This is a genomic window from Gordonia paraffinivorans, from assembly GCF_900683595.1.
In the GTDB taxonomy this organism is placed as follows: Bacteria; Actinomycetota; Actinomycetes; order Mycobacteriales; family Mycobacteriaceae; genus Gordonia; species Gordonia paraffinivorans.
This window is the reverse complement of the sequence record NZ_CAACYD010000003.1, coordinates 229012-284318: the sequence shown is the minus strand read 5'-3', so window position 1 is coordinate 284318 and position 55307 is coordinate 229012. Positions and strand designations below refer to the sequence as shown.

Annotated in this window: 57 protein-coding genes, 1 tRNA gene, 1 other RNA gene and 3 pseudogenes (2 of these 62 only partly in view); 37 read left to right on the top strand and 25 right to left on the bottom strand. The window is 68.0% G+C overall.

Features of this window, described 5'->3' with window-relative positions; all coding sequences use genetic code 11:
• On the top strand, positions 1-757 hold the 3' portion of the coding sequence (locus E1P53_RS02165; protein WP_131733313.1) for a helix-turn-helix domain-containing protein. 476 nt of this gene lie to the left of the window's left edge; 757 of the gene's 1233 nt are visible here — the last part of the coding sequence; the start codon falls outside the window, past its left edge; the stop codon is at positions 755-757.
• 22 nt (positions 758-779) lie between these two features.
• On the opposite strand, the gene E1P53_RS02160 is transcribed toward E1P53_RS02165, so the two are convergent.
• Both E1P53_RS02160 and E1P53_RS02155 read right to left on the bottom strand, forming a co-directional pair.
• The gene (locus E1P53_RS02160) at positions 780-1466 is read right to left on the bottom strand and encodes a response regulator transcription factor (RefSeq protein WP_131733312.1); all 687 of its coding nucleotides are present in this window, start codon (positions 1464-1466) and stop codon (positions 780-782) included.
• A complete protein-coding gene (locus E1P53_RS02155) occupies positions 1463-2647 on the bottom strand; it encodes a sensor histidine kinase (RefSeq protein ID WP_006898752.1) in 1185 nt (394 codons plus the stop codon). Before E1P53_RS02155 ends, E1P53_RS02160 begins: the two co-directional genes overlap by 4 nt.
• Before the next feature lie 166 nt (positions 2648-2813).
• On the opposite strand from E1P53_RS02155, the gene E1P53_RS02150 reads away from it, so the two are divergent.
• Complete coding sequence (locus E1P53_RS02150; RefSeq protein ID WP_131733311.1) at positions 2814-3413, top strand: universal stress protein; 600 nt, start codon at positions 2814-2816, stop codon at positions 3411-3413.
• Position 3414: 1 nt separating this feature from the next.
• Here the strand turns inward: E1P53_RS02150 and E1P53_RS02145 are convergent, their stop codons facing one another.
• From E1P53_RS02145 to E1P53_RS02125, 5 genes and pseudogenes are all read right to left on the bottom strand, one after another.
• On the bottom strand, positions 3415-4725 hold the full coding sequence (locus E1P53_RS02145) for an ISL3 family transposase (RefSeq protein WP_131733310.1): 1311 nt from the start codon (positions 4723-4725) through the stop codon (positions 3415-3417).
• A 440-nt stretch (positions 4726-5165) separates the two neighbouring features.
• Positions 5166-6050, bottom strand: coding sequence for an alpha/beta fold hydrolase (locus E1P53_RS02140; protein WP_131733309.1), 885 nt, complete (start codon positions 6048-6050; stop codon positions 5166-5168).
• 147 nt (positions 6051-6197) lie between these two features.
• Complete coding sequence (locus tag E1P53_RS02135; protein WP_131733308.1) at positions 6198-6974, bottom strand: acetoacetate decarboxylase family protein; 777 nt, start codon at positions 6972-6974, stop codon at positions 6198-6200.
• An 8-nt stretch (positions 6975-6982) separates the two neighbouring features.
• Entirely contained in the window at positions 6983-7732 is a 750-nt protein-coding gene (locus tag E1P53_RS02130; RefSeq protein ID WP_131733307.1) for an alpha/beta fold hydrolase, read from the bottom strand.
• 212 nt (positions 7733-7944) lie between these two features.
• Positions 7945-8271, bottom strand: a pseudogene (locus E1P53_RS02125) (integrase core domain-containing protein); the annotation flags it as partial.
• Between E1P53_RS02125 and E1P53_RS02120 the strand changes: the two are divergent.
• From E1P53_RS02120 to crcB (E1P53_RS02095), 6 genes and pseudogenes are all read left to right on the top strand, one after another.
• Positions 8267-9259: pseudogene (locus tag E1P53_RS02120) on the top strand (IS110 family RNA-guided transposase); the annotation flags it as partial. The pseudogenes E1P53_RS02125 and E1P53_RS02120 sit on opposite strands and share 5 nt — an antisense overlap.
• A gap of 12 nt (positions 9260-9271) precedes the next feature.
• A pseudogene (locus tag E1P53_RS02115) lies at positions 9272-9820 on the top strand (ISL3 family transposase); the annotation flags it as partial.
• Positions 9821-10127: 307 nt separating this feature from the next.
• A complete protein-coding gene (locus E1P53_RS02110; RefSeq protein ID WP_131733306.1) occupies positions 10128-12008 on the top strand; it encodes a propionyl-CoA synthetase in 1881 nt (626 codons plus the stop codon).
• 13 nt (positions 12009-12021) lie between these two features.
• Complete coding sequence (locus E1P53_RS02105; protein ID WP_131733305.1) at positions 12022-12504, top strand: DUF6790 family protein; 483 nt, start codon at positions 12022-12024, stop codon at positions 12502-12504.
• A 57-nt stretch (positions 12505-12561) separates the two neighbouring features.
• On the top strand, positions 12562-13029 hold the full coding sequence (gene crcB, locus E1P53_RS02100; RefSeq protein ID WP_131733304.1) for a fluoride efflux transporter CrcB: 468 nt from the start codon (positions 12562-12564) through the stop codon (positions 13027-13029).
• On the top strand, positions 13026-13394 hold the full coding sequence (gene crcB / locus E1P53_RS02095) for a fluoride efflux transporter CrcB (protein WP_131733303.1): 369 nt from the start codon (positions 13026-13028) through the stop codon (positions 13392-13394). Before crcB (E1P53_RS02100) ends, crcB (E1P53_RS02095) begins: the two co-directional genes overlap by 4 nt.
• An 80-nt stretch (positions 13395-13474) precedes the next feature.
• On the opposite strand, the gene E1P53_RS02090 is transcribed toward crcB (E1P53_RS02095), so the two are convergent.
• Both E1P53_RS02090 and E1P53_RS02085 read right to left on the bottom strand, forming a co-directional pair.
• On the bottom strand, positions 13475-14695 hold the full coding sequence (locus E1P53_RS02090; protein WP_006898746.1) for an acyl-CoA dehydrogenase family protein: 1221 nt from the start codon (positions 14693-14695) through the stop codon (positions 13475-13477).
• Positions 14696-14722: 27 nt separating this feature from the next.
• On the bottom strand, positions 14723-16090 hold the full coding sequence (locus E1P53_RS02085) for an acyl-CoA dehydrogenase family protein (protein WP_131733302.1): 1368 nt from the start codon (positions 16088-16090) through the stop codon (positions 14723-14725).
• 155 nt (positions 16091-16245) lie between these two features.
• Here E1P53_RS02085 and E1P53_RS02080 point away from each other — a divergent pair, with 155 nt between their 5' ends.
• Both E1P53_RS02080 and E1P53_RS02075 read left to right on the top strand, forming a co-directional pair.
• The gene (locus tag E1P53_RS02080) at positions 16246-16704 is read left to right on the top strand and encodes a DUF2752 domain-containing protein (protein WP_006898744.1); all 459 of its coding nucleotides are present in this window, start codon (positions 16246-16248) and stop codon (positions 16702-16704) included.
• A gap of 18 nt (positions 16705-16722) precedes the next feature.
• On the top strand, positions 16723-17382 hold the full coding sequence (locus E1P53_RS02075) for an MBL fold metallo-hydrolase (RefSeq protein WP_006898743.1): 660 nt from the start codon (positions 16723-16725) through the stop codon (positions 17380-17382).
• A 16-nt stretch (positions 17383-17398) separates the two neighbouring features.
• Here E1P53_RS02075 and hisN read toward each other — a convergent pair whose 3' ends face one another.
• Positions 17399-18235: a histidinol-phosphatase gene (hisN, locus tag E1P53_RS02070; RefSeq protein ID WP_181954789.1), complete on the bottom strand. Its 837-nt coding sequence runs from the start codon at positions 18233-18235 to the stop codon at positions 17399-17401.
• A 19-nt stretch (positions 18236-18254) separates the two neighbouring features.
• On the opposite strand from hisN, the gene E1P53_RS02065 reads away from it, so the two are divergent.
• The 8 genes from E1P53_RS02065 (at position 18255) to ssrA (ending at position 24175) form a co-directional block, all read left to right on the top strand.
• Complete coding sequence (locus E1P53_RS02065; RefSeq protein ID WP_006898741.1) at positions 18255-18656, top strand: hypothetical protein; 402 nt, start codon at positions 18255-18257, stop codon at positions 18654-18656.
• Between the two features lie 76 nt (positions 18657-18732).
• Positions 18733-19848: a peptide chain release factor 2 gene (gene prfB, locus E1P53_RS02060; RefSeq protein ID WP_040526216.1), complete on the top strand. Its 1116-nt coding sequence runs from the start codon at positions 18733-18735 to the stop codon at positions 19846-19848.
• Positions 19848-20834: a mechanosensitive ion channel family protein gene (locus E1P53_RS02055; RefSeq protein WP_181954788.1), complete on the top strand. Its 987-nt coding sequence runs from the start codon at positions 19848-19850 to the stop codon at positions 20832-20834. The genes prfB and E1P53_RS02055 overlap by 1 nt, the downstream gene beginning before the upstream one ends.
• Positions 20834-21418, top strand: coding sequence for a hypothetical protein (locus tag E1P53_RS02050; protein ID WP_006898738.1), 585 nt, complete (start codon positions 20834-20836; stop codon positions 21416-21418). The genes E1P53_RS02055 and E1P53_RS02050 overlap by 1 nt, the downstream gene beginning before the upstream one ends.
• A 91-nt stretch (positions 21419-21509) precedes the next feature.
• Positions 21510-22196, top strand: a complete 687-nt coding sequence (ftsE, locus tag E1P53_RS02045; RefSeq protein ID WP_006898737.1) for a cell division ATP-binding protein FtsE — start codon at positions 21510-21512, stop codon at positions 22194-22196.
• Between the two features lie 50 nt (positions 22197-22246).
• Positions 22247-23155, top strand: a complete 909-nt coding sequence (ftsX, locus tag E1P53_RS02040; RefSeq protein ID WP_006898736.1) for a permease-like cell division protein FtsX — start codon at positions 22247-22249, stop codon at positions 23153-23155.
• 68 nt (positions 23156-23223) lie between these two features.
• Positions 23224-23697 carry an SsrA-binding protein SmpB gene (smpB, locus tag E1P53_RS02035; protein ID WP_040526212.1) on the top strand — a complete coding sequence of 158 codons (474 nt, stop codon included), beginning with the start codon at positions 23224-23226 and terminating at the stop codon, positions 23695-23697.
• A gap of 103 nt (positions 23698-23800) precedes the next feature.
• Positions 23801-24175: a transfer-messenger RNA gene (gene ssrA / locus E1P53_RS02030) on the top strand.
• A 70-nt stretch (positions 24176-24245) separates the two neighbouring features.
• Here ssrA and E1P53_RS02025 read toward each other — a convergent pair.
• The 5 genes from E1P53_RS02025 to E1P53_RS02005 all read right to left on the bottom strand — a co-directional run bounded on the left by E1P53_RS02025 (position 24246) and on the right by E1P53_RS02005 (position 29042).
• Positions 24246-24860 (bottom strand): hypothetical protein, encoded by a 615-nt coding sequence (locus tag E1P53_RS02025; RefSeq protein WP_131733301.1) that lies wholly within the window; start codon positions 24858-24860, stop codon positions 24246-24248.
• Between the two features lie 157 nt (positions 24861-25017).
• Positions 25018-25848 carry a metal ABC transporter permease gene (locus E1P53_RS02020; protein WP_051997142.1) on the bottom strand — a complete coding sequence of 277 codons (831 nt, stop codon included), beginning with the start codon at positions 25846-25848 and terminating at the stop codon, positions 25018-25020.
• Between the two features lie 44 nt (positions 25849-25892).
• Positions 25893-26654 carry a metal ABC transporter ATP-binding protein gene (locus tag E1P53_RS02015; RefSeq protein WP_131733300.1) on the bottom strand — a complete coding sequence of 254 codons (762 nt, stop codon included), beginning with the start codon at positions 26652-26654 and terminating at the stop codon, positions 25893-25895.
• Positions 26651-27574, bottom strand: a complete 924-nt coding sequence (locus tag E1P53_RS02010) for a metal ABC transporter substrate-binding protein (RefSeq protein WP_006898731.1) — start codon at positions 27572-27574, stop codon at positions 26651-26653. The genes E1P53_RS02015 and E1P53_RS02010 overlap by 4 nt, the downstream gene beginning before the upstream one ends.
• A 223-nt stretch (positions 27575-27797) precedes the next feature.
• Positions 27798-29042, bottom strand: coding sequence for a CaiB/BaiF CoA transferase family protein (locus E1P53_RS02005; protein WP_131733299.1), 1245 nt, complete (start codon positions 29040-29042; stop codon positions 27798-27800).
• Positions 29043-29183: 141 nt separating this feature from the next.
• Here E1P53_RS02005 and E1P53_RS02000 point away from each other — a divergent pair, with 141 nt between their 5' ends.
• Positions 29184-30968, top strand: coding sequence for a long-chain-acyl-CoA synthetase (locus tag E1P53_RS02000; protein ID WP_131733298.1), 1785 nt, complete (start codon positions 29184-29186; stop codon positions 30966-30968).
• A gap of 25 nt (positions 30969-30993) precedes the next feature.
• On the opposite strand, the gene E1P53_RS01995 is transcribed toward E1P53_RS02000, so the two are convergent.
• A complete protein-coding gene (locus tag E1P53_RS01995) occupies positions 30994-31500 on the bottom strand; it encodes a hypothetical protein (protein ID WP_006898728.1) in 507 nt (168 codons plus the stop codon).
• A 58-nt stretch (positions 31501-31558) separates the two neighbouring features.
• On the bottom strand, positions 31559-32206 hold the full coding sequence (locus tag E1P53_RS01990) for a dienelactone hydrolase family protein (protein ID WP_040526210.1): 648 nt from the start codon (positions 32204-32206) through the stop codon (positions 31559-31561).
• Positions 32207-32358: 152 nt separating this feature from the next.
• Here E1P53_RS01990 and pgm point away from each other — a divergent pair, with 152 nt between their 5' ends.
• From pgm to E1P53_RS01945, 9 genes are all read left to right on the top strand, one after another.
• Positions 32359-34002 (top strand): phosphoglucomutase (alpha-D-glucose-1,6-bisphosphate-dependent), encoded by a 1644-nt coding sequence (pgm, locus tag E1P53_RS01985; RefSeq protein WP_006898726.1) that lies wholly within the window; start codon positions 32359-32361, stop codon positions 34000-34002.
• A 98-nt stretch (positions 34003-34100) separates the two neighbouring features.
• Positions 34101-34844, top strand: coding sequence for a DsbA family protein (locus tag E1P53_RS01980; protein WP_006898725.1), 744 nt, complete (start codon positions 34101-34103; stop codon positions 34842-34844).
• Between the two features lie 114 nt (positions 34845-34958).
• Positions 34959-35031 (top strand) — tRNA-Ala (locus E1P53_RS01975).
• 242 nt (positions 35032-35273) lie between these two features.
• On the top strand, positions 35274-36428 hold the full coding sequence (locus tag E1P53_RS01970) for an ABC transporter substrate-binding protein (protein WP_051997138.1): 1155 nt from the start codon (positions 35274-35276) through the stop codon (positions 36426-36428).
• A complete protein-coding gene (locus tag E1P53_RS01965) occupies positions 36409-37482 on the top strand; it encodes a FecCD family ABC transporter permease (RefSeq protein WP_040526184.1) in 1074 nt (357 codons plus the stop codon). Before E1P53_RS01970 ends, E1P53_RS01965 begins: the two co-directional genes overlap by 20 nt.
• A complete protein-coding gene (locus E1P53_RS01960; RefSeq protein ID WP_006898722.1) occupies positions 37475-38272 on the top strand; it encodes an ABC transporter ATP-binding protein in 798 nt (265 codons plus the stop codon). Before E1P53_RS01965 ends, E1P53_RS01960 begins: the two co-directional genes overlap by 8 nt.
• Complete coding sequence (locus E1P53_RS01955; RefSeq protein WP_006898721.1) at positions 38272-38901, top strand: hypothetical protein; 630 nt, start codon at positions 38272-38274, stop codon at positions 38899-38901. The genes E1P53_RS01960 and E1P53_RS01955 overlap by 1 nt, the downstream gene beginning before the upstream one ends.
• 2 nt (positions 38902-38903) lie before the next feature.
• Positions 38904-39599: a hypothetical protein gene (locus E1P53_RS01950; protein WP_006898720.1), complete on the top strand. Its 696-nt coding sequence runs from the start codon at positions 38904-38906 to the stop codon at positions 39597-39599.
• 385 nt (positions 39600-39984) lie between these two features.
• Positions 39985-40431 carry a hypothetical protein gene (locus E1P53_RS01945; protein WP_006898719.1) on the top strand — a complete coding sequence of 149 codons (447 nt, stop codon included), beginning with the start codon at positions 39985-39987 and terminating at the stop codon, positions 40429-40431.
• 91 nt (positions 40432-40522) lie between these two features.
• Here E1P53_RS01945 and E1P53_RS01940 read toward each other — a convergent pair whose 3' ends face one another.
• The 3 genes from E1P53_RS01940 to E1P53_RS01930 all read right to left on the bottom strand — a co-directional run bounded on the left by E1P53_RS01940 (position 40523) and on the right by E1P53_RS01930 (position 42575).
• Positions 40523-40756, bottom strand: a complete 234-nt coding sequence (locus E1P53_RS01940) for a hypothetical protein (protein WP_006898718.1) — start codon at positions 40754-40756, stop codon at positions 40523-40525.
• 111 nt (positions 40757-40867) lie between these two features.
• A complete protein-coding gene (locus tag E1P53_RS20635) occupies positions 40868-41395 on the bottom strand; it encodes a prominin family protein (protein ID WP_244941093.1) in 528 nt (175 codons plus the stop codon).
• 214 nt (positions 41396-41609) lie between these two features.
• The gene (locus E1P53_RS01930; protein WP_131733297.1) at positions 41610-42575 is read right to left on the bottom strand and encodes a hypothetical protein; all 966 of its coding nucleotides are present in this window, start codon (positions 42573-42575) and stop codon (positions 41610-41612) included.
• A 460-nt stretch (positions 42576-43035) separates the two neighbouring features.
• Here E1P53_RS01930 and aqpZ point away from each other — a divergent pair, with 460 nt between their 5' ends.
• Entirely contained in the window at positions 43036-43806 is a 771-nt protein-coding gene (gene aqpZ / locus E1P53_RS01925) for an aquaporin Z (protein WP_131733296.1), read from the top strand.
• An 80-nt stretch (positions 43807-43886) separates the two neighbouring features.
• On the opposite strand, the gene E1P53_RS01920 is transcribed toward aqpZ, so the two are convergent.
• Entirely contained in the window at positions 43887-45257 is a 1371-nt protein-coding gene (locus E1P53_RS01920) for an LLM class flavin-dependent oxidoreductase (RefSeq protein ID WP_131733295.1), read from the bottom strand.
• Between the two features lie 182 nt (positions 45258-45439).
• Between E1P53_RS01920 and E1P53_RS01915 the strand changes: the two genes are divergently transcribed.
• On the top strand, positions 45440-45817 hold the full coding sequence (locus tag E1P53_RS01915) for an ArsR/SmtB family transcription factor (RefSeq protein WP_131733294.1): 378 nt from the start codon (positions 45440-45442) through the stop codon (positions 45815-45817).
• Entirely contained in the window at positions 45808-46296 is a 489-nt protein-coding gene (locus E1P53_RS01910) for an SRPBCC family protein (protein ID WP_131733293.1), read from the top strand. The genes E1P53_RS01915 and E1P53_RS01910 overlap by 10 nt, the downstream gene beginning before the upstream one ends.
• A 5-nt stretch (positions 46297-46301) precedes the next feature.
• On the opposite strand, the gene ygiD is transcribed toward E1P53_RS01910, so the two are convergent.
• Positions 46302-47141: a 4,5-DOPA-extradiol-dioxygenase gene (ygiD, locus tag E1P53_RS01905; RefSeq protein WP_446667201.1), complete on the bottom strand. Its 840-nt coding sequence runs from the start codon at positions 47139-47141 to the stop codon at positions 46302-46304.
• A 151-nt stretch (positions 47142-47292) separates the two neighbouring features.
• Between ygiD and E1P53_RS01900 the strand changes: the two genes are divergently transcribed.
• The 6 genes from E1P53_RS01900 (at position 47293) to E1P53_RS01875 (ending at position 53277) form a co-directional block, all read left to right on the top strand.
• On the top strand, positions 47293-47907 hold the full coding sequence (locus E1P53_RS01900) for a DUF1707 SHOCT-like domain-containing protein (protein WP_131733291.1): 615 nt from the start codon (positions 47293-47295) through the stop codon (positions 47905-47907).
• Positions 47908-47991: 84 nt separating this feature from the next.
• Entirely contained in the window at positions 47992-48813 is an 822-nt protein-coding gene (locus E1P53_RS01895; RefSeq protein ID WP_371830984.1) for an ABC transporter permease, read from the top strand.
• A 113-nt stretch (positions 48814-48926) separates the two neighbouring features.
• Entirely contained in the window at positions 48927-49715 is a 789-nt protein-coding gene (locus tag E1P53_RS01890; protein WP_006898707.1) for an ABC transporter ATP-binding protein, read from the top strand.
• A 96-nt stretch (positions 49716-49811) separates the two neighbouring features.
• Entirely contained in the window at positions 49812-50831 is a 1020-nt protein-coding gene (locus tag E1P53_RS01885) for an ABC transporter substrate-binding protein (RefSeq protein WP_371830983.1), read from the top strand.
• A 73-nt stretch (positions 50832-50904) separates the two neighbouring features.
• Positions 50905-51999, top strand: a complete 1095-nt coding sequence (locus E1P53_RS01880) for an LLM class flavin-dependent oxidoreductase (RefSeq protein ID WP_131733289.1) — start codon at positions 50905-50907, stop codon at positions 51997-51999.
• 45 nt (positions 52000-52044) lie between these two features.
• Positions 52045-53277: a cation:proton antiporter gene (locus E1P53_RS01875; RefSeq protein ID WP_131733288.1), complete on the top strand. Its 1233-nt coding sequence runs from the start codon at positions 52045-52047 to the stop codon at positions 53275-53277.
• Here E1P53_RS01875 and E1P53_RS01870 read toward each other — a convergent pair.
• The 3 genes from E1P53_RS01870 to E1P53_RS01860 form a co-directional block, all read right to left on the bottom strand.
• Positions 53231-54277: a PHP domain-containing protein gene (locus E1P53_RS01870; protein ID WP_181954787.1), complete on the bottom strand. Its 1047-nt coding sequence runs from the start codon at positions 54275-54277 to the stop codon at positions 53231-53233. The genes E1P53_RS01875 and E1P53_RS01870 overlap by 47 nt on opposite strands.
• A gap of 112 nt (positions 54278-54389) precedes the next feature.
• Positions 54390-54731 (bottom strand): histone-like nucleoid-structuring protein Lsr2, encoded by a 342-nt coding sequence (locus tag E1P53_RS01865; RefSeq protein WP_006898701.1) that lies wholly within the window; start codon positions 54729-54731, stop codon positions 54390-54392.
• 190 nt (positions 54732-54921) lie between these two features.
• A protein-coding gene (locus E1P53_RS01860; protein ID WP_006898700.1) for a hypothetical protein crosses the window boundary here: on the bottom strand, positions 54922-55307 show its 3' end. 424 nt of this gene lie beyond the right edge of the window; only the last 386 of its 810 coding nucleotides appear in the window; its start codon lies beyond the right edge, outside the window; the stop codon is at positions 54922-54924.

Below are 55307 nucleotides of genomic sequence, written 5' to 3'. Positions count from 1 at the left end.
CTCCATCCAGGTGTTCTCCGCGGAGCACTTCGTCCGCAGCCACCACTCGTGGACGTGCACGGGTGCCCCGATCCGCGACCCACGCACCGGGGACGTCCTGGGCGTGGTCGACGTGTCCGGCCCCGCGGCGACGATCCACCCGACGACGCTGGCCCTGGTTCATGCGGTGGCCCGGCTTGCCGAGTCGCAGTTACGCGAGCAACACCACCGGCGTCTGGACTGTCTGCGAGCGGTGGCCGCACCGATTCTCGCCCGGTCGCCGGGCCCGGCCCTCGCCGTGGACGTCGACGGCTGGGTGGCGGCGGTCGATGCGGTGTCGCCGCGGCCGCGTCTGCTGTTGCCGCGGGGAGTGGGACCGGGACGGCGGTTCTTCGGCGCGCTCGGCGAATGCGACGTCGAGGCCCTTCCGGGTGGATGGCTGGTGCGCGTCGCGGAGTCGACAGGGATGTCGACGACCCGCGTCGTCCTGCGGACGATCACGACCGCGGCGGGAGCCGAATGCGTCGAGGTGGCCGTCGAGGGACCGAGCGGCGGATGGACGCACCGGTGCTCGCCTCGTCACGGCGAGATCCTCTCCTTCCTCGCACGCAACCGCGACGGGGCCACCGCGGCCCGGTTGTCGACACACCTGTTCGGCGTCGACGACCGTACGGTCACGGTCCGCGCCGAGATGTCGCGCCTGCGCAAACGATTCGGTGGCCTGCTGATGACGGGACCGTATCGTTTCGCCGACGGGGTCGACGTGCAGGCGCGCTGACCGGCGCCGGGCAACACCGGTGTCACTCGGGTTCGGCCAGTACGAGGCCGTGATCGAAGGCGTAGACGATCGCGGCCGCCCGGTCCCGCAGGTCGAGCTTGGTGAAGATGTGGTTGATGTGGCTCTTCACCGTCACCTGCGAGATCCCCAGCGCTGCACCGATCTCCGCGTTGGTCAGGCCGCGTGCGACGAGTCGTAGCACGTCGGTCTCCCGATCGGTCAGTTCCGGCGCGACCTCGGTCCGCGCGCGGCCCGCCCGACGAAAACCGTTGAGCACCTGACCGGTCACCGCCGGATCGAGGAAGGCTCCGTCCCGGACCACCGCGCGCACCGCCCAGATCAGCGCCTCGGCAGGGGAGTCCTTCAGGATGAAGCCCGCGGCGCCGGCGCGGAGGGCGCCCGACAGCAGGTCATCGTCGTCGAATGTGGTGAGTACGAGCACCGGCGGTGGCTCGCGCAGCGTCCGCACCAGCGAGGTGGCCGTGATGCCGTCGACGTCGCGCATCCGCAGGTCCATCACCACGATGTCCGGTCGGTGTTCGGACACGCACGGCAGCACCTCCGAGCCGTCGGCGCATTCGCCGACGATCTCGAAGCCGTCGCGGGGTCGCAGGATGCGGCGCAGGCCGGTGCGGATCAGTTCCTGGTCGTCGACGAGCACCACGCGGATGGGGGCGGCGGGTGCATCGGTGGGAGCGGTCGTGGTCACAGCCGTGCCCCGTCCCGCTGTGGCGACGGCGCGCAGGTGTCGAGACGGGCCGGCAGCGTGGCGCGTACGGTCCAGGTGCCGCGGCCGTGCTCGGTCTCGAGATGTCCGCCGAGAAGTGCCGCCCGCTGTGTCATGCCGGCGATGCCGGTGCCGTCGTGCCGGCGGGGCCGGGAACCCGTGACGGGGTTGGAGACGACGATCGTGACCGGGTCACCGGCCGCGACCGACACCGATGCGCGCTTGGCCTCCGAATGTTTGACGACGTTGGCCAGCGATTCCTGGGCGATCCGGTACAGAGCGGCCGACACCGGTTCGGGCAGTGCGGCGAGGTCGCCGTCGATACGAGACGAGATGTGGACGCCGGCCTTCCGGTAGTCGTCGAGCAGTGCCCCGAGGTCTCCGGCACCCGGCGGGGGCGCCGTCGGCTTCCGGTTCTCTTCCGCGCCGAGGACGTGCACGATGCTGCGGATCTCGGTCATCGCCTGCCGCCCCTGGCGCTCGGCATCCGACAACGCCTCGACGGCCTCGTCGACGTCGCGGTCCTGCTCGAGTGCGCGTCGCGCGCCGGTCACGTTGAGCATGGTGATCGACAGCGAGTGGGCGATGACGTCGTGGATCTCGCGGGCTATGCGGCGTCGCTCGTCGCTCGCGGCCCGGTCGGCGCGTTCCCGCAGGATGCGGTCGCGGTTGTCGGCGAGTCGCTTCTGTATCAGCACCATGTAACCGACGAGCCATCCGCACGCGACACCGAGCGCGTAGAGCGCAGGCGATTCGAGGCCGCCGAAGACTCCGAACACCACCAGCACGCCGATGGCCGCAGCGGTCACCACCAGACCGGTGCGCAGTGGGTACATCGCCGCGCCGATGGCGGCCATCAAGACCAGCTGCAGCGGGGCGGCGTCGGTGTGCACCGGCACCATCAGGAAGCACACGGTGCTCGTGATGACACCGAAGCAGGCATACGACGACGGCGGCAGCGACAGGTCGAGCACGAGGGTGATGAGTGCGAAGACCAGACCGGCGATCACCCACCCGAGTGCGCCGTCGGCGGAGTGGCGTTGCAGCGCGGAGACCGCGGTCACGAGAGCGCTCGCCGACAGGATGACCGCCGGGTACAGCGGTGGGTAGTCCCCACCGGCGCGTTCGACCCGTCGGCGCAGATCGGCTGTGAAGCCCGTCACCGTTCCAGGATAGGTCCGCCGCGATGGCGCGGACCTCCGTCCGCCGGTGGATTCCCGTCTCCACCCCAGGGTGGAAACGGGGTCGTCCCGCGGCATGGTGATTCGGCGCCTTCCTCTCCATAGCGTTGTGACCAGCACGTTTTCCAGTCGAGGAGAGGACGAGACGATGAGGGGAATTCTGGGGCCTCGCGGCGCGCGGTGGGTCGCGTCGACGGCACCGACACACATGGACGGCATCTCGGGCGGGCGACCGGTGGTCGTCGGTATCTCCGGCAGCGAGTCCTCGCGCCGGGCGCTCAAGGCGGTGGTGCGGGCGGGCGGCCCGGATCTGGTCCTGGTGTGCGCGTACGCGCGTCGCCGCGAGGAGGCGGCCGGTGGGTTCGCCGACGTACTCAAGGACGAGGCCTACCTGGTGACCGGCCGGGCGGTGGTGGACGAGCACCTGCGGACCGCGCGCGAGCTCGCGCTGTGGCTCGGCGCGCGGACGGTGCTCACGCGCTCCGGGGTCGGGAACCCCTCGACGGTTCTGTGCGACGCCGCGCGAGACGTGAACGCCGGCGCCGTCGTCGTCGGCACCTCCTCCGGGCGACCCGGCTGGGCGGCGCGCAGCCTCGCCCGTCGGCTCGACGAGGACGTCGAACTGCTCGTCACCGACGGGGTCGTCGCGCACCGGCGTCGCGCCGCCGTTGCGCGGACCGACGTGCGGGGCGTCCGGTGGGTCGAGCCATTCGTCCTGCCCGAGAAGGGGTTTGCGGGCTCTTCCTGATTCAGAGTGCGTGCAAGCGTTCTGCCAGGCCGCCGGAGTGGATGAGTGACTGCAAGATGTAGTGGTTGAGGTTGCGGAAGCCGAGCGCGATCCCGCGTAGGTGTTCCAAGCGTCCGTTGATCGCTTCGACCGGGCCGTTGGAGGCACCGGTGTCGAAGTAGGCCAGGATCTCGGTCCGTCGAGCCCACAGCGAGCGGCCGAGTTGGGCGAGTTCGGCGAGTTCTTTCGGCACGCCGGTGTGGATGCGTTTGAGCAGCTTGTGCATCGCGATCTTCCCGTCACGCTTGTGCGGCTGGTCGTAGGCGTCAATCAGGTCCTGATAGACGGCGTAGGTGACCGCGACCGCCAGATGTTCCTCACGCGCTTGGAGGCCGTTGGTGATGCGGGTCTTCTGCTTGTCGGTCAACAAGCCGATTCGGGTGAGCAGGGGGCGGCGGATGCCGTAGAGCGGGTCCCCGCTACGGCCGCGGTGTCCGCACGTATCCTGTTGCACGCGTTGACGACACACCGTGAGCTTGTCGGCGGCCAAGTGCACCACATGAAACGGATCCATCACCGCACGCGCCTTGTCCAGGGTTTCAGCGGTCGCGGTGCGATACCCGGAGAAGCCGTCCATCGTCACCACCTTGATCCGGTCACGAAACGCAGGATCGCGCGCGGTCAGCCAATCCTTCAACGCCGCCTTGGAACGGCCGGCGACCATGTCCAACAAACGTGCCGGCCCGGTACCGTCCACGATCGGTGTCAGGTCGACGAGCACGGTCACGAAACTCGAATCCCCCTTGCCGCGAACGTGTTTCCACTTGTGCTCATCCACCCCAAGGGCCCGCACACCGTCCAGGCGGGCTGGCGCGGACGCCAACGAGCGGGCCGCGTCCAACGCAAGGGTGTTCACGGTGTTCCAACTCATCCCGATCGCAGCGGCGACCGCCTTGACCGACATCTTGTCGACGATCATCGCCCGAAGAATCCACGTGGTGGTGCGGCGGGTGACCTGTGCCCGCGGCGCCACGATCGTCGAGATGTCGGCACGAAAGATCGTGGTGGCACAGTCCGGGTTGTCGCACAGATAGCGCGGCACCGCGATATGCAGCCGGGTCGGGTGCCCCACGATCGGCAGATCAGCAACCTCACGATCGATGTGGTCACGCAGTCGTCCCGGCCGCCCGCATCCGGGACAGGTGTTCGTCGGTTCCAGGACCTCGCAGAACACGTGGGTGCGGTCCTCGCCGTCGAGGGCGGCACCGGTGATCGTCACCCCGAGCTCGATGGTGCGGCAAATGGTGTCGGCAATCGCGCTACGCTGCAACATGGGTCCTGTCGGTGTCGGGCTGATGGTGTGAGAGCTTTCATCCTCACACCACAGGACCCGCCTATATCTCCAGGCTCACCGCCCACACCCCGCGATCTTGCTCACCCCTACATCTTGTGGTCGCAAGAACCTGTTCCACGCACCGTCAATCAGGAAGAGCCGGTTATCGGCGGGAGTCATGACACTAAGCCGAGCGCTGTGCGACGTGACTTTCTAGCCGGATGGGATGGGATGGGACGGTAGGGCCTCACGTGGCTTCCGAGGACCACCGTGGCTAAGATCGTTCTCGATCCGGGGGGCACGACTCTCGGGGAGTCTCGGGGGGGGTCGGACTTCGGGGTGGGTGCTAGTAGTGCTTGAACTGGCTGGAACCCACCCCGAGTCCTTTAGCTATCCGGGGCTCCCGGAGTCTAGATCGCCTCGTTAGCCGAGTGGTTGCTTCACGTCCATCGGTTGACGAATGTGCGCACTGCGTGGTTGGCGACTTCAGGGTGTGATGCGGTCAGAAAATGTTGTCCTCCCTCAATGATTTGGAGTTCAGCTGCGGGGGACTGGGTGAACAGTGAGATTCCATGTTCGGCGTTGGTGACGGAGTACACCTGATCGGCGGTGCCCTGTAGCCACAGAACGGGACAGGTCACTTCGTTCAGTCGTGCTTCGATTCCATCACGGTCGCGAAGGTTGACCGTGCTCGTCCGAAGACGGCGGCGTCCGTCGTCGCCGCTGTAGTTTGCTCGGTAGGTTTCCAGCCAGAAGTCTCGTTCTTCGTCGGAGACGCTTTCGCCGAGACCGGCGCCAAGGACGGCGATAACGAAGTCATCGTCTACTATCCAGTCGTCGTCGACAGGCGTCGACAGTGCATCAATGGACGGGCTGCAGAATGCTGATCCGTCCCAGCACCCTCTGTCTTTGCTTGCTTGGCTTTCGAAGTCCATGGAGGTGCCGAAGATTACGATCCCCTGGATCGTCTCCGGGGAGAGCATTGCCATGCGGGTAACGATCCATCCACCCTGGGAGGTCCCCAGTGCGAAAGACTGGTTGATGCCCAGTGCCTCAAGAACCTGCAAGTTCGCGATAGCGCTGTCCCAGTAGGTGAATTGCCCGTAACTAGCTCGAGTTGCGCCGTGCCCGTACGGCTCGATGGCAAGCAAATTCATAGACTCGTTGAGCTCTGCGTCCGCGAACTGGGGGCGGTACAACTCGACGGACGTCGTGAACGAATTGACCATCACCATGGTCGGCAGCGAGGGATCGTATTCTCGCCCGAATTTGTAGCCAATCGTAGAGCCGCCCAGGTGAGGGATATCGATAGTTCTGGTGGTCATTAAGATCCTTTCGGGAGGAGAGGGCGCCGGGGTTGGGAATGTATAAGGATGTCGGATTCCACTAATGAAGACGTGTCTCGGTTCGCTGTGGCAGGAAGGCCAGGCTGCAAGCTCGGAAGTGCTCAGGAGTGGATGTGTCAGGCTCTTTCAGAGTTGCTCAGGATTGGCATCTGCTAGGTAGTCGTGGATCACTCGGCCCATTGAGTATGTGAACGTCACGTCGCCGTAGAGCAGTGAAGTGATGTTCAGTGGGTCAGTCGGAGCAAGCCTGGCCGCGGGATGCCCGTCGGGGAACGAGAAGGTGATGTCATCAACCGACGCATCGAAGAGCTTGACAGTGAAGGGAAGAGGTAGCTCGATGAGCTGGCTAAGGGCCGCATGTCCACCAAACGGCTCTGGGATCTGGCGGTGGCTGTAGTAGTTCAGATGCCCGCCGAGGTTTCCGACGTTATTTTCGGTAACGCTTGCCGATACGGATATGGCGGGGCTGTTGTCGATGCTCAGGGTAGAGGTGAGTGTGCTCCCCGTTTGTTCGGCGGTTCGTGTACCGAGCATCGCTGGGATGCCAGCCGCCTCTCGGGCGTAGGAGATGACTCGCTGGGAGCTATTCCAGTAGTACGCGAAGTAGCGACCCGGAATGGTCATGGCACCGTCTGCTGCATAGCTATCGTGACCGTCGATTTCCACTGTCAAGTACGTCAGGGAGAACCCTCCGAAACCGCTGCTCTGGTCGGCTTCGATGTCGTACATGTTCATTTGGACAGTGTTGTTCTCGTGCGGAACAAGGCCCGCGGGAAGAATCTCCTGCAGTGCTTGCCGGTCAGCCTGGTAGCCCACGATCACCATGCGTGCATCGCGGATGAGCTGCGGAGCCTCGGGTGCCCACACAGTGGGGGGCATGCCTCGGTAAGGAACTTTGGTCATGGTGGTTCTCACTTCTGTGTGTCGTTGAATGCGTCTTCCCAGATCCGCACCGTCTGAACTGGGGTCTCGATCATCGGGTAGTGGCCGGCGCGTTCGATGGCGACCATCGACCCCTGAGGCAGTGCTGCAGCGGTTTCTTGCAGGTATGCATGGTTGACGAAGGGGTCGCTATCCCCGTAAGCGAGGATGACCTGACCGGAGTACCCGGAGAGCTCATGACCAAAGCTGGCGCTGCTCCAATTCGCCAAGTACGCCTCCCATATATCCCGGTCCAGAACTGTCTGCGATCGAGACACGAGGTTCTGGAGCTGCGCTTTACTCAGGTGGGGAGCCAGCCCGCCCAACGTCGGTCCCGGGTCGGAGTATGCGGAAACGAACCCCTCGTAGGTGGCCTCGTCGAACGGGGTGCCGAAAGCTGAAACGGGCGTCAGTGCGACCACTGAGTTCACCCGGTCCGGCGCCATCGTCGCCACTCGAAGAGCAGTCGCACCACCCATTGAGTGACCAAGAACCTCGAACGTTTCCCAACCAAGAACGTCAGCTGCTGCAAGCGCCGCTGCGGCCATGCCGTCGATGCCGACTGCAGGTGTCCCAGCGGCGGAACGGTTTGGTCCGTACCCGGGGAAATCGACATACGCGTAGGTGAACCGGTCAAGGTCGGTCTCCAATCGCGTAGTCGCCCATACCGCACTGTCCAAGGCCCACCCGTGCAGAACGAGAACACGGATGTCGCCGGAACCCTCAACAAATGGGCTCATGCTTCCTCCCAAATAAGACCGAGCGATCGATCGGTCTGAAACTAATCATATGAGATGGATCACACGTTGTCCACGCTTCGCTCTAGCGGCTTCGGCCCGGATGAGGGCATGGCGACCGAGATGGCATACTCACACGTCGCTTTGCCGGGGCTGTTGAAGATCTACCAACTCGCACGGGAGGCCGCCTGGGCCTTGGCGATCGAGGTTGTCGACTAGGTGTGATGTCCAGGGAGGTTGGTCAGTCGGGTGACTGGTGGCTGGCCTCCGAGGGCGGAGTGGGCTCGATGATGATTGTAGAAGTGCAACCACTGCGGAAGTCGCTCGTTGCGGGCGTCGGTTGAGTCGTAGAACCGGGCGTAGGCCCATCCGTCGCCCAGGGTGCGGTGGAAGCGCTCAATCTTGCCGTTGGTCTGTGGTCGGTACGGGCGGGTCCGCTTGTGCACGATCGCCAGGTCGGTGCAGGTGTCGCGCCAAGCGTGGGATCTGTAGGCCGAACCGTTGTCAGACAGGACCCGCTCGACGGTGACGCCACGGTCGGCTGCCACTGGTGAGGTTATCGATACCGCCCAGTTCCCGACGACCGCCGCGGGGATGGCCCGCGCGATTTCGTGGGCCACCCGCCGCACCGGCGGCGATCAGTCCGCCCTCTGGGTGATCGAGGGAGTTGCCTCCTACGGTGCCGGTCTTGCCGCGGCCTGCGAACAGGCAGGCTTCGAGGTCGTTGAAGCAGCCCGGATGAACACGAGGGCCAATCGAGGGGTGGGCAAGTCCGACCCGCTGGATGCTCATCGCATCGCCGCTGCAGTGCTCGCTCTGGAGTGCGACCAGCTACGCCGTCCGCGTATGGCAGACGGCGTGCGAGCGGCGCTGCGGGTACTCGTGACCGCCCGCGACCACATGACCTCGGAGCGCACCGCCACCATCAACGCGCTGATCGCGCTGTTGCGCATCGTCGACCTCGGAATCGACGCCCGCCGGGCACTGACTGGGACGCAGCTCCTCGCCGTCTCCCGGTGGCGTGCACGCGATGAGGACCTCGGTGAGGCCACCGCCCGCCTCGAAGCCATCCGCCTGGCCAAACGAGTGGTCGAGCTCGACGAACAGCTCGCCGCCAACAGCTCGCGGATGACCGAGCTCGTTAAGGCAAGCCAGGGCACCTCACTGCTGGATAAGATCGGCATCGGACCCGTGACCGCCGCTGTCTGCCTGACCATCTGGTCGCATCACGGAAGAGTGCGATCCGAGGCAGCGTTCGCCTCCCTCGCAGGCGTCAATCCTATCCCCGCATCCTCCGGGAACACCGTTCGACACCGGCTCAATCGCGGCGGCGACAGGCGACTCAATCGCGCTCTGCACATGGCGGTCTTGACCCGCATGACACACGATCCAGAAACCCGCGAATACGTCGAACGGCGACGCCTCGAGGGGCGCACAACCAAGGAGATCCGCCGAAGCCTCAAGCGGTACCTGGCCCGACAAATCTACCGAACACTCAGCGCTGCGGAACCCGCCCCAATGCCCGCTTGACAAACATAGAAGGATCCGTTTCATGTGGTGCACTTGGCCGCCGACAAGCTCACGGTGTGTCGTCAACGCGTGCAACAGGATACGTGCGGACACCGCGGCCGTAGCGGGGACCCGCTCTACGGCATCCGCCGCCCCCTGCTCACCCGAATCGGCTTGTTGACCGACAAGCAGAAGACCCGCATCACCAACGGCCTCCAAGCGCGTGAGGAACATCTGGCGGTCGCGGTCACCTACGCCGTCTATCAGGACCTGATTGACGCCTACGACCAGCCGCACAAGCGTGACGGGAAGATCGCGATGCACAAGCTGCTCAAACGCATCCACACCGGCGTGCCGAAAGAACTCGCCGAACTCGCCCAACTCGGCCGCTCGCTGTGGGCTCGACGGACCGAGATCCTGGCCTACTTCGACACCGGTGCCTCCAACGGCCCGGTCGAAGCGATCAACGGACGCTTGGAACACCTACGCGGGATCGCGCTCGGCTTCCGCAACCTCAACCACTACATCTTGCGGTCACTCATCCACTCCGGCGGCCTGGCAGAACGCTTGCACGCACTCTGAATCAGGAAGAGCCGGTTTGCGCCACGGTGAGGTCCTGACACCACGGTGGGCCGTCGGTGACCGCGGTGTCGAGACAGGGCCGTGTCGGCACCTGCCGGAAGGCGGCACGCGGTCGATCCCCTCCGTGGAGATCGTTGTCCACGTCCTCCTCCACGGGGTCCGACGACCGCTCGTCGCGCGGGATCGACCGCTCGCCGCTTCTGACCGGTTCGGATTGGGTGGTGACCATCACATCGCTAACCTCTAAGAACGGCAGGGCACGGTGGTGCCCGATTGTGCGCTGGTTGACGTCGAAAGGATGGCCACGATGGGCCGGTACAGCGAAGCATTCACCCGAGCAGCGGAAGATCGTGAAGGCTTCTGGCTCGAGGCCGCGCAGGCCGTCGACTGGACCACTCCGCCGACCCGGGCCCTCGACGACTCGAACGCGCCGTTCTACCGGTGGTTCCCCGACGCCGCCCTCAACACCTCCGTGAACGCCCTCGACCGTCACGTCGAAGCGGGGCACGGGGATCGCAGCGCGCTCATCTGGGACTCGGCGATGGTCGGCCAGGTGCGCCGCTACACCTACGCCGAACTGCTCGACGAGGTCTCGCGTTTCGCCGGCGTGCTCGCCTCGCGCGGCATCACCGCCGGCGACCGCGTCATCATCTACATGCCGATGATCCCCGAGGCCGCCGTCGCGATGCTCGCGTGCGCCCGCATCGGCGCCGTGCACTCGGTGGTGTTCGGCGGCTTCGCCGCACCGGAGCTCGCCGCCCGTATCGACGACGCCGAGCCGGTCGCCGTCGTCACCGCATCGGGTGGCCTCGAACCCGGTCGAACGGTCGAGTACTTGCCGATGGTGGCCAAGGCACTCGAGATCTCGACGGCCGCGCCGGGCACCGTCATCGTGAAGAACCGCCCCGAGATCACCGGTGACGCCTCGGAGCACGACGGCTGGCTGGACTGGGACGAGGCGATGGCCGGTGCCTCGCCGGCCGACCCGGTGTCGGTGGCCGCGACCGACCCGCTCTACATCCTCTACACGTCGGGCACGACCGGTAAGCCGAAGGGCGTGGTCCGCGACAACGGCGGTCACGCGGTCGCGCTGACCTGGTCGATGAAGAACATCTACGACATCTCCGCCGGCGACGTCTGGTGGACTGCCTCCGACGTCGGCTGGGTCGTCGGCCATTCCTACATCGTGTACGCGCCGCTCATGGTGGGCGCGACCACGGTGATGTACGAGGGCAAGCCCGTCGGCACCCCCGACGCCGGCGCCTTCTGGCGGGTCATCTCCGACCACGGAGTGAAGGCGCTGTTCACCGCCCCCACGGCGATCCGCGCGGTCCGCAAGGCCGACCCCGACGCCGCCGAGCTCGCCAAGTACGACATCTCGACCCTGCAGACGCTGTTCGCGGCCGGCGAGCGTCTCGATCCGGACACCTTCACCTGGGCGTCGGAGATCCTGAACGTACCTGTCGTGGACCACTGGTGGCAGACCGAGACGGGCTGGGCCATCGCCGCGAATCTCCGTGGCCTGGAGCCGATGCCGATCAAGGCAGGCTCGCCGACCGTCCCTGTTCCCGGCTATCAGGTGGGTGTCGTCGCCGCCGACGGCAATCCGGTCCCCGCCGGCGAAGAGGGCAGCATCGTCATCAAGCTGCCGTTGCCGCCCGGCACCCTCGCCGGCCTCTGGCGCGACGAGGAGCGCTACCGCAAGTCCTACCTCGACGCCTTCGACGGCTACTACCTAACCGGTGACTCGGGGTACATCGACTCCGACGGCTACGTCTTCGTCCTCGGCCGTTCCGACGACGTGATCAACGTTGCCGGACACCGGCTTTCGACCGGCAGCATCGAGGCGGTCGTGGCCTCGCACCCGGCCGTCGCCGAATGCGCGGTCATCGGCATCCACGACGATCTCAAGGGCCAGCGCCCGAGCGGGTACGTGGTCCTCAAGTCGGGTGCCGACATCGACGCCGAGACATTGCGCAGCGAGCTCGTCGCGAAGGTGCGCGAGGAGATCGGCGCGGTCGCCACGTTCCGCGACGTCACCGTCGTGCCTGCCCTGCCCAAGACGAGGTCGGGCAAGATCCTGCGCAAGACCATGCGGCAGATCGCCGACCACGAGGAGTACACGGTCCCGTCGACCATCGAGGACCCGGACGTCCTGACGGCGCTCGCCGAACAGCTGAGGGGCTGACCGGCCTGCCACCATGAACGACCGCATCGTCCGCCTGGCGATCGCCGTCGTCCCGTTCGTCGGGATCGTCGGCACGCTGGTGGCGACGCTGGTCGACGCCCTCATCCGGGGCGGGGATCTCGGTCGCGACCTGCTCGAGAACTCCGTGCTGTGGATGATCGGCGTCCAGGGGTGGATGACCGGCTGCGGGCACATGTTCTTCGGAGAGCCCGTCGCCGAGTCGATCGGCTGGCCGGAGAAGACGCCGTGGCAGTGGGAGGTGGGCCTGGCGAGCCTGGCCACCGGCCTGCTCGGGGTCATGGCGTCGGGCTTCGGCGACGAGTTCACCCTGGCCACGATCATCGCGTTCTCGGTGTTCTATCTCGGGGCCGCCGTCGGTCGTCTCCGGGAGATGGTGACGGAGCGCAACTTCGCACAGGGCAACGCCGGGCCGATCTTCTTCTTCGACGTGATCGTGCCGGTGTACCTGATCGTGCTCTACAACGTCGTCGTCTAAGGCGTCCTCGTGTGGTAGGCCGACGCATGCCGGGGCGGCGTGTAGGACACTGGCCGGGTGAGCCCTGATCCGCACGGTGAACTCCCCGTCGACCCGGACACCCGACCCCTGCACTTCCGGGGACACGCCCTGCTGTGGGTGTTCGCCGGAGGCCTGCTCGGTACGGGCGCGCGGTACTGGGCGGAGGAGGCGTTCCCGGCGTCGGAAGGCCACTGGCCCTGGGCGACCTTCGCGGTCAACGTCATCGGCGCCTTCGTCCTCGGCGTGCTGCTGGAACTGCTGGCGCGACTCGGTCGGGACGAGGGGTGGCGCCAGCGGGTGCGGTTGTTCGGCGGCACCGGGATCTGCGGCGCGCTGACCACCTACAGCGCATTCGCGCTGGAGGTCGCCGAACTGTCCCGGGCGTCGGCCGTCCTGACCGCGATGGCCTACGCACTGGTGAGCGTCGTGGCAGGAATCGGCGCGGCGTGGTGCGGGATCGCCTGTGCGTCCGCGGTCGCCGGCCGGCGCAGGGCGGGCGCATGATCGCCCTCGCCGTGATGGCCGCCGGCGGATTCGGCGCGGTGGCGAGGTTCGTCGTCGACGGCGCGGTCAGGTCCCGGTGGCCGGGCGTGACGCCGTGGGGCACCTTCGTGATCAACGTGACCGGGTCCGCGGTGCTCGGCATCGTCGCGGGACTGGTGATCTTCCACGCCGCGCCGCACGGGTTGCAGGCGATCGTCGGCACCGGGTTCTGCGGCGGCTACACCACTTTCAGCACCGCGGGCTTCGAGACGGTCCGGCTGGCGCAGAAGGGGGAGCGCCTGCGGTCCGCGGCGTACGCCGTCGGGACCCTGGCGGCCTCGGTCGCCGCCTGCGCGGTCGGGACGGCGTTGGCGTATGTGTTCTGAGAACGACCGGACGCGAACATGATTCGGCCCCCGCCATCAGGACGATGACGGGGGCCGAACCCTGTGAGAGGTGCAGTTCCTCACTTCAGCTCGGCGCTGCTCTTGTTGAGCACGCGGCGGGCGATGATGAGGTTCTGGATCTGCTGGGTGCCCTCGAAGATGTCGAGGATCTTGGCGTCACGGGCCCACTTCTCGACGAGCAGGCGCTCCGAGTAACCGAACGTGCCCAGCAGTTCGACGACCTTGTTGGTGATGTCGTTGACGACGCGGCCGGCCTTGGCCTTCGACATCGACGCCTCGGTCGAGTTCGGCTGCTTGTTGTCGGCCATCCACGCGGCGCGCATCGTCAGCAGGTAGGCCGCCTCGAAATCGGACTCCATGCGGATGAATTCGGCTGCGGCGGCGTGCTGGTCGGCGGCCGGACGGTCGTAGTCGACCTCGATGCCCGCCTCGTCGAGCACCCGGCGCAGCTCCTCGAGCGCGGCGCGCGCGACACCCACGGCCATGCCCGCGACGAGGGGCCGCGTGTTGTCGAAGGTCTGCATGACCCCGCCGAAGCCCTTCTTGGTGTCCACCTCGGGCGAGCCGAGGAGGTTGTCCTTGGGGATGCGGCAGTTGTCGAAGCGGATGACCGCGGTGTCGGAGACGCGGATACCCAGCTTGTGCTCCAGGCGAACGACTTCCACGCCCGGATGGTCGCGCGGGACGACGAAGGACTTGATGGCGGCGCGGCCGAGGCTCTTGTCCACGGTCGCCCACACCACGATGTGGGTGGCGCGGGAACCGGCCGTCACGAAGATCTTCTCGCCGTTGATGACGTATTCGTCGCCGTCGAGGGTCGCGGTGGTCGAGACCGCCGCCGAGTCGGAGCCAAAGCTCGGCTCGGTGATGGCCATCGCGGCCCACACCTTGCCGAACCGCTCGAGCTGCTCGTCGGTGGCGACCGCGGCAATCGCCGAGTTACCCAGGCCCTGATAGGGAATGGAGAGCATGAGGCCGACGTCGCCCCACGAGGTCTCCATGACGTTGAGGACCGACTGCATGTTGCCGCCGTTGACGACGGCGCCCTCGCCTTCGGGCTTGGCCTTCTTCTGGCTTCGGCCGCCGTCGGCGCCCGCGCCGGCCTGGCCGGTCTCGGCGAGACCGTCGTACAGGCTGGCCAGGGTGTCGAGCTCGACCGGGTAATCGTGTTCGCGCAGATCGTATTTGCGCGAGATCGGGCGGAAGATCTCCGCCGCCGCCTGATGCGCCTGGTCGATCGTGACGTGCAGCTTCTTCGGCAATTCGAGATTGATGCTCATGTCAGGGTTTCCTTCGGTCCGCGCGGCCTAGAGGACGACGATGCCTTCGCCGATGCCGGCGCCGCGGAGGTCGCGGTACCAGCGCTCGACCGGGTGTTCCTTGGTGAAGCCGTGGCCGCCGAGGAGCTGGATGCCGTCGAGGCCGATCTGCAGGCCCTTGTCGATGGTCAGCTTGCGGGCGAGGGCGGCCTCGCGGGCGAAGCTCAGGCCCTGCTCGGCGCGGGCGGCGCCGCGGAGGGTCACCAGGCGGATCGAGTCGAGCTCGGTGGCCATGTTGGCGACCATGAAGGCCACCGCCTGGCGGTTGGAGATCGGCTCGCCGAACGCCTCGCGCTCGTTGACGTAGGGGATCACGTAGTCGAGGACCGCGCGTCCGGTGCCGGCGGCCAGGGCCGACCAACCCAGGCGCGACAGGCGGACCACGTCGCGATAGGCGGCGTGTGCGGCGTCGGCGTGACCGGCGAGCAGCGCGCTCTCCGGGACCGCGACGTCCTGCAGCAGCAGGCGGCCCATGCCGGCGGCGCGCACGCCCATGCCGGGGTCGGCCTCCACGATCAGGCCCTTGGTGTCGGATTCGACGATGAACAGGGCGGGCTTGCCGTCGAGCTGGGCGCCGACGACGAACAGCTCCGACGACCCGGCGGCCGGGACGAAGGACTTCACGCCGTTGAGGCGGTAGCCGCTCGGCACGCGGGTGGCCTTGGTGCTCAGGTCGAAGGCGTCGAACAGCGGCTTCGGCTCGGCGACGACGACCGCCGACTGCGGCACGTTCTCGCCGGCGAAGTCGGGCAGGTAGGTGCGCTGCTGCTCGTCGGTGCCGAAGTTGGTCAGGGTGGTGGCGACACCGCTCGGCGCGAGCAGCGGGATCGCGAGGCCCATGTCGCCGTAGGCCATCGCCTCGGCGACCAGGGCGTTGGTGACCACGCCGCGCTCGCTGGCCGCGCCCTCGAACTCCTCGGGCACGTTGATCATCGTGATGCCGAGCTCGGCGGAGCGCTTCACGAGATCCTCGGGCGCCGCGGCGTTCTCGTCGGCGTCGTGGGCGGCCGGGCGCAGGATCTCGACGGCGAACTCCTTCACCGTCTCGGCGATCATCTGCTGCTCGTCGTCGGGGGTGAGGTTGAAGTAGTCCTTGGGCGCGGTGGTGAGCCGCTTGGCCTCACCCGAACCGCCCTGGACGGCCTTGAACGCGCGGTTGGCGGCGCCGAGGGTCTGGAACCCGGTCTTGGTCGCCTGGTAGGCGACCCGGTTGATCGGCTCGCGGATCTTGTACTTCTCGGCGAACTCCGAGCCCGTCACCGTGGTCAGCACGCGCATCGCGGTGCCGATGAAGTTGCGGGGATGGGGGTTGCGGCCGACTGCGGAGGTGTCGCGCGGTTCGGTGTGAGTTGTCATGATCACCAGCCGTTTCTTCCAGTCGCCCCGGTCGGGGCCTCTGCACGTTGTGGACCGATCTTACTCGGTAGTAAGAACAGACCTTACTCGGTGGTAAGAAGTTTGTCACGCGGTTGTCCGGCGCCCGTCGCCGAGGGGAGCGTTAGGCTGGCCGGGTGACCGTCGAACACCAGGCCGACCTGCGCTTATCGTCCGCCTCCGCGGCGGGCGCCGCGGTCGTGGGGATCGTCGGCGCCGCGGCCCTCGGGGCGGCCGGCATCCTCACGCCGTCGGGCATCGAGTCCGGACCGGGGATGTGCCCGTTCGCGATGATCACCGGCCTGCCGTGTCCGGGCTGCGGACTGACCCGCAGCTGGGTGGCGTTCATGCACGGCGACGTCGCCGCCGCATTCGGGTTCAACCTCTTCGGTCCGGTCCTGCTCGTGCTGACCGCGGTCACCGCGCTGCTCGCGTTCGCGACGCTGGCAAGGCGGCGCCGGTCCCCGCTGTCCGGCTGGCGCGACGTCGTCGTCGGACCGGTGGGCGCGGTCTTCCTCGCCGTCTGGATCGGCTACGGACTCTTCCGACTCGCCGACGCCGCCGCGGGATGGGGGATCTTCCCGATCGTGGTGTGAAGCGGGCAGAGTGAAACCATGCAGATCACCCACTTCGGCCATTCATGCCTGCTCGTCGAGATCGACGGGACCAAGGTGCTGTTCGATCCGGGGAACTTCTCGCACGGGTTCGAGGGCATCGACGGCCTCGACGCGATCCTCATCACCCATCAGCACCCGGACCACTGCGACATCGCGAAGCTGCCCGACCTCGTGGCGGCCAACCCGGACGCGGTCCTCTACGCCGACCCTCAGACCACCGCGCAACTCAACGCCGACGACGTGGCGGGCCGGTGGACGGCGGCGCACAGCGGCGGACAGGTCGAGATCGGTTCGCTCACCGCGCGTTTCACCGGCGGTCGGCACGCGGTGATCCACCCCGAGATCCCGGTCGTCGACAACGTCGCCTACATCCTCGGCACCGCCGAGCAACCCGGCCGCTTCATGCACCCGGGCGACTCCTTCTACATCCCGTTCGAGAAGATCGACGTCCTCGCGCTGCCGTCGGCCGCGCCTTGGATGAAGATCAGCGAATCCGTGGACTACCTGCGGGCGATGGCCCCGCGCGTCGCCGTGCCGATCCACCAGGCGATCCTGTCCGACGCCGGCACCGGCATCCACTACGGCCGACTGTCGGAGATGAAGGACGACGCAACGGAGTTCAAGGTGCTGGCGAAGGAGAGCGGCACCGAGGTCTAGGCGGCCACGGCGCGGTTCACGGGCGCAGCGCCGCCAGCACCTCGTCGTGCAGCAGGCCGTTGGTGGCGACGGCGCTGCCGCCGCCGGGGCCGGGCGTGCCGTCGAGTGCGGTGAACCGACCACCGGCCTCGCAGACGAGGATGTCGAGGGCGGCGAGGTCCCACAGCGACACCTCGGGTTCGGCGGCGACGTCGACCGCGCCCTCGGCGACGAGGCAGTAGTTGAAGAAGTCGCCGTAGCCGCGGACGCGCCACACGCGATCGGTCAGGTCGACGAACTGCTCGCGGATGCCGCGGTCCTTCCACCCGGACAGGCTGGAGAAGGCCAGGCTCGACGAGGCGAGGTCGGCGACACCGGACACCGAGATCTCGCGGGCGTCCTCGTCGTCGAAGTGGGTGTGGGCGCCGAGGCCGGCGGCCGCCCACCAGCGCCGCCGCAGCGCCGGTGCCGACACCACGCCGACGGTCGGGACGCCGTCGACCAGCAGCGCGATCAGGGTCGCCCAGACGGGGACCCCGCGCACGAAGTTCTTGGTCCCGTCGATCGGGTCGACGACCCACTGGCGGCCCGACAGCGTCGCGTCGCCGCCGAACTCCTCGCCGAGGACGGTGTCGTCGGGACGGCGGGCCGCGAGACGATCGCGGATCATGCGCTCGCACGCCAGGTCGGCGTCGGAGACGGGCGTCAGGTCGGGCTTGCTGTCCACCCTCAGGTCCACGGCCCCGAACCGCTCGGTGGTCAGGGCGTCGGCGGACTCGGCCAGCGACAGCGCGAGTTCGAGGTCGTCCTCGAGGGCCTGGCGGGCCCGGTCGTCGGGGGTGCTGGCTGCTTTCGAACCGGAGTCGGCGGACATGCCCGGTAGGGTAGCCCTCATGGTGCTGACCGTGGTGTTCACCCTGCTGTTGGCCGCGCTCGTGGTGGCGCTGGTCGTGCAGTGGCAGCGTGGCCGCAACCCCCAGGGACTCTCGGCCGCGAAGGCCTCGCAATACGTGCAGGGCACGCTCACGGTCGTCGGCGTTTCCGACACCGAGGTCGACCCGCAGGCCGCCGCCGACAAGGACGGCCGGCGGTTCTGCACCATCACCGGCACCATCGTCGGACCCGAGACCAACCCCACCGACGTCTACGGCACGCTCGTGCTCGGACAGGGCGATCAGTGGCCGAAGGTCGGCGACGACCTGCCGGTGATCTACAAGCCGCACAAGGCCGTCACGTCGTGGCAGTTCGGCGTCCTGCCCGACCCGGAACCGCCGGTCGATCTCGGCAAGCACTGACCGCCGGCGCGGGTCGCCCGGCTTGTCGGTGCCCGACGCTGTCTGACCCGGCCCACGGTCGGTACTCTGGATGATTGTGCATCCCGACGTGACCGCAGACCTCGAAGCCCTCGACGCCACCCTGACCACCGTGGAGAAGGTGCTGGACCTCGATGAGTTGCGTCGTCGCATCGACGAGCTCGAGATGCAGGCCTCCGATCCCGACCTGTGGAACGACCAGGACCACGCCCAGAAGGTCACCAGCGAGCTCTCCCACGCCCAGTCCGAGCTGCGCAAGGTCACCGAGCTGCGCCAGCGTCTCGAGGACCTGCCCGTGCACTACGAGCTCGCCGAGGCCGAGGAGGGCGAGGACCGGGCCGCCGCACTCGCCGACGCCGACGCCGAGCGGGCCAGCCTCCGCGCCGACATCGAGGCCATGGAGGTCAAGACGATGCTGGCCGGCGAGTACGACTCCCGCGAGGCCGTGGTGAACATCCGCGCCGGCGCCGGTGGCGTCGACGCCGCGGACTGGGCCCAGATGCTCATGCGCATGTACATCCGCTGGGCCGAGAAGCACGACTACGGCGTCGAGGTCTACGACACGTCCTACGCCGAGGAGGCCGGCCTCAAGTCCGCCACATTCGCGATCAAGGCGCCGTACATGTACGGCACGCTGTCGGTCGAGCAGGGCACCCACCGCCTCGTGCGCATCAGCCCCTTCGACAACCAGAGCCGCCGCCAGACCTCGTTCGCCGAGGTCGAGGTGCTGCCGGTCGTCGAGCAGACCGACCACATCGACATCGACGAGAACGACCTCAAGGTCGACGTCTACCGGTCGTCGGGTCCGGGCGGCCAGTCGGTCAACACCACCGACTCGGCGGTGCGCCTGACCCACATCCCGACCGGCATCGTGGTGACCTGTCAGAACGAGAAGAGCCAGCTGCAGAACAAGGCGTCGGCGATGCGCGTGCTGCAGGCCAAGCTCCTCGAGCGCAAGCGCCAGGAGGAGCGGGCCGAGATGGACGCGCTCAAGGGCGACGGCGGGTCGAGCTGGGGCAACCAGATGCGGTCCTACGTGCTGCACCCCTACCAGATGGTCAAGGACCTGCGGACCGGCGTCGAGGACAACAACCCGGCCGCCGTCCTCGACGGTGACATCGACAAGTTCATCGAGGCCGGCATCCGCTGGCGGATGGCGTCCGCGCAGGCGTGATGCTCCAGCCGGGAACCGCGCTGCCCGCCCTGCTGTCGGCTGCGGACGGGCCGGCGAGCTCGACCGAGGTCCTCATCGGCCGGGTGTACGTGTGGCTGGCGACCAACGGCCTGGAGATCGTCTGCTGGGTCCTCGGGGCGGTCCTGCTCGCCCGGCTCATCAGGTGGTTCGCCGCGAAGTACGCCAATCGGCTGGAGTCGAAGTTCACCACCAGTGACCTGATCGTCCAGACCGAGGACGCGAAGCATCGTCGTGCGCTGGTCGACGTGATGGCGTGGACGCTGATCGTCGCGATCGCGATCATCGTCGTCATCCACATCCTCGGCGTCGTCGGGATTCCGCTCAGCGGGCTCACCGGACCGACCGCGGTGATCGGTGCGGCACTCGGCTTCGGCGCGCAGCGCATCGTGCAGGACATCCTCGCCGGCTTCTTCGTCGTCGCCGAGAAGCAATACGGGTACGGCGACGTGGTCGACCTGACCGTCACCGGCAACGGCTCGGCCCAGGGCACCGTCGAGGACGTGACCCTGCGGGTCACCAAACTGCGCACCAGCGAGGGCGAGGTCATCACCGTCCCGAACGGCCAGATCATCAAGGCCACCAACCTGTCGAAGGACTGGGCGCGCGCGGTCGTCGACGTGCCGGTGCCGGCCGAGGCCGACATCGGGCTGGTCAACGACACCCTCGACCGGGTCGGCCGCGAGTTCTACGAGATCCCGCGCTGGCACGACCTGCTGCTCGACGCCCCGTCGTCGCTGGGCGTCATCAGCCTGGAACTGGACTCGATCACGGTGCGCATGGTCACGCGGACGCTACCCGGAAAGCAGTTCGAGGTGGGTCGTGCGCTGCGCGTGCACATCATCCGCGCTCTTGCCCGGGAGGGCATCATCGTGCCGGCGGGCCGCGAGGTGCAGGCGGCCGGCGGACCGCCGACGACCTTCGCCGACCAGGGCGGACGAGACCGATCCCGAGACGAGGACGAGTGATGGCAGACTCCGATCAACCCGGCTCCGGGGCATCGGATTCGCAGGAGTCCGGTCCCGCGCAGCAGTCCGGTTCGCGGCAGCCGAAGCCGCAGAATCGGTCCGGTTCTCGACGGCCTTCGGGCTCGTCGTCGGGGACCGATTCCGGTTCGCGGCTGCGCCGGCTGCGGTGGAAGAAGTACGTCGGCAACACCACGATCCGCGTGAGCAGCGTCGTCTTGTTGGTGGTGTTCATCGCCTGCTGCCTGCTCTACGGCTACACCTCCCAGCGGTACGGCGTCGTCTCGCCGGAGCAGCCGCGTCCGGCCCCGCGGACGACGCAGTACACCCCCGAACCCACCTACGAGCGACTCCCGGAGACCTCGACCACCGTGCCGAGCACGTCGGCCGAATCGAGCGAGTCGCAGTTCCCTCTTCCGGGCGAACCCGGCTCACCGGGCACCGGGCAGCCGGGGGAGTCCTCGGGTCGGGGCCGGTCGTCGGACGGTGGGCCGACCACCGACGCGCCCACGATCCCCGGTCTGCCGGGCGTGGAGATCCCGCGCTTCGGCGCACCGACGCAGACGACGCCGGTTCCGACACGCTGACCCGGGGACATCTGCGCTGGTCGGTGACCTCGCAGAAGGCGGGTGTCGCGCCTGAACGGACTCTCAGGCGGCGTCGTTACACTGGCTCATCGTGATCAAGCTGGAGAACGTCACGATGCAGTACAAGGCATCCTCTCGGCCGGCTCTGAAGGATTTGAGCTTCGAGATCGACAAGGGGGAGTTCGCGTTTCTCATCGGGCCGTCCGGATCGGGCAAGTCGACGTTCTTCCGGCTGCTGCTCAAAGAGGACCGGCCGACGAGCGGGGACATCTGGCTCGGTGAGTTCCACGTCAACAAGCTGAAGGCCCGCGAGGTCCCCAAGCTGCGTCAGTCGATCGGCTGCGTGTTCCAGGACTTCCGACTGCTGCAGAAGAAGACCGTCGCCGAGAACGTCGCCTTCGCGCTCGAGGTGATCGGCCGGCCGCGGTCGACGATTCAGCGCGTCGTGCCCGAGGTGCTCGAGTACGTCGGACTCGAGGGCAAGCACGACCGCATGCCCAACGAGCTGTCCGGTGGCGAGATGCAGCGCGTCGCCATCGCCCGCGCGATCGTCAACCGGCCGCTGGTGCTGCTGGCCGACGAGCCGACCGGAAACCTCGACCCGGAGACCAGCGAGGAGATCGTGGACGTCCTCGACCGCGTCAACCGGCGCGGCACCACGGTCATCATGGCCACCCACGACCGCCACATCGTCGACGCGATGCGTCGCCGGGTCCTCGAGTTCGACAACGGGCAGCTCGTCCGCAACGACCAGCAGGGTGTGTACGGGATCGGCTGACGCCTGCCCCGCCACCGCATCCCACGATTCCCAAGGACGTCTGAGCAAGCATGCGAGCGCATTTCATCATCACCGAGGTCCTCACCGGACTTCGTCGCAACGCGACCATGACCATCGCGATGATCATCACCACGGCGATCACGCTGGGCATGTTCGGCGGCGGCCTGCTGGTGATCCAGATGGCCGAGAAGAGCCAGAAGATCTTCCTCGACCGGGTCGAGATGGAGTTCTACATCAACCCCGAGGTCACCGAGCGCGACCCGCAGTGCGAATCCGACCCGTGCGCGCAGCTGCGGCGCGGCCTCGAGAACGAGGCGGGCGTGACGTCGGTGACCTACATCGACAAGGACGAGGCGTACAAGCGCGCCAAGGAGATCTTCGCCAACAACCCCGACCTCGCCGAGAACATCGTCGAGGGAACGCTTCCCGCGTCGCTGCGGGTGCGGGTGTCCGACCCGGCGCAGTTCGACGTCGTCCTCAACGAGTACTCCAACCGCAAGGACCTCGGCGTCGACGCCTTCAAGGACGACCGAAAACTGGTGCAACGGATCTTCAGCGTGCTCGACGGGGTGCGCAACGCGACGTTCGCGATCGCCTCGGTCCTCGCGGTCGCCGCGATCCTGTTGATCATCAACACCGTTCAGATCGCGGCGTTCACCAGACGGACCGAGGTCTCGATCATGCGCCTGGTGGGCGCGACGCGGTGGTACACGCAGTTGCCGTTCCTGCTCGAGGCGGTGGTGTCGGCCCTTGTCGGTGCGCTACTGGCGATCGGCGGCCTGCTGCTGGCGAAGAAATTCTTCTTCGACACCGCGCTCAAGGAGCTGTACGGTGTGAGCTTCTTCGCCCGCATCGAACTGGCCGACGTGCTGTTCGTCGCCCCGTGGCTGATCCTCGGAGGCATCGTGCTGGCCGGTGCGACGGCGTACATCACCCTGCGGGTGTACGTCCGGGAGTGACCCGGACGATCATGCGCCGCGGGGGCGCTGGGATGATGGTGGACGGCAACTCGACGAGGAGGTGAGTGGTGCCCAGGGAAAAGGGCCGCAACGTGATTGCGACGAACCGCAAGGCGCGGCACAACTACACCATCCTCGACGTCTACGAGGCAGGCATCGTGCTGGTCGGCACCGAGGTCAAGAGCCTCCGCGCCGGCAAGGCGTCGCTGGTGGACGCGTTCGCGACCATCGAGGACGGCGAGGTGTGGCTGCACGCCCTGCACATCGCCGAATACGGCCACGGCTCGTGGACCAACCACAACGTGCGGCGCAAGCGGAAGCTGCTGCTGCACCGCCGCGAGATCGACACCCTGATCGGCAAGCTCCGCGACGGCAACCTCACCCTGGTCCCGCTCTCGATGTACTTCAGCGACGGCCGGGTGAAGGTCGAGTTGGCGCTGGCCCGCGGCAAGCAGGCCCACGACAAGCGTCAGGACATCGCCCGGCGCACCGCGCAGCGGGAGGTCGAGCGCGAGGTCGGCCGCCGCGTGAAGGGCATGTGACCGGGGTCGCGCGGTCCGTCGCGGAAACGGGAATGATCCCGTGCGGCGGTGTTGTTACACTGGGTGTTCGTCGGCCGAAAGGTCGGCGGGCAACACCTATCTCGGGGCTGATCGGTTTCGACTACGTGCGTCGAGGTAGGGGAAGCGTGTCGGTGCAGGCTGGAGACCACCGTGAGCGTCGCAGCAACCAATTAAGCGCCGATTCCAATCAGCGCGACTACGCCCTCGCTGCCTGATCAGCGACGGCTAGTCTGTCGGCCCGGGTTGTGTTCCCGAACCCGGTCGCCGGCATCATCTTCAGGGAACTCACCGTCCTCGCCGGTCGCGGGGGAGGACGGGACAACCAACAGCGACTGGGATCGTCATCTCGGCTTGTCCGCGTGACCGGGAGATCCAAGTAGAGACATAGCGGACTGCACACGGAGAAGCCCTACCAACACGACGGAGGACCCGGGTTCAATTCCCGGCAGCTCCACCGCAGAAGGCGCCCCATCTGGTTTCAGGTGGGGCGCCTTTTCTCTGTCCGGCGGGAAGATCGCCGGGCCGGATCAGCTGGGCTGCGACTGCTGCTGGGTGGTGGGCTGCTGGCCCGGCGCCTGCTGGCCCGGCGCCTGCTGGCCCGGCGCCTGCTGGTCGGTGCCCTGGCGGTCGGGTGCCTGGTTGCGCGGGCCGCGGTTCTGGTCCCGGCCGTCCCACGGTCCGGGGAGGGCGGGCCGCCCCTGACCGTCACCGCCGGGGCCGCCACGGAAGTGCCCGCGCGGACCGTCGCCGGGATGCTCGCCGAACATGGGACGGTCATGACTCCACCCGGCGTGGCGCCTCGGGTGATCGGAGGTCTCGTCTCCCGTGATGTACCCGGCGCCGAACCCGAGCGCGCCGGCGACGATGGCGATGCCGACACCGCAGGCGACGAGCACCGGGGTCTTGGACTTCGCGGGCGTGGTCGTCTGCGCCGGGGCTGCGCCCGCGGGATCACCGGCAGCAGGGCCGCCGGCCGGGGCATCGGCGACGGGCGCGACGTACGGCGCGGCTGTGGGGGCGGCCGTCTGCTCGGTGGGCTGCTCGGCCATCCGTTCGGTGGGCTGCTCGGCGAGCGGCTCGGTCGGCCGGTCGGCGGGGCCGTTCGGGTTCTCCGGGTTCGTATTCTCGGGCGTCGTGTTCATGCTCCACTTCCGTTGGCTGTCGCGAATGTCCGGGCCGTCGGCCCGGGAAGCGAACGCCATGGTGCCCACGGACTCTGGAACGGGCCTGCCCGCCGGCTGTACATCTCCTGGGAACGCCACGGCGCGGGTCCGCGGTGACCCTGACGCCCGCGAGCGCTCAGCCCGCGGCGGCGTCGGCCAGGGCGCGCTCTCGGTGCCGGCGTCGCTTGCCGATGACACCGTGCGTCGGGCTGAACAGGAAGACGAGCAGGAACGCGATGCCCTGCACCAGGACGACCATCCCGCCCGGCGACGTGTCCTGGTAGTAGGAGACGTACAGGCCGATGACACCGCACACCGCGGAGACGGCCGGCGCAATGATGAGCATCCGGCTGAACCGATCGGTCAGCAGCTGCGCGGTCGCCCCGGGAATGATCAGCATCGCGACCACCAGCACGATGCCGACCACCTGCAGCGCGGTCACCGCGGTCAGGGCGAGCAACGCGAGGAGGGCCGCGCCGAGCATCCGGGGGCTGAGTCCGATCGCGAACGCATGCGTGGGGTCGAAGGCGTACAGCGTGAAGTCGCGTCGTTTCAGCAGCAGGATGGCGGCGACGATCGCGCCCAGCACCGCGATCTGCACCAGGTCCGAGGTCGAGACGCCGAGCAGGTTGCCGAAGACGATGTGGTTGAGGTCGGTCTGGCTCGGGGTCACCGAGATGAGCACCAGACCGAGTGCGAACAGCGTCGTGAAGACGATGCCGATGGCGGCGTCCTCCTTCACCCGGCTGCCGTCGCGGACCGCGCCGATCATCGCCACCGCGAGGAAGCCGAAGACGACGGCGCCCACCGCGAACGGGATTCCGGCGATGTAGGCGAGGACGACGCCGGGTAGCACCGCGTGGGAGACGGCGTCGCCCATCAGCGACCACCCGATCAGCACCAGCCAGCACGACAGCAGGGCGCACACCACCGACGAGATCAGCGTCGCCCACAGCGCGCGGGTCATGAAGGCATAGGCGAACGGGTCGAGGAGGAGGTCGACGAACGCGGTCACGAGGCCTCCTCTCGTCGCTCACGGCTGGCCTCGAGCGGATCGAGCCCGAAGGCGCGGACCAGGTTCTCGGTGGTGATGACCTCTGTCGGATCGCCCTGCGCGACGACGCGTCGCATCAGCAGGATCGCCTCGTCGGCGAGTTCGGGCAGCACCGCCAGGTCGTGCGTGGAGATCAGGATCGTCACCCCGGAGTCGGCGAGTTCCCGCAGCAGGGTGGTGATCGTCGCCTCGGTGCGCTTGTCGACCCCGGCGAACGGTTCGTCGAGCAGCAGGATCGACGCCTCCTGCGCGATGCCGCGCGCGACGAACGCGCGTTTGCGCTGGCCACCGGACAGCTGCCCGATCTGGCGGTCGGCGTACTCGGTGAGTTCGACGCGCGCGAGCGCCTCGTCGACGGCAGCGTGGTCGGCCTTCTTCGGCCGCCGGGTGAAACCGAGACGCCCGTAGCGGCCGGTCATCACGACCTCGCGCACCGACATCGGGAACGACCAGTCGATGTCCTCGGACTGCGGCACGTACCCGACCAGGCCGGCCTTGCGTGCCGCCGCCGGCGACCGGCCCGCCAGGCTCACCGACCCGGTAGTGGGGGAGACCGTTCCGACGATGGTCTTGAACAGGGTGGACTTGCCCGAACCGTTCATGCCGACGAGCGCGCAGATGCGGCCGGTCGGGACGCGCACGGTGGCGTGGTCGAGCGCGAGGATGCGGCCGTAGCGCACCGTCACGTCGTCGACCTCGATGGCGTGCGAGGCGATCATCGCTTGTCTCCCGTCAGTCCGGTGACGATGGTCCGGACGTCGTGGCGGATCAGGTCGAGGTAGGTGGGCACCGGGCCGTCGGCCTGCGACAGGGAGTCGACGTAGAGCTTGCCGCCGAACCGCGCGCCCGTCGCGGCGACGACCTGCTGCATGGCGTCGTCGGAGACCGTCGACTCGCAGAAGACGGCGGGGACCCGGTTCCTCTTCACGAAGTCGATGACCTCGGCGACCTGCTGCGGGGTGGCCTGCTGCTCGGCGTTGACCGGCCAGAGGTAGCGCTCGGTGAGGCCGGCGTCGCGGGCGAGGTAGGAGAAGGCGCCCTCGCAGGTGACGAGCGCGCGTTCGTTCGGCGGGAGCCGGTCGAGCGCCGACACCAGGTGGGTCTGCACCTGGTGCAGCTGCTCCTTGTACGCGGCGCCGTTGGCGGCGAACACCTCCGCACCCTCCGGGTCGAGGTCGGTGAAGGCCCGTACCAGGTTGTCGACGTAGATCCCGACGTTCACCGGACTCATCCATGCGTGCGGATTCGGCTTGCCCGCATACGCATCCGCAGTGATGTCGATGGGCTCGACACCCTCACTGGCGACGACGTGTTCGACGTCGAGGTCGTCGACGAACCGTCCGAACCACCCCTCGAGGTTCAGACCGTTGTCGACGACCAGCGACGCCGTCGCGGTGCGCCGGACATCGCCCGGGCTGGGCTCGTAGCCGTGGATCTCCGCACCGGGTCTGGTCAGCGACTCGACCCGGAGACGGTCGCCGGCGACGTTGGACGCGATGTCGGCGAGCACCGTGAACGTCGTCAGGACCACCTTCTCGTCGGGCAGTCGGCTCGACAGCGTGCAACCCGAGACCACGACCAGCGCAGCGAGCAGCGCTGCGATGGGCGCGCACCATCGCGTGGCATGTTTTTCGGGCATACCGACACCCTAGTTTCGGTAGTCCGAACTTTCCAGTGCGGCACGTAAGAACCCGGGCAGGCGCAGGTCCGGTGGTCGCAGGTGTGTTGCGGCGCCACGCGACGTTCGTTCCTGCGGTGCTGCTCCTTCCCGCTCGTTGGATCGAATTTCCGGGAAGGAGGCGGCCGCGCGGGAAACCGCAGCGCGCGAATCCGCCGAGCGGAAACCCGGCGCGCGCGACCCGTCAGATGACCCCGGATGCCCTCAGCTCGTCGATCTCCGCGGCCGACAAGCCGAGCAGGCCGCCGTAGACGGCGTCGTTGTCGCAGCCCGGCGCGGGCGGCCCGGCCCGGCGGATTCCGCCGGGGGTGTCGCTGAACTGGGGGACGACGCCCGGCCCGAGAACGGTGCGATGGGCGCGTTCGTCGTAGTGCTCGGCGATCATGCCCCGGGCCCGCAGGTGCGGGTCGGCGACCACCTCGCGGACCGTGTTGACGGGTCCGACGACGACACCGGCCTCGCTGAGGATCTCGGTGAGCTTGTCCGCGGAGTGCTGGGACGACCATTCGCCGATGAGCGCGTCGAGCTCGTCCTGGTTGCGGCCGCGCGCGGCGTGGTCGGCGAAGCGCTCGTCGGTGGCGAGCTCGGGCTGTCCCATCGCCTGGCACAGGCGGGCGAACACCGAGTCCTGGTTCGCCGCGATGATCACGTGGGTGCCGTCGGCGGTGGGGTAGAGGTTCGACGGTGCGATGCCGTCGAGTCGCGTGCCCGACGGCCCGCGGACGACGCCGCCCACGTCGTAGTCGGGGATTGTCGATTCCTGAACCGCCACACAGGATTCGATGAGCGAGGTGTCGACGACCTGCCCCTTGCCGGTCACTGTCCGCCGGTGCAGCGCGGCGAGGGCGCCCTGGGCGGCGAACATGCCGGCGAGGGTGTCGCCGAGCGAGAGCGCCAGCCGCGGCGGGAGCTGGCCCGGGTAGCCGTTGAGGTGCCGCAGGCCGCTGGCGGCCTCGGCGACCGACGCGTATCCGGCGCGGGAGGCGTCGGGTCCGGTCTGTCCGTAGCCCGACACGCGCACGACGATGATCCCCGGGTTGCGCTCGGACAGCTCGTCGGGGCCGATGCCGAGACGCTCGAGGGTTCCGGGGCGGAAGTTCTCGACGATGATGTCGGCCCGCTCGGCGAGTTGCAGGAAGATCTCGCGGCCCCGGTCGCTGCGCAGGTCGAGGGTGATCGCCTTCTTGTTGCGCCCGTGGACCGTCCAGTAGAAGCGGTGACCGTCGACCTCGGCCTGGCCCCACGTGCGGATCGGATCCGGCTTGCCGGGCGGCTCGATCTTGATGACGTCGGCGCCCATGTCGCCGAGGAGGCGGGCAGCATGCGGCCCCGCGATGAGAGTGCCCAGCTCGAGCACGGTGACGCCGTCGAGCGGGCCCGTCGGGGCCGTCGACTCGGCGGACGCCGGCGCAACGGTGTTGTCGGTCATGGTCCAACAGTGTGGCCGGTCACAGCGCGCGCGCCAAGACGGCGGGCCGGAACCGGATGAAACGAATTGCCCCAGACGTTCCATTGGAGTGGGTTTCGGGCTATGGTGTGTGCCGTCGCACACACCACTGGGGAGGTCTGAATGGTAGATCACGCGCCGGGTACGGGGCTGCTGCCCGACATCCGATTGACCGACATGCTCGCGGGGGTCGCGTCCCTGCGAAAGGACGTCGGTTCCATCCTGCGTGTGCTGCCGGAGATGCTGCCCAAGCCGCCGACCACGAAGATGTCGATCGGCAAGCGGTTCCAGCAGGCGGTCGACAAGTACCCCGACCGCGCCTTCCTGCGGTTCGAGGGCGAGTCGATCACCTACCGGGAGGCCAACGCCCGGGCGAATCGTCTCGCGGACTTCCTCATCCGCGAGGGCATCGGCAAGGGCGACGTGGTCGGGGTGCTGTCGAAGAACCATCCCGACGTCGTGATCGCCATGCTGGGCATCGTCAAGACCGGCGCCATCTGCGGCATGATCAACTTCCACCAGCGCGGCGCCGTCCTCGAGCACAGCCTCGGCCTGATCGGTGCCAAGATCATTCTCTACCAGGAGGATCTGGTGGAGGCCCTGGACTCGGTGCCCGACAGCGCCCGTCCGGCAAAGGAATTCACCTTCGAGGAGCTGCCGAGGCTGACCGCGACCTGCTCGCCGGTCAACCCGGCGACGACCGAGACCGTCGAGCTCGGGTCGACCGCGATCTACATCTTCACCTCCGGCACCACCGGATATCCCAAGGCCAGCAAGCTCAGTCACTATCGCTGGCTGGTGGCGATGAACGGCATCGGCGGCCTCGGCATCCGCCTGCGCAGTGACGACGTGATGTACACGGCGCTGCCCTTCTACCACAACAACGCGCTCACGATTTCGCTGTCGTCGGTGCTGGCGTCGGGGGCCTGCCTGGCCATCGGCAAGCACTTCTCGGCATCGCGGTTCTTCGACGAGCTCATCGAGAACGAGGCCACCGCCTTCAGCTACATCGGCGAGCTCTGCCGGTATCTCCTCGCGCAGCCGCCCAAGCCGACCGACCGCGCGCACAAGATCCGCCTGGCCGTCGGCAACGGTCTGCGCCCGGACATCTGGGACGACTTCACGCAGCGGTTCGGCATCGAACGCATCGTCGAGTTGTATGCGGCCAGCGAGGCCAACATCGGCTTCGTCAACGTCTTCGGGCTGTCGAAGACCGCGGGCTTCTCGCCGCTGCCGTACATGGTCGTCGAGTACGACGAGGAGACCGGCGAGCCGCTGCGCGGGCCTGACGGCCGGGTGCGCAAGGTCGGCAAGGGCGGCACCGGACTGCTTCTGGCGCAGATCAATTCGCGAGTGCCGTTCGACGGCTACACCGATCCCGCGGCCACCGAGAAGAAGATCGTCCGCGACGCGCGCAAGAAGGGCGACGCCTGGTTCAACAGCGGTGACGTGGTGCGAGACCAGGGCTTCTCCCACATCGGGTTCGTCGACCGCATCGGCGACACGTTCCGCTGGAAGGGCGAGAACGTCGCCACCACCGAGGTGGAGGCGGTCCTCGACGCGCACGACTCCGTCGAGGAGGCCGTCGTCTTTGGCGTCCCGATCCCCGGCGTCGACGGGAAGGCCGGCATGGCGGCGGTCAGCCTGAAGGACGGCGAGACCTTCGACCCCGCCGGTTTCGCGGCCCACGTTCGCGACGGCCTGCCCGCCTACGCGGTGCCGCTGTTCGTGCGGCTCGTCGACCACCTCGAGCACACGTCGACGTTCAAGAACATGCGCACCGACCTGCGCAAGCAGGCCTACACCGAGACCGGCGACGACCCGGTGTACGTGCTCTCGGGCGACACCTACGTCGAGTTCTACCCGGAGTTCGTCGAGGAGCTGTCCGGGGTCCGGCGATCGGCGTGAGCGGTGGCCCGACGTGGTGGCGGTGTCAGCCGCTCACCACGTCGTAGACCGCTTCGGCCGGCGCGGCCAGGAGGCGGTCGGCCATCTCCTGCTTGAGATCGGTCAGGCGAGCCTCCTTCTCGGCGGTGCGCTCCGGCTGCCGGGCCAGCGCGATGAACTCGTCGGTCACGAACCCCTCGCGGATCTCCAGCCGGACGTGCCGATCGCGGTACGACAGTTCGAAGACGTAGCGCTCGAGCGTCGCGCCGCGATCGTTGCGCTCCAGCGCAGGGTCGACGGTGAACCGGTTCTCGGTCACCGCGCGGGTGACCATCTCGAAGGTGTCCCGCACACCGGGGCCGGTGTGCGCAGTGGCCACGACGATCTCGCGACGCTCGACCGCGCCGGGTTCGCCCAGCAGGGGCAGAGCCCGTTCGAGCACCTTGAAGGCGTGCGCGACGCCGCCGGGGAAGCCGGGGCCGTGGTACCGGGTCACGTCATCGATGGTGTACGAGAACCGGGTTCCCTGATCGGTGACGGTGAGCGCGTTCATGCGATGGACTCCTTCGTGGTGCGTGCCGCCGGGGACCGGAGGCGTCGGCCAGCGGAGTCTACTTGCGGCGCACAGCGGACAGGCGTTCGCCCACGAAGTCGAGTGCGCTCTTCTGCCAGAGCAGGACGTGGTCGAGCATCGCGTGATCGCCGTCGGGCACGTTGACGAACTCCGCGTCGACGCCGCGGGCCCGGAGTTCGTCGATGCCCTTGCGGGTCCGCGTGGCGAAGGTGCGTTCGTCGGCGTCCCCGTGGATCGCGACGACGCGGGCGCCGGGGTGGATGTGCCGCCAGTCGGCGAACTGCCACCACGGGGCGAGCGCCAGCACCCCGATCACGCGACGGTCGGCGGCGAGCTGCGCGGCGACCCGGCCGCCCATCGAATGCCCGATCGTCACCACGGGCGCCCCGGGATGGCGGCTGCACAGCTCCTCGAGCGCGGCGCGGGCGGGCGCCATCGGGCTGGCGTCGTCCCCGTTCCAGCCGTACACCTCGTACCGCACCTGGTGGACGCGCACGGACCGGCCGTAGCGGGCCTGCAGCGACCAGGTGAACGGGTACATCCGCAGCGCCGACCCCTGGCGCGGGCTGAACGGCCGGCGGCTGTGGTCGGTGCCGCCTGGCAGCACCAGGACGATCAGCCCGGGAGAGGTGCGGCCGGGGGAGAGCAGTCCGGCGACCGGTCTATGCAGGGGCGGAATCGGCATGGTCGGGCAGGCCTCCGGCGGGTCGTGGACGATCGTTTCCACCCTAACGATCCGGGCGGCGTCGATGGAGCGCGCACGACGCCGTCCCCGCCGACGACGGGGATGTTCTCGGTCGGCGAGCGAATTCCGCGCGGAGTGGCAGAATCGGCCACATGGCACATCCGCGCGCCGGTCAACCGGCTCTGCCCGAAGACCTCATCGACGTCGACGCACTCGAGCGTGCCTACTACGAGAACGTCCCCGACCCGTCGAACCCGTTGCAGCAGGTGGTGTTCGGGACCTCGGGGCATCGTGGTTCCAGCCTCGACACCGCGTTCAACGAAGCCCACATCGTCGCGACGACCCAGGCGATCGTCGAGTATCGGCGGAACGCCGGGATCACCGGACCGCTGTTCATCGGGTTCGACACCCATGCGTTGTCGATCCCCGCGTGGCGGTCGGCGCTCGAGGTCCTCGCGGGCAACGAGGTCACGGTCCTCACCGCCGAGGACGACTCCTTCACCCCGACACCGGCGGTCAGTCGCGCGATCCTCACCTTCAACAAGGACAACCCGGGGGTGCAGTCCGACGGCATCGTCGTGACGCCGTCGCACAACCCGCCGCGCGACGGCGGGTTCAAGTACAACCCGCCGTCGGGCGGTCCGGCCGACACCTCGATCACCTCGGTGATCGCCGCACGGGCGAACGAACTGCTCGCGCAGGATCTGCAGGGGGTCAAGCGGATTCCGTTCGAGCAGGCTCGCGCGAGTGAGTACGTGAAGGATTATTCGTTCCTGCGCAACTACATCGACGGTCTCGGCGACGTCGTCGACCTGACGGCCATCCGCGACTCCGGGATCAGCATCGGCGCCGATCCGCTCGGCGGTGCGTCGGTCGGGTACTGGGCGGCCGTCGCCTCGCGTCACGGCCTCGAGCACCTGACGGTCGTCAACCCGGCCGTCGATCCCACGTTCTCTTTCATGACCCTCGACACCGACGGCAAGATCCGGATGGACTGCTCGTCGCCCGATGCGATGGCCTCGCTGATCTCGGCGCGCGACTCCTACGACGTGGCGACCGGCAACGACGCCGACTCCGATCGCCACGGCATCGTCACACCCGACGCCGGGCTGATGAACCCGAACCACTTCCTCGCCGTCGCCATCGACTACCTGTTCACCCACCGGCCGCAGTGGGCCGAGACCGCGGCGGTCGGAAAGACGCTCGTGTCGTCGTCGTTGATCGACCGCGTGGTCGCCGGCCTGGGCCGGCCGCTGCTCGAGGTGCCGGTCGGCTTCAAGTGGTTCGTCGACGGACTGCTGTCGGGGCGGGTGGCCTTCGGCGGCGAGGAGAGCGCCGGGGCGTCGTTCCTGATGTTCGACGGCAGCCCGTGGTCGACCGACAAGGACGGCATCATCATGGCGCTGCTGGCCGCGGAGATCCTCGCGGTGACCGGCAAGACCCCGTCGCAGCGATACGCCGAACTCGCCGACCGATACGGCGAGACGTCCTACGCGCGCATCGACGCGCCGGCCACGCGGGAGCAGAAGGCGGTGCTGTCGAAGCTCTCGCCCGAGCGGGTCGAGGCCACCGAGCTGGCCGGCGAGCCGATCACCGCGATCATGACGAACGCCCCCGGCAACGGGGCGCCGATCGGCGGGCTGAAGGTGACCACCGAGAACGCGTGGTTCGCCGCCCGGCCGTCGGGGACCGAGGACGTCTACAAGATCTACGCCGAGTCCTTCAAGGGCCCGGAGCACCTCGCGCAGGTGCAGCAGGAAGCCCAGCAGGTGGTCGACGCCGCTCTCGGCGGCTGAGCGTCGTGTCGCAACTGTGACCGTCGAGGCGCAGAACGGCGCGTGAAGGGGGCCTTCTCCTCAGCGATTTATCAGTGCGCCGCGGATATTGTCGACGTGTGAGTCAGAAGCGTAAGTCGGGAGCATCGGTGCCCCGAACCACCAAGTCGAAGTATCAGCCCAGTGCGCCGTCGAGCACGATGACCTACGTGCTGGGAGGTGTGGCGCTGCTGGTGGTGGCCGCCCTGGTCATCGGCGGCATCTGGTGGAGCAAGAGGGACAAGGGGGAGGCCGACCAGTCGGCGCTCGCGGCCAGCTCGACGATGATCGTCGGTCCGGAGAACGCGCCGCTGATCGACATCTTCGAGGACCCGATGTGCCCGGTCTGCAAGGTCTTCGAGCAGCAGTCGGGCGCGGCGATCACCGCCGCCGTGAAGGAGGGCAAGCTCCGCGTCCGCTACCACACCCTCAACTTCCTGAACTCGCAGTCGGGCCCGGGCGACTACAGCTCGCGTGCCGCCGGCGCGCTCACGTGCGTTGCGCAGGAGCGCAACACCGACCTGTTCCTGCGGTTCCACAGTGCTCTCTTCGCGGCGCAGCCGCCGGAGGGCAGCGGCAACATCACCAGCCCCGAGCTGGCGCGGATGGCGACCGAACAGGGCGCGACCCCGGCGACCGCCAAGTGCATCACCGACAACGAGAAGGTCGCCGAGGCGGAGGCCAACGCCGAGAAGTCGAGCGAGGAGCTGTCCAAGGCCAACAACGGCCGGGTCGGCACCCCGACGGTCCTCCACGACGGCAAGCCCGTGCAGAACCTCTCCGGCAACGCCTGGCTGGACGAGATCCTGGACGCCAAGAACTGAGATCCGTGGGGAACCGGGCCCACGAAAGGGCCCGGTTCCTGCGGATTTGGTTGCAGGAACCCCGGTGGTGTAACTTTCTCAGTGCCCTTGAGACAGGGCGGAACAAAAGAACACGGGGCTATGGCGCAGCTGGTAGCGCACCACACTGGCAGTGTGGGGGTCAGGGGTTCGAGTCCCCTTAGCTCCACTCGACGACGAAGCCCGTTCCGGATCACCGGAACGGGCTTCGTCGTTCTGTTCCCCGATGGTGCCAATGGATTCCTGATTCACCGCCGGACTTCGATTAGCAATAGCAACCCTAATTTCCACTTGCATAGGCTTGCCTTATTTAGTGTAAGCTCCCCTAACTGTCACGAATGTCCATTTGGGAAGTCGTGGTGGTGGAGAACTGCGCCCCACGTCTCCCGCCCTGTCAGTCCTGGAGAACAGATGAGTCCCCGTCCCCGTCCGTCCACCCCGGCGCATCTGACGCGCCGCGACATGCTGCGCTCGATGGGGGTCGCGGCGCTCGCTCTCGGTGCCCTGGGCGTCACCGCGTGCTCCAACCGCGAAGTGGTGTCCGACGCCGCCGACTCCAGCGCGACGGGTGGTCCGATCACGGTGGTCGACCAGTATCAGAACACCCTCACCTTCGACACCCCGGTCGGGCGCATCGCGTCGACGATCATCCCCGTCCCGTCGATGATCATCGGTTCGGATCAGTCGACCGCCCGGAACGTCGGTGTCAACCAGGTCGCGATCTCGATGGCGTCGAAGGGCATGCTGGGCACGATGTTCCCGGCGTTCCTCGACACCCCGGTGGTCGCCGGAAACGACTTCGTGCCGAACGTCGAACACATCCTGAGCCTGAACCCCGACGTCGTGATCCAGTGGGGCGACAAGGGGGACGACATCGTCGCGCCGCTGCGCAACGCCGGCCTCAAGGTGCTGCTACTCAAGTACGGCACCCAGGAGGATCTCGAGGCCTGGATCTCGATCTTCGGCGAGCTGCTGGGCAAGAAGGAACAGGCCGACGCCGTTCTCGCGACCATGGCCGCCGACCGCAAGACGGTGGAGAAGGCCGCGGCCGCACACGCTTCCGAGGCCCCGCGGGTCCTGTACATGTACAACGCGCCGGAGATCAAGGTGGGCGCCGACAACAGCTACATGGACTTCTGGATCCGTCTGGGCGGCGGCAAGAACGTCGCATCGGGCGCGGGCAGCGGTTCGAGCTTCGCCGTCACTCGTGAGCAGGTGCTGAACTGGGATCCCGAGATCGTGATCCTCGGCAACTTCGAGCCGACGTCGCCCGAGGACATGTACGCCGATCCCCGGTGGTCGTCGTTGTCGGCGGTGAAGAACAAGCGCGTCTACAAGGCACCGCTCGGCGGCTTCTCCTGGGACCCGCCGTGCTACGAGTCCAACCTGATGTGGCTGTGGGTCAACTCGGTGTTCTTCCCCGATGTCCGCCACGACCTGCGCGGACGAATCCAGGAGACGTACAAGAAGCTGTACGCCTACGACGTGTCCGCCGCCGACATCGATCGCATCCTGCATGTTCCGGCCAACGGGGTCAGCGCGAATTATGACGCCTTCCGTGCGTGACGAGCCGGTCGTCGTCGCCGAGCCGGAGAATGCACACGCCTCCAAGCGCATCCTGGTGGCGCTGGTCCTGACCATCGGGATCGTGGCCGTCGGCCTGATCTCCCTCTCCGTCGGCCGGTACACCGTGCCGGTCAACGAGGTCGCCCGAATCCTCGTCAACGAGGTGATCGAGCTGCCCCGTACGTGGACCGAGGCCGAGTCGAATGTCGTCCTGGGAGTTCGGCTTCCGCGAATCCTGCTGGCGATGCTCGTCGGCGGCGGCCTGGCGCTCGGCGGTGCGGCGCTGCAGGCGGCGTTCCGCAACCCGCTGGTGAGCCCGCAGATCCTCGGGGTGTCGTCGGGTGCGTCCTTCGGCGGCGTGCTGGCGTTGCTGTTCGGTCTCGGCTCGGCATTCCTCGTCGGCGGGGCGTTCCTCTTCGGCCTCGTCGCACTCGGCGTGGTGCTGTTGATCGGACGCACCCGCGCGGGCGGTCCGATCCTGACGATCGTGCTCGGCGGCGTGGTGACCAGTGCCTTCTTCTCCGCGCTGGTCTCGTTCATCACCTATGTCGCCGACCCGTACACGACGCTGCCGTCGATCGTGTTCTGGCTCATGGGATCTCTCGCCACCGCGGACATGGGGAAGGTGCTGCTGGCCGCGATCCCGATCCTGTCCGGGGCGGCGGTGCTCATCGGTCTGCGCTGGCGGATCAACATCCTCTCGCTGGGCGACGAGGACGCGACCGCGCTCGGACTGAAGCCCGGACGGTTGCGGGTGGTGCTGCTGACGATGGTGGCGTTCATGACCGCAGGCGCCGTGGCGGTCTCGGGGGTCATCGGCTGGGTGGGCCTGGTCGTCCCCCACATCGCGAGATTGTGGGTCGGTCCGGACCACCGGATCTCCATGCCGACGACGTTCTTCCTCGGCGCCATCTACCTGACGCTCATCGACACGTTGTCGCGCACGGTCAGCGCCGGCGAGATCCCGCTCGGAATCCTGACCGCCATCATCGGCGCTCCGGTGTTCGTCATCCTCCTGAGTCGATCGCGCAGACAGGCTTTCATCGATGGTTGAGTACACAGGCCTCGAATTGAGGGACGCAGGCTTCCGCTATCCGCGATGCGACTGGGTCTTCCGTCGCGCGAACCTCCGCGTCGACGGCGGGATCACGTCGATCCTGGGTCCCAACGGGCAGGGCAAGACGACGCTGCTGCGGTGCATCGCGGGATTGACCCGACTGTCGGAGGGCACGGTCCATCACGACGCCGCGATCGGGTACGTCCCGCAGGCCAGCGCGTCGAACTTCGCCTACACGGTGTTCGACATGGTCCTCATGGGGCGGGCCAAGAAGGTCTCGGCGTTCTCCACTCCGGGCCGGACCGACATCGCGCGCACCCGCGAGACCCTCGAGCGCGTCGGCATCGCCGACCTGGCCTCGCGCAGCTTCGCCGAATTGTCCGGCGGGCAGCGGCAACTCGTGCTGATCGCCCGCGCGCTGGCCTCCGACTGCAACTTCCTGATCCTCGACGAGCCGGTCTCGGCCCTGGACCTGCGGAACCAGGCCCGGGTGCTGGAACTGCTGCGGAACCTCGCCGCCGACGGGATGGGAATCCTGCTCACCACGCATCACCCCGACCACGTCCTGCACCTGGGCGGACGCGCGGTGGTGATGCGCTCGGTCGACGACATCCGGGTCGGCGCCGTCGAGGAACTCGTCACCGACGCGATGCTCAGCGAGCTGTACGGCATCGACGTGGCCAGCGCCGAGGTCGACGACCGCGGCAACCGGCGCACCGTCCTCTTCACCCGGTATGACACGTTCGCGGACACAGCCCCCGCGGCCTCTCTACAGAAAGTGGTTTGATGACTCCCGATTCGACTGCGCCGCAGTCACTTCCACCGGTCCTGCATCTGACGATGGGATCGAACTTCGGCATGTCCGGTGGCACCGACGTCTCGGGCCGGGTCACGCCGGTCGACCTGTACACGCTCGACGAGCTCGACCTGGGCTCCGTTCGCGGACTGCTGATCAACGGCAATTGCGATCAGATCTTCCTCGAGCGCCGTCGTGAACTGCTCACCGACTTCGTCACCTCGGGCGGTCGCGTGGCGATCATGGGGCATCCGCTCACCGATTTCCTGCCCGGCCTCGGGCGGTGGCGCAAGCTGCAGTACTCCGGACCCAAGGATCTCGCGATTGTCGCAGGCGAACGGCATCCGGTGTGGGAGGGCGTGGATCCGGCCGACGTGAGTTTCCGTCGCGGAGTGTCCGGGTTCTACGCCCGCGGGTACAGCGACAAGTTGCCCGAGGGTGCCATCGTGGCCAACCGGATCGGCCGCCACGAGCTTCCGGTCGATTATGTGTACCCGCTCGGTGCCGGCTGGGTGCTCGTGCACGGCGGGCTCGACCTCGGCGTCTACCAGGAGGACCCGAACACCTCCGCGCGAATCTTCCCCCAGCTGCTCACGTGGCTCGCCCAGCAGGAGGCCTGAACATGACCACGACCACCGATCCCGTCATCGAACCCTTCGCTCGCACCGACCGCGCGCCGCGGTCGCGCAGGCGCCTCGCCTTCGTCCACGGCGGCTCGCACTTCCACCTGCAGACGGTCAACGACCCGGCGGTGATCGCCCACCAGCCGGAGTTCCTCTACCTCGGTGACCTCGCGGACGGCGATCTCGACGCGTTCGACACGGTGGTGCTCGCCGACCGCCTTCACCCCGAGCTCGTCCGGCGGCACGCCGAGCAGTTCCTCGCGGTCCCGCAGCGCGGCGGGACGCTCGTCGTGCTCGGTGAGAACGCTGCCCACACCTGGCTTCCGGGTGTCTCGTGGAGTCCGCGTCCCACCAATTTCTGGTGGTGGCTGGAGGGCGAGGACCCGTTGATCCGCACCCGCAACCCCGAGCACGAGGCGTGGGAGTACCTGTCCACCAAGTCCGTGATCTGGCATCACCACGGGCTGCTGCACACCGACGCCGACGTCGTGCCGCTCGTGGTCTCGGAAGAGCCCGACGAGACCGGCTCCCGCACCGACGTCGGGGCGATCCTGTACGAGGACACCGTCAGCACGCCCGGGCGGATCATCGTCACCACCCTGGATCCGACGTACCACCACGGCAACAACTTCATGCCGGGCTCGACGCGGTTCCTGTACTCGCTGCTGAGGTGGCTGGACAACACCGGCAGCTGACCGGGCCGAGACCTGCGCGCGCCGCGCTGGTCTCCCGAAGCCCAGCGCCACGACGAGAGCCGTGCCGGAGAGACGATCTCCGGCACGGCTCTCGTGGTGTGTGACGGGGATGCCGCCGGTTGTGATCTCGCGTCGGGTCGGGTGCGCACCGGCTCGTGGCCGCCGATGTCGCCGCAGGACTCGGACCTGCCGGAACGCCTGATCGGCGCGCCGCACCGGGCATCGACTCGCCATCGAGGATCATCATCGGCTGCACCCGGAAGGAGATGTCGCCGGCAGATTTCGCGGCCCCACGGGAACGGGGACTCACAGCATCGTCGGCGGGCACGTCGTCGTGTGGATCGTCTCGGCGCACCGCAGTCGGAACGGGGATACCTTCGTCCGCATGAGAACACCGGTGTTGCGGATCGCCGCAGGATTGTCGTTGACCCTGGCCGCCGTCGCGGGATGCTCGACCGGCGGTGAGCCGTCGGCGGAGTCGGCACGCGCCGATTCATCCTGGGTCGCCCGGAGTTCGGAGGCGATGGCCGCGCCCGGGCCGACGACGGAGGCGGACGCGACACCCGCCGGGGCCCCGGTGGGCACCGCGACCATGGAGGTGCAGGGGAGCGGCACGGCGGTCATCCGGTACCGCATCAACGGCGGCCCCGAAGAGGTCGAGAGCAACGCCGCCCTGCCGTGGAAGAAGGAGTACCCGGTCTATCCGAAGATCGAGTCGACCGTCAGTGCGGAGGGCCCCGGAGCCGACGGATGCACGATCACGCTGTCCGGATTGATGGTGAGCTTCAAGGCCGAGGCGAATCCCACCTGTGGCTACTCGCACTACGAGTGACTCGCCGACGTGAAATCGCTGCTCCCACCGACGATGCGTCGATCGTGACGTGTGGAGGGAGCAGCGATTGCGCGTCGGTGCGGGGTGAGGACTACGTGCGCTTGCGGCCCCACACCAGATAGGCCGTCGGCGCGATGCCGGCCGTCGTGCCGAGGGCCAGGCCCACACGCCAGGCCGCCTTGGGGCCGTTGATCTCCTCGGGGGCGCGGCTGGAGAGGTCCCGCAGCGCCCAGACGCGGAGGCCGCCGTCGATGGCGGCGACGCCGATGATGGCTGCCTTTGCGGGCGTGGACAGTTCGCTCCAGCTCTTCTTCGTTTTGCTCATGGGCTCAGATTAGCGAGCACTCGCGCCCGAGCAGGATCATCGGCTTGCCGCGAAATGTGCCGACCTGGATTGGTGTCGGCGCAGTCGGAACCGGGGCGTCCGGGGCCGTGTCTACGGGCCTCCCACCCAGGTGTCGCCACCGCACATGATCGCCTTGCCGGACGGGTCCTGCGCCACCCGGTCGACGGCGAGGTCGCACGGATCGCCGATGTTGTGGACGGATCCGTCGTTCTCTGCGTGCTGTGACCACCGGAAACCACCGCCTGCGCCCATGTAGACGCAGACCAGGCTCGTCCCGTTCGCGGCGGTGGCGAACGACCGGGCCTCGGACTCGTGGCAGGGGCCGCCTTCGACGGGGACGGACCCGGCCTGCTCCGGCGTCGGCGCGGGCGCCGCCGGAGGCGGAGGGGTCGATGGCGGCGCGGGTGGGGTGTTGGTCCTCGTCACCGTGACCGGTGTGGGTTCGGCGCGATCGTCCTCGGCACGTCTGGTCGTGAACACGTAAAGGATTCCGATGACGAGCGCGAGGACGAGAACACTCGCGAGTACCGCCAGAACCCAGACCGTGCGTCGGTCGGCCCCGGCGCGGTGCTCGGTGTCGGTCGGAAGGTGTCGTCGGTCGGCGGCTCCGTTGCCCATACCCCTGATTCTCACCGATATCCGGGACAGGCATGCTCGAGAACCATCAGACGAGGCTGCCGGCAGACGACGAGCATGCCGGAAGCCGTTTCTGCGGCGAGCGGAGATCCCCGCGTTCGGCCTCCGTCCGCGCGAAATCCGGGTAGGCGAGGCCGCGACATACGGAAACGCCCCTCCCGATCAGCGCGGATCGGGAGGGGCGGCCGGCGTGGAATCAGGAAGCGTCCTTGATCCGCTGACGCTGCTTGGCGAACATCTGGGACAGGTTGTTCTCGATCTGGGAGTCGACCGACAGCTTCTCGTCGCTGAAGCTGTTGTATCCGACGCCGAACGAGACGCCGCGTTCCTCTCCGTAGACGTAGGTGCCGATCTGGTAGACCTCCACCTCGTCTCCGGCTGCGTCGATCGAGAACTCGCCGAACATGTTGAACGCCTTGTAGTTGCTGTCGATCGGGAGATCGGCCTTCTCCAACTTGACCGCGACCGGGATGTCGCCGCCGTCGTCCTTGAGGGTCAGCGTGAACGAGGAGCAGGCGGCGAGGACGTCGTCGAAGGTGTCGTAGGTGTCGTCGGCGGGCTTGGTCACCTCGGCGCTGTAGGCGTCGAGGCCGAAGAAGATCTCGCCGGAGCTGGGCGTCTCGGTCAGCTCGCGCTGGGCGTAGTCGCCGCCGGACTGCGAGTCCACCAGGCGCGCGCACTTCTCGTTGTCGACGCTGATGTCGTCGTCATCGCCGGACTGGGCGGTGTCGAGCTCGAATTCGCCTGTGATGTCGGGGAATTCGGACTCCGGGAGCAGCATGTCGACGGCCGACGCGGTGGGCACGTCCGGCTCGTCGTCGCCTCCGCCGAGGGTGAAGGCCAGCACCACGGCCACGACGACGATGAGGATCAGGAGGACGCCACCGCCGCCGATGAACCACCACTTCTTGCCGCCGCCCGACGACGACGGCGGTTGCGGGGGCGGGCCGTATGGCTGCTGGCCATAGGGCTGCTGCCCGTACGGTTGCTGACCCGGCTGCGGCGGGTACTGCTGGCCGTAGGGCTGTTGGGCGTACGGCTGGCCGGGCTGGGCACCGAACCCCGGCCCGCCGGCACCCGGCTGTGGACCGGGCCACCCCGGCTGCTGTCCACCCTGCGGGCCCATCTGCGTGGGCTGGTTGGGGTCGTAGGGACTACCCACGGTTGGCTCCTTCTCTCGGCAGGTCACGCGATCGTCCGGCGACGGTCCTCGACTCGGGGAGAGTACCGCGGGCACAAGAGTCTCCGAGGCCGTCCGGACGATTTCCCGGCACCGCCGGCGCCGAGTCGTCGTAGCAGGTCACACCGCTTTCCGTGATTTTCGGACGAGTATTCGCGACGCCGTTTCCGCTCTGTGGGCGAATACCGTATTTCATGCGCTCGAATGAGGATGCAGGCGATATTCGACCCCGACGAAGAACCCCGACCGGCGTGGTCGCGCACGAGCCGAGAGCACGACGTCTGTGTGCGATCGGGTCGATCCCGTCGACGCCGGTGAGCGGATTTCGGCCCGAGGATGTCGCGAACGTGCCTAAGCTGCACTCGGATCGTGCGGCGGCGGGTACACCGGCTCGGCGCCGCCGTACGCGAGCTCACGGGCCGGGTGAGGGAGAGACGATCTGATGGCGAGTACTCCGCGTCGACTACTGGCCGAGTTGTTCGGCACGTTCTGGCTGGTCTTCGGTGGTTGCGGCAGCGCGATTTTCGCGGCGAAGTACGTCGCGAACGCCAGCGAGGACAACGACACCCTGATCCAGCTCGGCATCGGTCTGCTCGGCGTCGCCCTGGCCTTCGGCCTGACGGTGGTGACGATGGCCTACGCGCTCGGTCACGTCTCCGGAGCCCACTTCAACCCGGCGATCACGCTGGGCGCGGTGATCAGTGGGCGGCTGTCGGTCAAGGACCTCCCCGGCTACTGGATCGTGCAGGTCGTCGGCGGTCTTCTCGCCGGCACCGTGCTGTACGTGATCGCCAGCGGCAAGCCGGGCTTCGAGGCGACCGGCAACATGGCGGCCAACGGATACGGCGACCACTCGCCGAACAACTACACGATGGCGGCGGTGTTCATCGCCGAGGCGCTGCTGACCGCGTTCTTCCTCATCGTGGTCCTGGGCGCCACCGACGATCGGGCGCCCGCCGGCTTCGGGCCGCTCGCGATCGGTCTCACCCTGACCCTCATCCACCTGATCTCCATCCCGATCAGCAACACCTCGGTCAATCCGGCGCGGTCGACGGCAGTGGCCTTCTTCAACGGCAACGGCGCCCCGGGACAGTTGTGGCTCTTCTGGGTGGCCCCGCTGCTCGGCGGTCTCATCGGCGGCATCCTGTATCCGCTGCTGTTCGAGGACGGAAAGCTCGCGCTGGGTCGGTCGTCGGAGCCGAACGCGGCCTGACCGCCGGGCATCCGGACCGGCAGCGCCGACGCACTCGGGGCGGGCACCTCGACGGTGGCCCGCCCCGAGTGGTCATCCGGTCAGACCGCGATCAGCGACGGTGCCTCGCGCACGTCGGCCGGCAGGTCTTCGTCGGGGCTGCCGAGACCGAGGTTCTCGCGCAGGGTGGAGCCCTCGTACTCCGTGCGGAAGAGGCCACGGCGCTGCAGCTCGGGGACCACGTAGTCGACGAAGTCGTTGAAGGTTCCCGGTGCCTGTGCGCTGGAGACGATGAACCCGTCGGCCTCGCCGCCGTTGAACGATTCCTCGATCTGGTCGGCGACGTCGGATGCGGTGCCGACGAACTGCGGCAGCAGGACGCCCTGCGCGTACAGCTTGCCGATGTCGCGCAGGGTCAGGTTGTCGCGCTGCGAGAGACGCCGGGCGACGTCGAACAGGCCCTGCGTACCGCCGACCCGGACGTCCTCGACCGGCGCGTCGAGGTCGTAGACGGAGAAGTCGTGGTCGGTGTGCACCGAGAGGGTGATCAACCCCGAGATCGGATCGGCGAGTTCGTTGTGGAACGCCTGCTTCTCGCGGGCGATCGACTCGGTCTCGCCGATGAACGGGATGAACGACGGGAACACCTTGATGTGATCGGGGTTCCGGCCGTGGTTCGACGCCCGCGATTTCACGTCGTCGTAGTAGGCGCGACGCCCTTCGGGGGTCGGGTCGATCTCGAAGATCGCCTCCGCCCACCGGGCCGCGAACTCCTTTCCGGTCTCCGATGATCCGGCCTGGATGAGCACCGGACGGTGCTGAGGCGAGCGCGGCTGGTTGAGCGGGCCGCGGGTTCGGTAGTGGTCGCCGTCGTGGTCGACGGTGCGGATTCTGGACGGATCGGCCCAGATCCCGGACTCCTTGTCGGCGATCACCGCGTCGGGGTCCCAGCTCGACCACAGCTTGACCGCGGTGCGGACGAATTCCTCTGCGCGCGCATAGCGTTCTTCGTGCTCGACATGCGAGTCGAAGCCGAAGTTCTGCGCCTCGGCCTGCGACAGCGACGTGACGATGTTCCAGGCGATGCGCCCACGGGTGAGGTGGTCGAGGGAGCCGAAGATCCGCGCGATCTCGTACGGATGGAAGTAGGTGGCCGATTTCGTCACCGCGACACCGAGGTTGGTGGTCACCGCGGCGATGCTCGCGGCGACGAGAGCCGGGTCGAGGGTCGCCGCGGCCTGGGTGCCGCGACGGAAGGGCTCGGACTGGTCGCCGCCGAAACGCACCGGTGCCGCCAACAGGTCGGCGAAGAACGCGAAGTCGAACTTGCCGCGTTCCAGGATTCGGCCGACGCGGTGGTAGTGCTCCGGCCCGAAATAGTCGGTCGCCGAGCCCGGATGTCGCCAGGCGGCGTGCGAATGGGTGACGGGGGAGGCGATCAGGAAGCCGCCCAGGTGAAGCTGACGAGACATGGGAATCCTTCGGGTCGGAAGTTGCGCCGGACGTCGAGGGGGAGGCCCTCGTGGCGGTGATACCGGTGACCAGTGAAGGTTCTCGATGCCGTCGAGGCCAGGATTGCCGTCAATGTGAACGCAAGGCCGGGGTTCGACGATGCCGCGCTTGACATACAACCAATCAGTTGTATGTTGGAGGTGTGTCCGGAACCACTGGCATCGCGTCAGACGAGGAGGACAGGACCGACGCCCTGTTCCATGCACTGGCGGACCGCACTCGGCGCGACATCATGCGCCGAGTGCTGGCCGGTGAGCATTCCGTGTCGGCGCTGGCCGCGAAATACGACATGAGCTTCGCGGCAGTGCAGAAACACGTCGCCGTGCTGGAGAAGGCGGGCCTGCTGACCAAGCGTCGGCAGGGGCGCGAACAACTGGCGAGCGGCGATGTGTCCGCAGTGCGTTCGGTGGCGTCGATGCTCGCCGAACTCGAACAGGTGTGGCGAGGTCGTATCGCCCGCATCGATGACCTGCTGTCAGCCGAGCAGGCAGATTCCGAGGAAGACCGATCATGCCCGTAACCGATGTGAAAACCGATGTCGATGCCCGTACTCTCACCATCACCGCCCGATTCGCGGCCCCGGTGGAACGTGTCTGGCAGGTCTACGCCGATCCGCGCCAGCTCGAGAAGATCTGGGGCCCACCGGGCTTTCCGGCGACCTTCGTCGACCACGAACTCCGTCCCGGTGGTCGGGTCACCTACTACATGACCTCGCCCGAGGGGCAGAAGTTCCCCGGCATGTGGTTCGTGGACTCCGTCGACGAACCGAGGGAGTTCACCTTCCGCGACGTCTTCGCCGACGAGGACTTCAACCCGATCCCCGACATGCCCGAGTCGCGGAACGTGTACTCCTTCACCGCGGACGGCGACGGGACCGTCGCGACCTATCACGGCGTGTACGACTCGGCCGAAGCGCTGCAGAAGGTTCTCGAGATGGGGGTCGTCGAAGGGGCGAGCGCGGCGATCAACCAGATCGACGATCTGTTGGCGGCCGGCTGACGGTCTCAGATGTTCGAGTCCGTCGGCGGGAGGTCCGAGGGCAGTTCGGCAGCCGGCTCGCTGCCGAACCGCCCCGCCTCCAGGTCGAGTCCCTGGGTGTAGGCCGCCATCGAGATCGAACCGGCCGCGTACCCGTCGACGAGCAGGTCGAGGGGCGACTCGGCCGCCAGGCCGGCGATGTAGAGCAGCGGCAGGAAGTGGTCGGGGGTGGGCACCGCGAGGTCGAAGTCGGGGTGGGCGTCGAGTCGCAGGACGGCGGTGGGGTCGTCCTGCAGGGTCTGCCGTGCCGCGTCGTCGAAGCGGTGGGCCCAGTCGTATCCTTCGTCGGCCCTGCCGAAGTCGACCGCGCGGAGGTTGTGCACGATGTTGCCGCTGCCGACGATCAGCACGCCCTGCTCGCGTAGTGCGTTCAGCTTGCGGCCGAGATCGAAGTGATGTTCGAAGTCCTTGAAGGCGTTGAGTGACAGCTGCAGAACGGGGATCGACGCGTCGGGGAAGGTGTGCACCAGAACCGACCAGGTGCCGTGGTCGATGCCCCAGCTGTCGATGTCGAGGCCGCACCACGTCGGCTTGACCACTTCGCAGACCAGGTCGGCGATCTCGGGGGCGCCGGGCGCGGGGTAGCAGACGTCGAAGAGCTCCTGAGGGAACCCGTAGAAGTCGTGGATGGTGCGCGGGCGAGGCATCGCCGTGACCGCGGTGGCGTTGGTGTACCAGTGCGCGGAGATCACCAGGATGGCCCGCGGCCTGGGCACCGCACGGCCGAGCGCACGCCAGGCCTCGGTGTAGCGGTTGTGCTCCAAGGCGTTCATCGGGTTGCCGTGTCCGATGAACGCGACCGGCATCGTCACCTGCGAACTGGTCATCGAAGCCCTCCGATCACGCTGGATTCCTCGCCGACGACGCTACGCCGTGCCGATGTGCGTCCGACGGCGGATTCGCGATCGCGCGCCCACGGGACTGGAGGCCGCTCGGCACGGTGCCTAGGGTGGGGGCATGGTCGACCGCAGCCCAGACGACGACCTACGGGTCGGGAACCCGGAGCGCGAGCGTGCCGTCGCGCTGCTCAACGACGCCTTCAGCGCCGGCTACCTGGAGATACCCGAGTTCGAGGAACGGTCCGGACTCGTGTACACGGCGAAGACCCGCCGCGACCTGCGCGCGGTCCTGCACGACCTTCCCAACGGCGCGCTGCTGTTCGGAGACCCGCCGGCGCACGTCGCGTCACCCCCTGCGCCCCCGCAGGAACCGTTGCAACTCGACGCGGAATGGAAGGAGATCCGCCGCAAGGGCTCCTGGGACGTCCCTCCCGCGATCCACGCCACCGCGTCGGTGGGCACCATCGATCTCGACTTCTCCGGGGCGCGCTTCGCCGGACCGTCCACCGTCCTGCAACTGCAGGTGTCGGTGTCGACGGTGAAGCTGCGCCTCGGCCCGGACCAGGAGATCCGATACCGGGACCTGCACCTGTCCGGCTGGTCGAAGGTGAAAGACAAGGCAGGGCAACCCGATCGGCCGGGAGGGCCGGTCATCGAGGTCACCGGCTCGGCCTCCGGCACGAGTGCGGTGATCATCCGTCGTACCCGACGGGCCGCCGACGGGTGGACTTGAACCCACGCTGAATGCAAGGGTGTCGTCGACCACACCTCGGTTCGTAGCGTCGGGCCCGTGGCCGAGACGACTGTGAACGACGACGTGGCCGGTGCCCGGAGCGCCGTTGAATCTACTTCTGCGGATTCGGGATCCGCTCGCGCGAAGCCGACCAGACCTCGCCTGCACACCGTGTTGCGCGCGCTGTCGCCGGTCGCGGTGCTCGTGCTCTGGCAGGTCGGCAGCGCGCTCGGCATCATCCCGCAGGACCGCCTCCCGGCCCCGTCCCTGATTGCCGAGGCGGGCTGGGAGGTGTTCTCCAACGGGCATCTCCTCGACGCCGTCGCGGCGTCGGCGCAACGCGTGGCCATCGGACTGGCGATCGGTGTCGCGGTCGGCGTGGGCCTCGGGCTCCTCGTCGGACTGAGCCGCTACGCCGACTCGATCGTCGATCCCAACATGCAGGCGATCCGCGCGCTGCCGCTGTTCGGACTCATCCCTCTGTTCATCCTGTGGTTCGGGATCGGGGAGATGCCCAAGGTGCTGCTCGTGGCGCTCGGCGCCCTGTTCCCGCTGTACCTCAACACGTCGGCGGCGATCCGCCAGATCGACCCGAAACTCGTGGAAACCGCTCGCGTATTGGGGTTTTCGAGGGTCATGACCATCCGGGAACTGATCATTCCGGGTGCGATGCCGCAGATCCTCGTCGGACTGCGCCAGGCGCTGGCGATCGCCTGGCTGAGTCTGATCGTGGCCGAGCAGATCGCGGCCACCTCGGGCCTGGGCTACCTGATCAACAACGCCCGTGACTTCCTGCGCACCGACATCATCTTCTTCGGCCTGATCGTCTACGCCGCACTCGGCTTGATCACCGACGCCATCGTACGAGCCCTCGAGCGCTATACGACTCGATATCAGAACCGTTGACCCGCATGCCCGTTCTCCCGAGCCGGGTTCGTCCGGGCGGTTTCCGCCCGAACGGTCTCCATCCGAACAGTTTTCGTCCGCAGAGTGTCCGACCGAGCAGGAAAGGTCCCGCCATGACCGCCATCGCGACCCGCGACCTCGAGATCACCGCAGGCCCGCCCGAGACCGGACGTGCCGTCGGTCGCCCCGCCGCCGAGGTGCAGAACGCGAGTCTGCGATACGGCGACAACACCGTCCTGCGCGACGTCACCCTGCGTGTCGGCGAGCGCGAGATCGTCGCGCTGATCGGCCGCAGCGGAAGCGGGAAGTCCACGTTGTTGCGGCTGCTCGCCGGCCTGGCCCAGACCGAGACCGGCACCGTCCGCACCGCCGGGTTCCCGGCGGTGTCCTTTCAGGAACCGCGGCTGTTCCCGTGGCGGACGGTGCTCCAGAACGTCGTCCACGGACTCGTCCGTGAGAAGGTCGGCCGGGCCGAGGCCGCCGAACGTGCGCGCCGCACCCTCGAGGAGGTCGGTCTCGCGGACAAGGTCGGGACATGGCCCGGCCGGCTGTCCGGTGGTCAGGCGCAACGCGTCTCACTCGCCCGGGCCCTCGTCGCGCGTCCCCGCCTGCTGCTGCTCGACGAGCCGTTCGGCGCCCTCGACGCGCTCACCCGCCGCACCATGCACGAACTGCTCATCAAGCTGTGGCGCGACAACGGGTTCGGCGCACTTCTGGTGACACACGACGTCGACGAGGCGCTGCGCCTCGCCGATCGCGTCGTCGTCCTCGCCGGCGGACGGATCGTCGAGGACATCGCCGTTCCCGAACCGCGCGCCGGACTCGACGACGCCGTTCCCGAGATCGCCCGTCTGCGAACGCAACTGCTGGCCGCGCTCGGCGTCGCCGACACCGCGAACTGACCCTGTCCACACGCTCGACCCACCGAAAGAGCCTCGATGACGCACACCGACGTGTCCCCACACCCGCACCGACTCCGCCCGCGCCGCAGACGCGTGATGGCGGCCGTGATGGCCGCTGCCGCACTCACATTCGGTCTGGCCGGCTGCGTTCAGCGAGATGACGCCACCGCCGAGATCGCGAACGAGACCGTCGAGGTCGGCTCGCTGTCGGGCCTCACCCTCCGCGTCGGAGATCAGAAGGGCGGCACCGAGGCGCTGCTGCGGGCCTCCGGCGAGCTCGAGAAGCTGCCCTTCGAGGTCGAGTTCTCCACCTTCACCTCCGGGCCGCCGCAGATCGAGGCGGCCACCGCGGGAAAGATCGACTTCGCCGTCACCGGCAACACCCCGCCGATCTTCGGCGCGGCGTCGAACGCGAAGGTCAAGGTCGTCTCCGGGTACGCCAACGACGCCGAGGGCGACGCGATCCTGGTCCCGGGTTCCTCGACCCTCTCCTCGGTCGGCGATCTCGCGGGCAAGAAGGTGGCCGTCGCCAAGGGCAGCTCCGCCCACGGCCACCTGCTGCTCCAGCTCGACAGGGCCGGGTTGACCCTCGGCCCGGGCAAGGACGTCGAGCCGGTGTTCCTCCAGCCGGCCGATGCGCTGTCCGCCTTCACCTCCGGAAACGTCGACGCCTGGGCGATCTGGGACCCGTACACGGCGATCGTGCAGCTCGAGAACAAGCCCAGGACCCTGGTGACGGCCTCGGGGGTGTCCGACGGGTACGGCTTCGGCATCGCCTCCGACCAGGCCCTCGCGGACCCGCGCCGCAACACCGCGGTCCGCGAACTCGTGCTCGGTATCGCCCGCGCGGCGACGTGGGCCCGGGCCAACCCCGACGAGTGGGCGCAGAAGTACTCCGCGGAGGTCGGGATCGACCCCGAGGCGGGCAGACTCGCCCAGGGACGGAGTCTGCGTCCGGCCATCGCACTCGACGACTCGGTCGTCGCATCCCAGCAGCAACTTGCCGACGCCTTCACCAAATCCGGTCAGCTCCAGGGAGATCTGACGTTCGCCGACTTCGTGGACAACCGCTACGACCCGGCCCTCGCGGAGTACTTCGAGCAACCTGCGTCGTGATCGCCGGCGCACGTGCCCCGATCCCGTCCACACCCACACCGACCAACCCGGCCACCGAAGGGAATCGACGACCATGAGCCACTTCCACTGGTTCCTGCCCACAGCGGGTGACAGCCGCGGGATCGTCGGGGCGTCACACGCCTCGGCCACCAAACGGCATCCGCCGGGTTATCGCGCTCCCGAGTTGCCCTATCTGATCGACGTCGCCCGCGCCGCCGACCGGCTCGGTTACGAGAGCGTGCTCACGCCGACCGGGACCTGGTGCGAGGACGCGTGGCTCACCACCGCAGCGGCGGTCACCCACACGCGGCAGTTGACGTTCCTCGTCGCATTCCGGCCGGGGTTGATCTCACCCACCCTCGCCGCGCAGCAGGCCGCCACCCTGCAACGGTTCTCCGGCGGGCGCGTGGCGGTCAACATCGTGACCGGCGGCGACGAGGTGGAACAGCGCCGCTTCGGCGACTGGGTGGACCACGATCGCCGGTACGCGCGAACCGCCGAGTTCCTGGAGATCGTCGAACGCCTGTGGGACGGGGAGACCGTCGACTTCGACGGCGAGTTCTACCGAATCGCCGGCGCGTTCCTCGCCGATCCGCCCGAGACGCGTCCGCGGATCTTCTTCGGCGGCTCGTCGGACCCCGCGCTGACCGTCGCCGCGCAGCACGCCGAGGTCTACCTGACGTGGGGTGAGCCGCCGGCGGTGGCGGGCGCGAAGATCGCCGAGGTGGCCCGCCGCGCCGCCGCCGAGGGCCGAACCCTCGAGTACGGCGTGCGCCTGCACGTCATCGCGCGAGAGACGTCCGAGGAGGCGTGGCGGGTCGCCGACGCGCTGCTGGCCGACATCACCGACGACGAGATCGCGACCGCGTTCGCACTGCACTCGAGATCGGACTCCACCGGTCAGCGGCGGATGGCCGAACTGCACGGCGGACGGCGCGACGCACTGGAGATCCACCCCGGCCTGTGGGCCGGCGTCGGACTGATCCGCGGGGGAGCCGGTACCGCACTCGTGGGCAGCCATGCCGAGGTCGCCTCGCTCATCGGTGAATACGAGGCGCAGGGTTTCTCCCATTTCATCCTGTCCGGGTATCCGCACGTCGAGGAGGCGCACTGGTTCGCCGAGGGCGTGCTGCCCGTGCTGCGGGATCGGGTCGGCGCCCTGGCGTAGCGCCGAACCCGGCCGGGGGAACCCGGTCGTGCCAGGATGTTCCCCATGCTCCTTGCCGAGGCGGGCGCGGCCGATGTGTCGATGATCGAGTCGCTCTTCTGGATCTTCGCCATCGCCGTCGTCTCCCCGCTGCTGTCGAGGTTGTCGCGCGGTTATGTGCCCGACGCCGTGCTGCTGCTGGCGTTCGGGGTCGTCGTCGGTCCGCATGCCCTCGGATGGGCCGGGCGCGACGGGCTGGACATGCTCAGCGAGCTCGGGCTCGGCATGCTGTTCCTGCTCGCGGGCTACGAACTGGACCCGAAGCTCTTGTCGGGCAGGACCGGTCGCGTCGCGCAGGCGTCCTGGCTGATCGGACTGCTCGTCGCGTGGGCGTCGGTGGCCGCGGCCTTCTCGATGGGGCTCGGTCAGGCGGGGTTCACGGCGCACATCGCCATCGCGATCGCCCTCACGTCGACCGCCCTCGGCACCCTCCTGCCGATCCTCAAGCAGGCGGGTCTCGACCGCAGCGTGCTCGGGCGTGCGGTGATGGCCCACGGCGCCGTCGGCGAGCTCGGTCCGGTGCTCGCGATGTCGTTGCTGCTGACCAGCCGCGGCATCGCCGGCGCGATCGTCGTGCTGGTGCTCTTCGGGGTCGCCGCGCTCCTGGTCGCCATCACCCCGGGCGCCGTCCTCTCCCGTGCGCCGTGGATCGGCACCGCGGTCACCCGGATGTCCGGCGGGACCGTGCAGTTGCCGGTCCGGGTGGTGATGCTGCTGCTCGTGTCCCTGATGACCGTCGCCGCCGTGTTCGACCTCGACGTCGTCCTCGGCTCGTTCGCGGCCGGGCTGATCCTGCGCCGGCTCATCGGTCCCGAGCACCCGGAGATCGGAAGGTCGCTCGAGGTCATCGGGTTCGGTGTCCTGATCCCGATCTTCTTCGTCACCTCCGGCATGAACATCGACGTCACCGCGGTCGCCGCCATGCCGGGCACCTGGATGGTGCTCGTCCTGGCCATCGCGGTCGCGCGCGGACTTCCCGTGTGGTTCGGCGCGCGCTTCGTCGACGACGGCCACTTCCTGCGGCACCCGCGGGAACGGACTCGGCTCGCGCTGTTCGCGGCGACGGGCCTGCCGATCATCGTCGCGGTCACCGAGGTCGCCGTCGACTCCGGACTCATGGGTCAGTCGCTGGCCTCGACCCTGGTCGCCGCCGGTGCGACCACGGTCCTGCTGTTCCCGCTGATCGCGCGCCTCATCGGGACAGCCAGTCCGACAACCGGTCTGCCGACCAGGTCGTGACGATCCGGTCGGGATCGATGCCGTGCTCGACGACGCGCCGGGCGCCGAGCACCTTGAACTCCAGCTGTCCAGGGGCGTGTGCGTCGGAGTCGACGGCGAACAGGCACCCGGCGTCGAGAGCGATGCGGATCAGGTCGTCGGGCGGGTCGACGCGTTCGGGACGCGAGTTGATCTCCACGGCGGTGTTGTGCGCCGCGCACGCCTCGAAGACGGTGCGGGCGTCGAAGGTCGACGGCGGACGATGCCCGCGTCCGGACAGCACCCGCCGGCCGGTGCAGTGTCCGAGGACGTGCACCCGCGGGTCCGACGCCGCGGTGACGAGCCGCTCCGTCATGGGGGAGTGGGCCATCCGCAGGTTCGAGTGGACCGACGCGGTCACCACGTCGAGGCGGGAGATCATCTCGTCGGACTGATCGAGTGCCCCGTCGTCGAGGATGTCGATCTCTATGCCGCGCAAGAGCCGGAACTCGCCGGTGTGGTCGTCATTCCACGCGTCGATCACCTCGATCTGGGCGGCCAGCCGCTCGGCACTCAGCCCGTTGGCGACCGTGAGGCGCGGTGAATGGTCGGTGATGGCGAGCCACTCGTGCCCGAAGGCCACCGCGGCGTCGGCCATCTCCTCGACGGGCGCCCCGCCGTCGCTGAAGTCCGTGTGCGCGTGGAGATCGCCGATGATCGCCGCGACCATGTCGTCGGCGCCCCCGGGCGGATGGGGAGCGTCCTCGGCCTGCAGCCGCGAAATGTAGTCGGGCAGTTCGCCGGCGAGGGACTGGGAGATCACGGTCGCGGTGGTCTTCCCGATGCCCTTCACGGACGTGAGGGTTCCGGCGGCGGACCTGGCGCGTAGATCGTCCGGTCCCGTCTGCGCGGCCGCCCGGGCGGCCCGCCGGAATGCCTCCACCCGGTAGCTGCTCTCGCGGCGCTGCTCGAGCAGCCACGAGATGCGGGTGAGCGCCTCCACCGGGTCCACCGGGGGAGACAGGGGCGTCAGCGGCCTCACCGCGGGCTGCCGGGCGTCATCGGGCCGATGGGCGGCGGTGCCGGGCGCAGACGCCTGCCGCCCGGCGCAACGAGTGCGGCCGGGCGGCAGGAGAGATCTGTGGTGTCACGCGTCAGTGCGCGGCCTCGAAGGCATCGATGATGCTCTGGGGGATGCGGCCGCGATCGCTGAGCTCGTAGCCCTCGCGGATGGCCCACTCGCGGATCGCCTTGGTGGTCTCCTTGTTGCGGCCGCCCGACGAGGTCGTCGTGGTCGACGCGCGCTTGGTGGTGCGACCGACCTGGCGCGAGACCTCGAGGTACTTCTGCAGCGAATCGCGGAATTGCTGAGCGTGCTTGGCCGAGGTGTCGAACTCGTAATTCTTGCCGTCGAGTGACCAGCGAACGGTTTCGTACTGATCAAGAACCTTGCCATCGAGATCATCGATGACCTGAACGATTTCCTTCTTTGCCATGAAACGCTTTCCCCTCGATTTGTGTCATGCGACCAGCACGGGATGTGTAAGGCCTATCAAACCTTATCCGCCCCGTATTGATCTTTTTCTCGGTACACAGACTAGCCACGAATGTTGAGCAGCTGCTGAGAACCCCCGCCTAGACCATAAAGTACTCAAATGGATGAGGGAAGCGGAGACACGGCAATTCTCAGCGAGTGGGCTCTGTGCTGGTGCTCGTAGGAAGTGTCGGGCGTGTCCGATCGCGGGATGTGGCGTCGGTGGCCCGGGTTGTGGGCGTGATCGGCGTCGCACCCCGGGTCGAGATATCGGTTTCCTCATCCGAGAGGGGGACGAGATCTTCGGGCGCCCGATCTGCGGAGTAGATGGGCCGATAACCGTCGGGCGTCACCGCGAAACCGGATTTGGAGCGCGATTCGAGGCAGAACAGGCCGACCCTCTCCACCAGGCAGGAGAATCGCGATACGGAAATCGTGTGCCCGTAGTCGACAATCGTGGATCGGTAGAGAACGGGATAGCGATTGGCGCAGGCGCCGCGTTGTGGTCCGTCCGAACTCAGGATCACGTAATCGGAGG

What these genes read in the sequence shown, in the direction of transcription:
- E1P53_RS01885 (WP_371830983.1), top strand. Translation starts at nt 49,812, where the DNA reads ATGGCGGCCGTGATGGCCGCTGCCGCACTCACATTCGGTCTGGCCGGC.
- E1P53_RS01945 (WP_006898719.1), top strand. Translation starts at nt 39,985, where the DNA reads ATGAGAACACCGGTGTTGCGGATCGCCGCAGGATTGTCGTTGACCCTG.
- E1P53_RS02140 (WP_131733309.1), bottom strand. Translation starts at nt 6,050, where the DNA reads ATGACCACCAGAACTATCGATATCCCTCACCTGGGCGGCTCTACGATT.
- E1P53_RS01865 (WP_006898701.1), bottom strand. Translation starts at nt 54,731, where the DNA reads ATGGCAAAGAAGGAAATCGTTCAGGTCATCGATGATCTCGATGGCAAG.
- ftsX (WP_006898736.1), top strand. Translation starts at nt 22,247, where the DNA reads ATGCGAGCGCATTTCATCATCACCGAGGTCCTCACCGGACTTCGTCGC.
- E1P53_RS01990 (WP_040526210.1), bottom strand. Translation starts at nt 32,206, where the DNA reads ATGCCGATTCCGCCCCTGCATAGACCGGTCGCCGGACTGCTCTCCCCC.
- E1P53_RS01880 (WP_131733289.1), top strand. Translation starts at nt 50,905, where the DNA reads ATGAGCCACTTCCACTGGTTCCTGCCCACAGCGGGTGACAGCCGCGGG.
- E1P53_RS01950 (WP_006898720.1), top strand. Translation starts at nt 38,904, where the DNA reads ATGACCACGACCACCGATCCCGTCATCGAACCCTTCGCTCGCACCGAC.
- E1P53_RS02065 (WP_006898741.1), top strand. Translation starts at nt 18,255, where the DNA reads ATGGTGCTGACCGTGGTGTTCACCCTGCTGTTGGCCGCGCTCGTGGTG.
- E1P53_RS01890 (WP_006898707.1), top strand. Translation starts at nt 48,927, where the DNA reads ATGACCGCCATCGCGACCCGCGACCTCGAGATCACCGCAGGCCCGCCC.
- E1P53_RS02150 (WP_131733311.1), top strand. Translation starts at nt 2,814, where the DNA reads ATGAGGGGAATTCTGGGGCCTCGCGGCGCGCGGTGGGTCGCGTCGACG.
- E1P53_RS01940 (WP_006898718.1), bottom strand. Translation starts at nt 40,756, where the DNA reads ATGAGCAAAACGAAGAAGAGCTGGAGCGAACTGTCCACGCCCGCAAAG.
- E1P53_RS02000 (WP_131733298.1), top strand. Translation starts at nt 29,184, where the DNA reads ATGGTAGATCACGCGCCGGGTACGGGGCTGCTGCCCGACATCCGATTG.
- hisN (WP_181954789.1), bottom strand. Translation starts at nt 18,235, where the DNA reads ATGTCCGCCGACTCCGGTTCGAAAGCAGCCAGCACCCCCGACGACCGG.
- E1P53_RS02090 (WP_006898746.1), bottom strand. Translation starts at nt 14,695, where the DNA reads ATGAGCATCAATCTCGAATTGCCGAAGAAGCTGCACGTCACGATCGAC.
- E1P53_RS01910 (WP_131733293.1), top strand. Translation starts at nt 45,808, where the DNA reads ATGCCCGTAACCGATGTGAAAACCGATGTCGATGCCCGTACTCTCACC.
- E1P53_RS02010 (WP_006898731.1), bottom strand. Translation starts at nt 27,574, where the DNA reads ATGCCCGAAAAACATGCCACGCGATGGTGCGCGCCCATCGCAGCGCTG.
- E1P53_RS02055 (WP_181954788.1), top strand. Translation starts at nt 19,848, where the DNA reads ATGCTCCAGCCGGGAACCGCGCTGCCCGCCCTGCTGTCGGCTGCGGAC.
- E1P53_RS02075 (WP_006898743.1), top strand. Translation starts at nt 16,723, where the DNA reads ATGCAGATCACCCACTTCGGCCATTCATGCCTGCTCGTCGAGATCGAC.
- E1P53_RS01995 (WP_006898728.1), bottom strand. Translation starts at nt 31,500, where the DNA reads ATGAACGCGCTCACCGTCACCGATCAGGGAACCCGGTTCTCGTACACC.
- E1P53_RS02130 (WP_131733307.1), bottom strand. Translation starts at nt 7,732, where the DNA reads ATGAGCCCATTTGTTGAGGGTTCCGGCGACATCCGTGTTCTCGTTCTG.
- E1P53_RS01960 (WP_006898722.1), top strand. Translation starts at nt 37,475, where the DNA reads ATGGTTGAGTACACAGGCCTCGAATTGAGGGACGCAGGCTTCCGCTAT.
- E1P53_RS02110 (WP_131733306.1), top strand. Translation starts at nt 10,128, where the DNA reads ATGGGCCGGTACAGCGAAGCATTCACCCGAGCAGCGGAAGATCGTGAA.
- E1P53_RS02025 (WP_131733301.1), bottom strand. Translation starts at nt 24,860, where the DNA reads ATGAACACGACGCCCGAGAATACGAACCCGGAGAACCCGAACGGCCCC.
- E1P53_RS01955 (WP_006898721.1), top strand. Translation starts at nt 38,272, where the DNA reads ATGACTCCCGATTCGACTGCGCCGCAGTCACTTCCACCGGTCCTGCAT.
- E1P53_RS02145 (WP_131733310.1), bottom strand. Translation starts at nt 4,725, where the DNA reads ATGTTGCAGCGTAGCGCGATTGCCGACACCATTTGCCGCACCATCGAG.
- E1P53_RS01965 (WP_040526184.1), top strand. Translation starts at nt 36,409, where the DNA reads ATGACGCCTTCCGTGCGTGACGAGCCGGTCGTCGTCGCCGAGCCGGAG.
- aqpZ (WP_131733296.1), top strand. Translation starts at nt 43,036, where the DNA reads ATGGCGAGTACTCCGCGTCGACTACTGGCCGAGTTGTTCGGCACGTTC.
- E1P53_RS02050 (WP_006898738.1), top strand. Translation starts at nt 20,834, where the DNA reads ATGGCAGACTCCGATCAACCCGGCTCCGGGGCATCGGATTCGCAGGAG.
- crcB (WP_131733303.1), top strand. Translation starts at nt 13,026, where the DNA reads ATGATCGCCCTCGCCGTGATGGCCGCCGGCGGATTCGGCGCGGTGGCG.
- pgm (WP_006898726.1), top strand. Translation starts at nt 32,359, where the DNA reads ATGGCACATCCGCGCGCCGGTCAACCGGCTCTGCCCGAAGACCTCATC.
- E1P53_RS02015 (WP_131733300.1), bottom strand. Translation starts at nt 26,654, where the DNA reads ATGATCGCCTCGCACGCCATCGAGGTCGACGACGTGACGGTGCGCTAC.
- E1P53_RS01875 (WP_131733288.1), top strand. Translation starts at nt 52,045, where the DNA reads ATGCTCCTTGCCGAGGCGGGCGCGGCCGATGTGTCGATGATCGAGTCG.
- E1P53_RS20635 (WP_244941093.1), bottom strand. Translation starts at nt 41,395, where the DNA reads ATGGGCAACGGAGCCGCCGACCGACGACACCTTCCGACCGACACCGAG.
- E1P53_RS02135 (WP_131733308.1), bottom strand. Translation starts at nt 6,974, where the DNA reads ATGACCAAAGTTCCTTACCGAGGCATGCCCCCCACTGTGTGGGCACCC.
- E1P53_RS02085 (WP_131733302.1), bottom strand. Translation starts at nt 16,090, where the DNA reads ATGACAACTCACACCGAACCGCGCGACACCTCCGCAGTCGGCCGCAAC.
- E1P53_RS02020 (WP_051997142.1), bottom strand. Translation starts at nt 25,848, where the DNA reads ATGACCCGCGCGCTGTGGGCGACGCTGATCTCGTCGGTGGTGTGCGCC.
- ygiD (WP_446667201.1), bottom strand. Translation starts at nt 47,141, where the DNA reads ATGCCGGTCGCGTTCATCGGACACGGCAACCCGATGAACGCCTTGGAG.
- E1P53_RS02105 (WP_131733305.1), top strand. Translation starts at nt 12,022, where the DNA reads ATGAACGACCGCATCGTCCGCCTGGCGATCGCCGTCGTCCCGTTCGTC.
- E1P53_RS01970 (WP_051997138.1), top strand. Translation starts at nt 35,274, where the DNA reads ATGAGTCCCCGTCCCCGTCCGTCCACCCCGGCGCATCTGACGCGCCGC.
- E1P53_RS01900 (WP_131733291.1), top strand. Translation starts at nt 47,293, where the DNA reads ATGGTCGACCGCAGCCCAGACGACGACCTACGGGTCGGGAACCCGGAG.
- E1P53_RS01920 (WP_131733295.1), bottom strand. Translation starts at nt 45,257, where the DNA reads ATGTCTCGTCAGCTTCACCTGGGCGGCTTCCTGATCGCCTCCCCCGTC.
- E1P53_RS02005 (WP_131733299.1), bottom strand. Translation starts at nt 29,042, where the DNA reads ATGACCGACAACACCGTTGCGCCGGCGTCCGCCGAGTCGACGGCCCCG.